Origin of the sequence: Streptomyces sp. NPDC048734, assembly GCF_043198675.1 — a bacterium.
Classification (GTDB): Bacteria; Actinomycetota; Actinomycetes; order Streptomycetales; family Streptomycetaceae; genus Streptomyces.
On sequence record NZ_JBICUZ010000005.1, the window covers coordinates 455,001 to 508,244 of the forward strand.

41 protein-coding genes, 1 tRNA gene, 1 rRNA gene and 1 pseudogene (1 of these 44 cut by a window edge) are annotated in these 53,244 nt (G+C 72.5%); 17 read left to right on the plus strand and 27 right to left on the minus strand.

Features of this window, described 5'->3' with window-relative positions; translation table 11 throughout:
* The 3 genes from miaB to ACGFQC_RS16920 all read right to left on the minus strand — a co-directional run.
* On the minus strand, positions 1–75 hold the start of the coding sequence (gene miaB, locus ACGFQC_RS16910; protein ID WP_363091940.1) for a tRNA (N6-isopentenyl adenosine(37)-C2)-methylthiotransferase MiaB. Its footprint begins 1,455 nt before the window's first position; only the first 75 of its 1,530 coding nucleotides appear in the window; it begins with the start codon at positions 73–75; its stop codon lies beyond the left edge, outside the window.
* A 71-nt stretch (positions 76–146) separates the two neighbouring features.
* A complete protein-coding gene (locus ACGFQC_RS16915) occupies positions 147–959 on the minus strand; it encodes a hypothetical protein (RefSeq protein WP_363091941.1) in 813 nt (270 codons plus the stop codon).
* Between the two features lie 64 nt (positions 960–1,023).
* Positions 1,024–1,407, minus strand: a complete 384-nt coding sequence (locus ACGFQC_RS16920; protein WP_363091942.1) for a hypothetical protein — start codon at positions 1,405–1,407, stop codon at positions 1,024–1,026.
* A gap of 64 nt (positions 1,408–1,471) precedes the next feature.
* Here ACGFQC_RS16920 and ACGFQC_RS16925 point away from each other — a divergent pair, with 64 nt between their 5' ends.
* Positions 1,472–6,031 carry a CHAT domain-containing protein gene (locus ACGFQC_RS16925; protein ID WP_363091943.1) on the plus strand — a complete coding sequence of 1,520 codons (4,560 nt, stop codon included), beginning with the start codon at positions 1,472–1,474 and terminating at the stop codon, positions 6,029–6,031.
* Between the two features lie 51 nt (positions 6,032–6,082).
* Here the strand turns inward: ACGFQC_RS16925 and ACGFQC_RS16930 are convergent, their stop codons facing one another.
* Positions 6,083–6,754, minus strand: a complete 672-nt coding sequence (locus ACGFQC_RS16930) for a response regulator transcription factor (protein WP_363091944.1) — start codon at positions 6,752–6,754, stop codon at positions 6,083–6,085.
* 76 nt (positions 6,755–6,830) lie between these two features.
* Positions 6,831–7,847 (minus strand): sensor histidine kinase, encoded by a 1,017-nt coding sequence (locus ACGFQC_RS16935; RefSeq protein ID WP_363091945.1) that lies wholly within the window; start codon positions 7,845–7,847, stop codon positions 6,831–6,833.
* Positions 7,848–8,227: 380 nt separating this feature from the next.
* On the opposite strand from ACGFQC_RS16935, the gene ACGFQC_RS16940 reads away from it, so the two are divergent.
* Complete coding sequence (locus ACGFQC_RS16940) at positions 8,228–8,713, plus strand: TrkA C-terminal domain-containing protein (protein ID WP_363091946.1); 486 nt, start codon at positions 8,228–8,230, stop codon at positions 8,711–8,713.
* A gap of 4 nt (positions 8,714–8,717) precedes the next feature.
* Positions 8,718–9,944 (plus strand): cation:proton antiporter, encoded by a 1,227-nt coding sequence (locus tag ACGFQC_RS16945; RefSeq protein ID WP_363091947.1) that lies wholly within the window; start codon positions 8,718–8,720, stop codon positions 9,942–9,944.
* 214 nt (positions 9,945–10,158) lie between these two features.
* On the opposite strand, the gene ACGFQC_RS16950 is transcribed toward ACGFQC_RS16945, so the two are convergent.
* Positions 10,159–10,566: a MazG nucleotide pyrophosphohydrolase domain-containing protein gene (locus ACGFQC_RS16950; protein ID WP_363091948.1), complete on the minus strand. Its 408-nt coding sequence runs from the start codon at positions 10,564–10,566 to the stop codon at positions 10,159–10,161.
* A gap of 99 nt (positions 10,567–10,665) precedes the next feature.
* Between ACGFQC_RS16950 and ACGFQC_RS16955 the strand changes: the two genes are divergently transcribed.
* Positions 10,666–11,664: a TAXI family TRAP transporter solute-binding subunit gene (locus tag ACGFQC_RS16955; protein ID WP_363091950.1), complete on the plus strand. Its 999-nt coding sequence runs from the start codon at positions 10,666–10,668 to the stop codon at positions 11,662–11,664.
* Positions 11,665–11,851: 187 nt separating this feature from the next.
* Here the strand turns inward: ACGFQC_RS16955 and ACGFQC_RS16960 are convergent, their stop codons facing one another.
* Both ACGFQC_RS16960 and ACGFQC_RS16965 read right to left on the minus strand, forming a co-directional pair.
* Positions 11,852–13,264 carry a HAMP domain-containing sensor histidine kinase gene (locus tag ACGFQC_RS16960; protein WP_363091951.1) on the minus strand — a complete coding sequence of 471 codons (1,413 nt, stop codon included), beginning with the start codon at positions 13,262–13,264 and terminating at the stop codon, positions 11,852–11,854.
* Between the two features lie 9 nt (positions 13,265–13,273).
* Positions 13,274–13,957, minus strand: coding sequence for a response regulator transcription factor (locus ACGFQC_RS16965; protein ID WP_363091952.1), 684 nt, complete (start codon positions 13,955–13,957; stop codon positions 13,274–13,276).
* Between the two features lie 325 nt (positions 13,958–14,282).
* On the opposite strand from ACGFQC_RS16965, the gene ACGFQC_RS16970 reads away from it, so the two are divergent.
* From ACGFQC_RS16970 to ACGFQC_RS17005, 8 genes are all read left to right on the plus strand, one after another.
* Positions 14,283–15,059 (plus strand): amino acid ABC transporter ATP-binding protein, encoded by a 777-nt coding sequence (locus ACGFQC_RS16970; RefSeq protein ID WP_363091953.1) that lies wholly within the window; start codon positions 14,283–14,285, stop codon positions 15,057–15,059.
* A 92-nt stretch (positions 15,060–15,151) separates the two neighbouring features.
* Entirely contained in the window at positions 15,152–15,997 is an 846-nt protein-coding gene (locus ACGFQC_RS16975) for a glutamate ABC transporter substrate-binding protein (protein WP_363091954.1), read from the plus strand.
* A gap of 132 nt (positions 15,998–16,129) precedes the next feature.
* Positions 16,130–16,798: an amino acid ABC transporter permease gene (locus ACGFQC_RS16980; protein ID WP_363091955.1), complete on the plus strand. Its 669-nt coding sequence runs from the start codon at positions 16,130–16,132 to the stop codon at positions 16,796–16,798.
* A complete protein-coding gene (locus ACGFQC_RS16985; protein WP_363091956.1) occupies positions 16,795–17,694 on the plus strand; it encodes an amino acid ABC transporter permease in 900 nt (299 codons plus the stop codon). The genes ACGFQC_RS16980 and ACGFQC_RS16985 overlap by 4 nt, the downstream gene beginning before the upstream one ends.
* 175 nt (positions 17,695–17,869) lie before the next feature.
* Complete coding sequence (locus ACGFQC_RS16990; RefSeq protein WP_363091957.1) at positions 17,870–19,471, plus strand: FAD-dependent monooxygenase; 1,602 nt, start codon at positions 17,870–17,872, stop codon at positions 19,469–19,471.
* Between the two features lie 214 nt (positions 19,472–19,685).
* The gene (locus ACGFQC_RS16995; RefSeq protein WP_356095021.1) at positions 19,686–19,772 is read left to right on the plus strand and encodes a putative leader peptide; all 87 of its coding nucleotides are present in this window, start codon (positions 19,686–19,688) and stop codon (positions 19,770–19,772) included.
* Positions 19,773–19,855: 83 nt separating this feature from the next.
* Positions 19,856–20,395, plus strand: coding sequence for a cysteine dioxygenase (locus ACGFQC_RS17000; RefSeq protein ID WP_363091958.1), 540 nt, complete (start codon positions 19,856–19,858; stop codon positions 20,393–20,395).
* Between the two features lie 23 nt (positions 20,396–20,418).
* Positions 20,419–20,847, plus strand: coding sequence for a rhodanese-like domain-containing protein (locus ACGFQC_RS17005; RefSeq protein WP_363091977.1), 429 nt, complete (start codon positions 20,419–20,421; stop codon positions 20,845–20,847).
* Between the two features lie 319 nt (positions 20,848–21,166).
* On the opposite strand, the gene recX is transcribed toward ACGFQC_RS17005, so the two are convergent.
* The 4 genes from recX to ACGFQC_RS17025 form a co-directional block, all read right to left on the minus strand.
* Positions 21,167–21,958 carry a recombination regulator RecX gene (recX, locus tag ACGFQC_RS17010; protein ID WP_363091959.1) on the minus strand — a complete coding sequence of 264 codons (792 nt, stop codon included), beginning with the start codon at positions 21,956–21,958 and terminating at the stop codon, positions 21,167–21,169.
* 8 nt (positions 21,959–21,966) lie between these two features.
* Positions 21,967–23,097 carry a recombinase RecA gene (gene recA, locus ACGFQC_RS17015; protein WP_363091960.1) on the minus strand — a complete coding sequence of 377 codons (1,131 nt, stop codon included), beginning with the start codon at positions 23,095–23,097 and terminating at the stop codon, positions 21,967–21,969.
* A gap of 324 nt (positions 23,098–23,421) precedes the next feature.
* Positions 23,422–24,678 (minus strand): AI-2E family transporter, encoded by a 1,257-nt coding sequence (locus tag ACGFQC_RS17020; RefSeq protein WP_363091961.1) that lies wholly within the window; start codon positions 24,676–24,678, stop codon positions 23,422–23,424.
* Positions 24,679–24,738: 60 nt separating this feature from the next.
* On the minus strand, positions 24,739–24,933 hold the full coding sequence (locus ACGFQC_RS17025) for a DUF3046 domain-containing protein (RefSeq protein WP_363091962.1): 195 nt from the start codon (positions 24,931–24,933) through the stop codon (positions 24,739–24,741).
* Positions 24,934–25,012: 79 nt separating this feature from the next.
* Between ACGFQC_RS17025 and ACGFQC_RS17030 the strand changes: the two genes are divergently transcribed.
* The gene (locus ACGFQC_RS17030) at positions 25,013–25,957 is read left to right on the plus strand and encodes a hypothetical protein (protein ID WP_363091963.1); all 945 of its coding nucleotides are present in this window, start codon (positions 25,013–25,015) and stop codon (positions 25,955–25,957) included.
* 55 nt (positions 25,958–26,012) lie between these two features.
* Here ACGFQC_RS17030 and ACGFQC_RS17035 read toward each other — a convergent pair whose 3' ends face one another.
* The 3 genes from ACGFQC_RS17035 to ACGFQC_RS17045 are packed head-to-tail and all read right to left on the minus strand — an operon-like array spanning position 26,013 to position 27,936.
* A complete protein-coding gene (locus tag ACGFQC_RS17035; RefSeq protein WP_363091964.1) occupies positions 26,013–26,321 on the minus strand; it encodes an AzlD domain-containing protein in 309 nt (102 codons plus the stop codon).
* Positions 26,318–27,046: an AzlC family ABC transporter permease gene (locus tag ACGFQC_RS17040; protein ID WP_363091978.1), complete on the minus strand. Its 729-nt coding sequence runs from the start codon at positions 27,044–27,046 to the stop codon at positions 26,318–26,320. The genes ACGFQC_RS17035 and ACGFQC_RS17040 overlap by 4 nt, the downstream gene beginning before the upstream one ends.
* Positions 26,944–27,936: an AraC family transcriptional regulator gene (locus ACGFQC_RS17045; protein ID WP_363091965.1), complete on the minus strand. Its 993-nt coding sequence runs from the start codon at positions 27,934–27,936 to the stop codon at positions 26,944–26,946. Before ACGFQC_RS17045 ends, ACGFQC_RS17040 begins: the two co-directional genes overlap by 103 nt.
* Before the next feature lie 257 nt (positions 27,937–28,193).
* On the opposite strand from ACGFQC_RS17045, the gene ACGFQC_RS17050 reads away from it, so the two are divergent.
* The 3 genes and pseudogenes from ACGFQC_RS17050 to ACGFQC_RS17060 all read left to right on the plus strand — a co-directional run.
* Complete coding sequence (locus ACGFQC_RS17050) at positions 28,194–33,188, plus strand: ATP-dependent helicase (protein ID WP_363091966.1); 4,995 nt, start codon at positions 28,194–28,196, stop codon at positions 33,186–33,188.
* Positions 33,189–33,239: 51 nt separating this feature from the next.
* A complete protein-coding gene (locus tag ACGFQC_RS17055) occupies positions 33,240–34,088 on the plus strand; it encodes a DNA-formamidopyrimidine glycosylase family protein (protein WP_363091967.1) in 849 nt (282 codons plus the stop codon).
* Positions 34,089–34,217: 129 nt separating this feature from the next.
* Positions 34,218–34,554: pseudogene (locus tag ACGFQC_RS17060) on the plus strand (SDR family oxidoreductase); the annotation flags it as partial.
* Positions 34,555–34,667: 113 nt separating this feature from the next.
* Here ACGFQC_RS17060 and ACGFQC_RS17065 read toward each other — a convergent pair.
* From ACGFQC_RS17065 to ACGFQC_RS17105, 9 genes are all read right to left on the minus strand, one after another.
* Positions 34,668–34,940, minus strand: coding sequence for a hypothetical protein (locus ACGFQC_RS17065; protein WP_363091979.1), 273 nt, complete (start codon positions 34,938–34,940; stop codon positions 34,668–34,670).
* Positions 34,941–35,338: 398 nt separating this feature from the next.
* Positions 35,339–35,719 (minus strand): helix-turn-helix domain-containing protein, encoded by a 381-nt coding sequence (locus ACGFQC_RS17070; protein WP_073497352.1) that lies wholly within the window; start codon positions 35,717–35,719, stop codon positions 35,339–35,341.
* A 109-nt stretch (positions 35,720–35,828) separates the two neighbouring features.
* Positions 35,829–36,374 carry a CinA family protein gene (locus ACGFQC_RS17075; RefSeq protein ID WP_363091968.1) on the minus strand — a complete coding sequence of 182 codons (546 nt, stop codon included), beginning with the start codon at positions 36,372–36,374 and terminating at the stop codon, positions 35,829–35,831.
* Entirely contained in the window at positions 36,371–37,153 is a 783-nt protein-coding gene (gene pgsA, locus ACGFQC_RS17080; protein ID WP_363091969.1) for a CDP-diacylglycerol--glycerol-3-phosphate 3-phosphatidyltransferase, read from the minus strand. Before pgsA ends, ACGFQC_RS17075 begins: the two co-directional genes overlap by 4 nt.
* Positions 37,150–38,622, minus strand: a complete 1,473-nt coding sequence (gene rimO, locus ACGFQC_RS17085; RefSeq protein ID WP_363091970.1) for a 30S ribosomal protein S12 methylthiotransferase RimO — start codon at positions 38,620–38,622, stop codon at positions 37,150–37,152. The genes pgsA and rimO overlap by 4 nt, the downstream gene beginning before the upstream one ends.
* Positions 38,623–38,743: 121 nt before the next feature.
* On the minus strand, positions 38,744–39,574 hold the full coding sequence (locus ACGFQC_RS17090; protein ID WP_363091971.1) for a RodZ domain-containing protein: 831 nt from the start codon (positions 39,572–39,574) through the stop codon (positions 38,744–38,746).
* 255 nt (positions 39,575–39,829) lie between these two features.
* Positions 39,830–42,547, minus strand: coding sequence for a DNA translocase FtsK (locus ACGFQC_RS17095; protein ID WP_363091972.1), 2,718 nt, complete (start codon positions 42,545–42,547; stop codon positions 39,830–39,832).
* Between the two features lie 154 nt (positions 42,548–42,701).
* Entirely contained in the window at positions 42,702–43,388 is a 687-nt protein-coding gene (locus tag ACGFQC_RS17100; RefSeq protein WP_363091973.1) for a response regulator, read from the minus strand.
* A 243-nt stretch (positions 43,389–43,631) separates the two neighbouring features.
* On the minus strand, positions 43,632–49,100 hold the full coding sequence (locus ACGFQC_RS17105) for a HAMP domain-containing protein (RefSeq protein WP_363091974.1): 5,469 nt from the start codon (positions 49,098–49,100) through the stop codon (positions 43,632–43,634).
* A gap of 327 nt (positions 49,101–49,427) precedes the next feature.
* On the opposite strand from ACGFQC_RS17105, the gene ACGFQC_RS17110 reads away from it, so the two are divergent.
* Positions 49,428–52,169 carry a SpoIIE family protein phosphatase gene (locus ACGFQC_RS17110; protein WP_363091975.1) on the plus strand — a complete coding sequence of 914 codons (2,742 nt, stop codon included), beginning with the start codon at positions 49,428–49,430 and terminating at the stop codon, positions 52,167–52,169.
* 63 nt (positions 52,170–52,232) lie between these two features.
* Here the strand turns inward: ACGFQC_RS17110 and ACGFQC_RS17115 are convergent.
* The 3 genes from ACGFQC_RS17115 to rrf form a co-directional block, all read right to left on the minus strand.
* A tRNA-Thr gene (locus tag ACGFQC_RS17115) sits at positions 52,233–52,305 on the minus strand.
* Between the two features lie 75 nt (positions 52,306–52,380).
* Entirely contained in the window at positions 52,381–53,043 is a 663-nt protein-coding gene (locus tag ACGFQC_RS17120; RefSeq protein WP_363091980.1) for a DegT/DnrJ/EryC1/StrS family aminotransferase, read from the minus strand.
* Positions 53,044–53,157: 114 nt separating this feature from the next.
* Positions 53,158–53,244, minus strand: a 5S ribosomal RNA gene (gene rrf / locus ACGFQC_RS17125); the annotation flags it as partial.

Consider the following 53,244-nt stretch of genomic DNA (forward strand, 5'->3'; position numbering starts at 1 on the left):
CCCGTAGGTGCGAATCTCGTAGCTCTTGGGTGCGGGAACGTCCACTGCGAGGCTCCGGTCGCTGCTGCTGGTCATGGCTCAAGGGTAGGCGGTCCCGGACAGCCCCCTGCCCGGTGCTCCGGGGCCCGCGAAGGTGACGGCCGCGCTCAGGCGGGCGGCGCCGGAGCGGCCCGCCGCAGTGCGACGACCGCCTCGGCCGTGTGGCACAGCCCGTCCGCGGCCCGCCGCAGCGTGCGCCAGGAGACCAGCCACAGGACGGTCCCGCCGAGGCCGGCGGGCCACCACCAGAGGCCGACGGCGGTGAAGGCGACGCTCCAGACCAGGGCCTCGCAGGCCGCCTGGTAGGCGTCGCGGGCCTCGCCCAGCGCGGCGCGGGAGGCGTCCGGCACTTCGAGGAGGAGCCTGGTCCACTCACCGGGGAGATCGGTTCCCGCCTGTGTCCTGGCGCTCTGTTCGGCGGCGCGGATCCGGTCGCCCGACCAGGTCGGCGAGGTCGGCCTGACCGGTGCGGCGCGGACCCTGCGCGCGTCGAGCCGGGCGGCGCGCAGTTCGTGCCCGGCCGCGCGGGCCCGCACGGCCTCCCTGCCGATCTCCTCGGGAGAGGTCCAGCGGCTCACCCGCCACCGGGTGAGCCGCCGGGCCACGGGAGTCAGCCACCAGGGCCAGGCCCCCGCGGACAGTGCGCCGACCGCGTCGGCGGCCAGGGGCACCGCCAGCCCGACCGCCACCGCGGCCAGCACGACGAGGACGAGCGTGGCGGCGCCGCCGGCGGTGAGCCCGCCGTTCAGCGGCAGGGCGCCGGCGATCCGGTCGCGGGCGAGTGCGATGTCGTCCCAGTGGCGGTGGCCGAGCTGCCCGCCGCCCACGAGGGCCACGACGACGAACAGGAGGGCGGGCAGCAGCCGCCGCAGGAACCATCCGTCGGGGATGCGCCTCTGGAGTTCGAGAAGCAGTGCCACCGTCTCAGCCCGTCCCCTGTGTGTCGCCGTGCGCCCGCAGTGCCGTGCTCCTCTGTGCCCGCCGTCAGTCCACGCGTCTCATCGGGGCGTCCGCCAGCGCGCACACGCCCGTGCCGGGGGCGCTCTCCTCGTGCAGGTCCACGCGCGCGCAACGGCCCGTCGGGCAGACCCAGCCGGTCGACCGCGGGGCGGGGGCGGACGGCCAGTCGCCCACGCCCATCGTGGAGCGCAGGCCGAGTCCGCCGGGGATCCCGGCCGTCTCGGCCGCGTCGTGCAGCAGGCGTACGGCGTCCCGCCAGGACTGCGCGGACGGGTCGCCGTCCCGGACGACGGCGAACGGGGCGTCCCAGTGGGCGGGGCCGATCAGCTCGCGCAGCGGGCCGGCGTTGCGGCACACGTACGCGACGGCATCCTCGTACAGCCTCTGCGCCTTCGCCCCGTGCCCCACCGCTCCCCCTCAACTACCGTGAAAACGCTGCCTCCTGACGTTAACCCACAGCACTATGGGAGGGATGACGGAACTTCGTGAACAAGTCGTGGCCCGTCTGCTGGCGGCGCAGAACAGCCGTGACCCGGCGCCCCTGCGCGAGCCGGCGGCGGTCGCCGACGCGCTCGCGCTGCTGCGTGCGGCGACGCCCTCCCCCGAGGAGGCCGTCGACCTCGACGCGGTCGCCGCGGTCTTCTGGACGTTCTGGTTCCGGCATCTGGGCCCCGACGATCCGGACATCCGGCAGAACATGACGATCGCCGTCAGTACCTTCGGCTTCCTGCGGCCGCGCGTCCCGCGGGACGTCCGCTTCCCGCCGGTCCTGGAGGACGCCCACGACCCCGCCGATCCGGCCCTGGAGGCCCGGTTCGCCCACCTCGCCGGCTCCGCCCACGCCGAGGCGCTCCAGAGACCCGACGGCTCCGACTCCGGCCGGCGGGCCGCGCTGGAGCGGGCGCTGGCCTGGTCGGACACGGCCCGGGACCTGCTGCCCGGGGAGCACGAGGGGGTCGTGGAGCTGGCGGTGCACGCCCTCGACCTCGAACTGATCCGGTTCCGGCTGGACGCGGAGCCAAACGCGCTGGCCGCCGCGGCCCGGCACGCGCGGACGGTGTGCGAACGGCTGCCCGCCCTCCGCCCCGACCTCCTCGGCCCGGCCGCTCCCGACGCGGCCGCCCTCGCCCTGAGGACGGTCGTGGACGCGGCCCGGCTGCTCGGTGAGCCCTCGCTCGCCGATGTCGAACGGCTGGTGGCGGCGGCCCCCGCCGGCACCCTCGACCCGGAGGGCACGGAGGGGCTGCGCTTCCTGCGCGCGCTGCGCGCCGAGCCGTCCGCCTGGCCGGGCCTGCCGGACCTGCGGATCGGGGCAGCGGTCGCCGAGGCGGGAGCCCGGGAGCACGACGCCGCACGCATCGCCTGCGCCGTACGACGGCTGCGCGCGGCTCTCGGCCACGCTCCCGCCGGTCATCCGGCCCACCTGGCCGTCACGGTGGCCCTGAGCGAGGCGCTCGCCGCGCTCGCCGAGGAGCGGGGCGACGCCGCGGCCGCGCGGGAGGCGGTGGACGTCCTCGACGCCGTCGACACGGGTTCTCTGGGCGACGCCGACCGGGAGCGCCTCGAGCTGGTCCGCGTCCTCCGCCGGATGGCGCAGGGGCAGCCGGACGCAGGGGAAGGCGGCGAGGACGGCACGGGGGTGTCGCTCGGCCCGTTGCTCGACCGGCTCCGGGACGGCTCCGCACGGCGGGGCGAGGCCCCGGACATCACGCTGGAGACCCTCGGCGTCATGTCGGCGCTCTCCGAGGGCGGCGTCGACGGACTCTCCGACGAGCGGATCGCCCGGTACCGTGCCGCGCTGGCCGGGGTGCCCGCCGACGCACCGCAGCGGTACGCGTGCGTGGCCGTACTGGCCGCCCTCATCGGGCTACGGGCCCGGCAGGTGCGGGAGTCCGGCTCCGACCGGGCGGCCGGCCGGCTGGACGCGGACGCCCGCGTGCTGGCCGAGGAGGTGGCCGCCACGGCTCCGGACGGGGCGGCGCTGCCCGGCCTGCTCCGCAAGGGCGGTCACGAGGCCGCGCTCGCCGTCGCGGCGTCGACCGTCCTCACCGGCGAGCCCGACGGCGGGTCCGACCCCGAGCTGGCCCGTGCGGTGTCCCGGCTGTCCCGCCTGGCCGACGTCGGCCTGGACGACCCCGACACCCTCGACTCCGACATCGCCGTACTGCGGGAGCTCCTCGAGGGGCTCGCCGAGGACGACTCCGAGCAGCGGGCGCACCTGTCCGCGACGCTCGGCAGCGCGCTGTCCGCACAGGCCGCCCACCTGGGCGATCCCGCTCTCCTGGAAGAGGCCGTTCCGCTGCTGCGGTACGCCCGCGCGCACGCCTCGGACCTGCCCCCGGCCGTCGACGCGGTGCTCGCCCAGGCGCTCACGGTCGTATCGGCCACCCGGATGGACACGGAGGCCGCGCGCGAGGCGGCCGTGCTCCTCGCGGCGACGTCCGCCCCGGCGTCGGCGGGGGCGGAGAGGGGGGCGGAGGCGGCGCAGGCATCGGAGGCGCCTGGAACTGCGGGGGCGCACGCCGCATCACCGCACGCACCCGCGAGCGACACGGCCCAGGCCTTCATGACGGCCCACACCGAACTGCACAACGCCCTGCAGCTCTACCTCTTCGGCCAGGATCCGGACCAGCTCGACCGGGCCCGCGAGACGGCCCGGCGGATGCGCGCGCCCGCCGACGGCGGGGCGGGAACCGGGGCACGGCGGAGCGGGACGCCCCAGGCAGGAGCGCATCGGACCGGAACGCCGCAGACCGGAACGCCGCAGCGCGAAACGGACCGGACCGGACCGTCACGGACCGGCGCCCCGGATCTCGACATGATGAGCGACGTCTACCTGGACCTGCTGGAGACGGTCGGACCGGGCGGCGGTCCGAAGACGGACGTCACCGACGACCTGGTCGACCGGTGCCGCCGCAGGCACGACGCGGCCGCCGACCCCCGGACGCGGGTCCTGACCACGATGACGCTGATGCGCGTGCTGGGCATGCGCGCCCTCGCCCTGCGGGGGAGCGAACCGGAGCGCGCGCGGAGCCTCGTCGCCGAGGCGGCCCACCTGGTGGACGCCGTCGCGCCGGAGGCCCCCGCGGGCTGGGCCGACTCGATGCGCCCCTTCGTGACCATGATCGCCATCGGCGTCACCGGCGGCGGCAGGCTGCCCCCGGTCACCTCGGAGCAGGCTCCCCCCGAGACAGCGGCGGCGACCTCTCTGCCGGGCGTCCTCGAGGCGATGATGGCGCCGCTGCGCCATCGCCTCGCCGGTGTGGCCGACCCCGCCTCGCTGCGCGATCCGAGGATTCCGGCCCTGTTCCGGGCGCACGGCGAGATCGGGGCGGCGGCGGGCGCGCTGGGCAGGCCCCGGCCACGGATCGACCTGGCGCTCTCCCATCTCGAGGCGGCCGTCGACGTGCTGCCGGGCATCACCGACCGGGGCAGCGGCCAGGAGTCCGCGGAGCACGGTCTGAGGCAGTTCGAGGGGGACATCCGGGGCATCGTCGAGCTGATCCTCACGGCGGTCCTGGTCCGTGACGGCTCCGCCCGGCTCGACAGGCGGCTGGAGGAGCTGAAGGAGATCGCCGCCGCGGTCGAGCGGGACGGCCGCCCGCCGGAGTCGCTGCCCGACCTCTCCGCGGCAGAGCGCGTCGTGGCCGGTCCCGATGTCGACCGGGTGGCCGAGCTCCTGGAGCGCGGTCGTGGCCTGCTGCTGTCCCGGCGGATGGAGGCGCGGGCCGACCTCGGTGAGCTGCGGTCCGCCCATCCGGAGCTGGCGGAGGAGTTCGAGCGGCTGACCGGGCTGCTCGCCGCCGAGCGCCCGCCGGTGGCTCCCGGCGACGCCGAGCGGGACCGGCTCGACAAGCTCCGGACCTCGCGTGCCCTCGACGGGCTGGTCGACAGCATCCGCGACCGGCCGGGCTTCGACGGCTTCCTGCGCCCGCTCCGGGCGGAGCGGTTGCGCGCCCTCGCGGCGGACGGCCCGGTGGTGGTGCTCAACCACGCGCGACAGCTGTGCCACGCCGTCGTGGTGACCGAACGCTCGATCACGGCCCTGGCCCTCGAACCGTCGGCGGAGGAGGTGACCGGGGCGGCCCGGCGGCTGCGGGAGGCCGTCGACGTCATCAACGCGCAAGGAACGTCGAGGAGTTCCCCGGCCGAGCTGATCGGCGCCGGCGCGGAGGTCCGCGAGGTGCTGGCGTGGGCCTGGCACGGGATCGTGCGCCCCGTCCTGGAACATGTCGGCGTCGTCGGCCCGGTGCCCGGGGACGGGCCGTGGCCGCGGATCTGGTGGGTGCCCACGGGCGCCTTCCACGCCCTGCCGCTGCACGCGGCCCAGTGCACCCGGTCCGACTGCGACCTGGAGGGCTGTGGCGCCGCCCTGGACACCGTGGTGTCGTCGTACGTACCCGGCTTCCAGACCCTCGCCTACGCGCGCGACCGGGCGGAGCGGCGCGGCCCGGCCGACGGCGGCGGCGCGCTGCTGGTCGCCTCCCCCGAGGAGGAGCTGCCCGGTGTCGCGGCCGCCACCCGCTACGCCGCCGGCCTCCTGGGCGCGGGTGAGCCGCTGATCGGGGCCGCCGCGACCCGGGAGGCCGTCCTGGCCGGGCTGGGCGGCGCGGCCTGGGCGCACTTCGGCTGCCACGCGGCGACCGACCCCGCGGCACCGTCCGGGGCCCTGCTGCACCTGCCCAGCGGCGAGTCGCTACCGGTCCTGGACGTCTGCCGTGCGCGTCCGGGTGCGGCGCGCCTCGCCTTTCTCGCGGCCTGCGGTACGGCCCGCGCCTCCGAGCGGCTCAGCGACGAGGCGATCCACATCACCAGCGCGTTCCTGCTCGCCGGTTTCCCGACCGCCGTCGGCACGCTCTGGGAGATCGACAGCACGCACGCCGACCACGTCACCCGCGACTTCTACCGCCGGGCCACGGGGGAACCGGCACACGACCCGGCCCTCGCCCTGCACCACGGCGTCCGCGCCCTGCGCGAGCGGATGCCGCGACGCCCGCACGTCTGGGCGGCGTACGTGCACGCGGGCGCGTGAACGCATGGAACACGGGACAGCGGCTTGGACGGGGCCGGACCGGCGGCAGGGTCACGGGTCGATCAGACCCGCCCGGATGGCGTAGCGCGTGAGTTCCAGGCGGTCGCGCATGCCGAGCTTCTGGAGGAGGTTGGCGCGGTGCCGTTCGACGGTCTTGGCGCTGATGAACAGGAGCGCGCCGATCTCCTTCGAGGTGTGTCCCTCGGCGACGAGCTTGAGGATCTCCTCCTCGCGCTCGGTGATGGGCCGGTCGGGCAGACCGTCCACGCCGGCGCCGCGGTGCAACCGTTCGAGGTACGACCGCACGAGCGCGCGCTCCGCGCCCGGGTAGATGAACGGCTCGTCGCGCACGGCCGCCCGGCACGCCTCGACGAGGTCCCGGTCGGCGACGGACTTCAGCACGTACCCGCCCGCGCCGGCCTTCAGGGCCTCGAAGAAGTACTGCTCGTTGTCGTACATGGTGAGGATCAGGATCCGCAGGCCGGGCAGCCGCCGGGAGAGTTCGCGGGCCGCCTGGAGACCGGTCATCCTCGGCATGGCCACGTCCAGGACGGCCAGGTCGATGTCCCCCGCGCGGGCCCGTTCGACCGCCTCGGCCCCGTCTCCCGCCTCCGCCACGACCGTCAGGTCGGGTTCGCCGTCCAGGATGAGCCGCACTCCGCGGCGCACGAGGGTGTGGTCGTCGGCGAGGAGCACGCGGGTCGGTGCGGACTCGTCGGTCATCGGCGGCCTCCGGGGACGGTGGGGCGGGCGTGATGGCTGAGCCGCGAGGACCCGCGCCGGGGCGGACGGACCCCCATCACCGGAGGCCGCCTCCCGCGGGCGGCGCGGCGGTGGGCGGAGCAACGGCGGACGGCGCGGTGACGGGCGGCGCGGCCGCGGCGGGCGCGGTCCGCAGGCGTACGGCGGTCCCGCCGCCGAGGCCGGGTCCGAAGGTGAACGCCGCTCCGATCAGCAGCGCCCGTTCCCGCATCCCCAGGACTCCGGCCCCCTCCCCCGCGGTCGGCCCGGGACCGCGGCCGTTGTCCCGTACGAGGAGTTCGACGCCGTCGGCGACGGGACGCAGACGGAGTTCGGCGCGGTCGGCGCCCGCGTGCCGGGCGGTGTTGGTCAGGGCTTCCTGGGCGACCCGGTAAAGCACCAGTTCGGTTTCCTCGGTCAGCGGGGGCAGGCCGGGCCGCAGGTCGGGGCGGACCGTCAGCCCGTGGGTGGTGAACTCGGCGGCGAGCGAGCGCAGGGCGCTGACCAGGCCGAGTTCGTCGAGGACCCCGGGGCGCAGACGGCGGGCGATCCGGCGGATCTCGTCCAGTCCCGCGCGCGTGGCCTCCTGCGCCTGTCCCACCTCGTCACGCAGGTCGTCGGGGGCCCGGTCGGCGACGCGCTTGAGCTGGAGGAGTACGGCGGTGAGGGTCTGGCCGACCTCGTCGTGCAGCTCGCGGGCGATGCGGTGGCGTTCGCGTTCCTGGGCGGACAGCGCGCGGGCGGCGCTGGTCGCCCGCTCCGATTCCAGCCGGTCGAGCATGGCGTTGTACGTCGTGATCAGCTCGGCCGTCTCGACCGGGCCGGAGACGACGGCACGGGCGCCGGGGTGCAGCAGGTCGGCGTCGCCCATGGCCCGGCCCAGCCGCCCGAGCGGGGCCAGCCCGACGCGCAGTACGACCGCGTTGACGGCCAGCAGCGAGGCCAGACCCGCCACGACGACGAACGCCTCGGCCGGCAGGACGGGCGTGGAGACGGTGACCGGGCCCAGGAGCAGCGCGGCGGCCACCACCAGGCCGACGGCGTTGAGGGCGAAGATCCGCCAGAACAACGACATGTGTGCGCCTCCTCCTCTCCCGGCTCTCCCGGCTCCCCCGGCTCCCACGGCTCTCCCGGATCTCCCTGCTCCCCCGGTCCTCGTCGTCGGCCGGTTCCCCGGCGCCGGCCGGGCCGTGCCCGGCCGGCGCGTCCGGGACCATGGCACCGCCCTGACCAGCATCTGCGTCCTGCGCCGGCCTTGTCCATCCGTGACGACACCCATGTCGTCACCGTACGGCGGGATGGCAGCATGGCGTGTCGGCGCACTGATGATCGACGGTCCCGAGGGCCGCTCCGGCACCGGTCACCGCCCTCGCGGGCCGGTACCGGTACCGCGAGGGCATCTGCACCGGCATCAGCACCGACATCGACCGTCCACGACCTCAAGGGGAAGAAACCGTGTCCGCTCCACGCCTCCGGACGACGCCGCTGCCAGGCATCGGCGTCCAGTACGACCTCGTGACGCGGGAGCAGCGCCACCTGTCCGTGGTGGCCCACCGTGACGGAACCCGGACGGTGAGTGTGTACCAGGCCGACGACCCGGACTCCTGTGCCCAGTCGCTGCGCCTCTCCGGCGCCGAGGCGGGCTCGCTGATCGACGCGCTGAAGCCGTCCCACCACAGCGCGAACCTGCTGTACACGACCGGCCTCGGGCTGGTCGCCGAGCGCGTCGAGGTGGCCGCGACGTCCCACTGGAACGGGCGGCTGCTGGGCGACACCCGGATGCGCACGGAGACCGGCGCGTCGATCGTGGCGGTGCTGCGGCGGGCCGAGGCGATCCCCTCGCCGACGCCGGACTTCCGGCTGGCGGGCGGCGACACCCTCATCGTGATCGGCACCCGCGAGGGCGTGGACGCGGCCGCGGCGATCCTCGGTCGGGAGTGAACCGGTGCACTCCTCCGCGGTCCTGCTGATCGAGTTCGGTTCCATCATCCTGGCCCTCGGACTGCTCGGCCGGTTCGCCGCCCGCTTCCGGCTCTCGCCGATCCCCCTCTACCTGCTCGTCGGCCTGGCCTTCGGCGAGGGCGGGCTGCTGCCGCTGGGGGCGAGCGAGGAGTTCGTGGCCACCGGCGCCGAGATCGGCGTCATCCTGCTGCTGCTCATGCTCGGCCTGGAGTACACGGCCAGCGACCTGGTCTCCAACCTCAAGGCGCACTACCCCTCCGGCCTGGTGGACTTCGCCCTCAACGCGCTGCCGGGTGCCGCCGCCGCGCTGCTGCTGGGCTGGGGCCCGGTGGCGGCGGTGGTGCTGGCGGGCGTCACCTGGATCTCCTCGTCCGGGGTGATCGCCAAGGTGCTGGGCGATCTGGGCCGGGTCGGCAACCGGGAGACGCCGGTGATCCTGAGCGTCCTGGTGCTGGAGGACCTGGCCATGGCGGTCTACCTGCCGATCGTCACCGCGCTGGTGGCCGGCGTGGGGCTGGCGGCCGGCAGCGTGACCCTGGCGATCGCGCTGGGCGCGGCGGGGCTCGTCCTGTTCGCGGCGGTGCGCTACGGCCGGGTCATCTCCCGGTTCGTCTCGAGCGACGACCCGGAGAAACTGCTGCTCGTGGTCCTGGGGCTGACGATCCTGGTCGCCGGAGTGGCGCAGCAGCTCCAGGTGTCGGCGGCGGTCGGCGCGTTCCTGGTCGGCATCGCGCTGTCCGGTGAGGTGGCGGAGGGCGCGCACACCCTGCTGAGTCCCCTGCGGGACCTGTTCGCGGCCGTCTTCTTCGTGTTCTTCGGGCTGCACACCGATCCCGCCAGCATTCCTCCGGTCCTGCTGCCCGCCCTGGTGCTGGCCGTCGTGACCGCCGCGACGAAGATCGCGACCGGGCACTGGGCGGCGCGGCGCGCCGGCATCTCGGTCAAGGGTCGCTGGCGCGCGGGCGGCGCCCTGGTGGCCCGCGGGGAGTTCTCCATCGTCATCGCGGGGCTGGCGGTCACCGCCGGCATCGAACCGTCCCTGGGTCCGCTGGCGACGGCGTACGTCCTGATCCTGGTCGTCCTGGGCCCGCTCACCGCCCGCTACACGGAACCCCTGGCGACCCGCTGGACCCGTCTGCGCGAAGCGCGCCGGACCCCGTCGCCGGAGCCGGCGGCCGAGACGCGCGCGGAGACGCCGGTGGGCGACTGAGGAACGGGACGGCGCCCACGGGGCGCGCCGCACCACGGGTGCCGGTCGCCTGGGTGCGGGTCCCCGACAGCGGTCACGTGAGGGCGGGCCCCACCACGGAGACCGGCGCCGGCCGGGGAGCCTCGCCACCGGCCGCGGGACGCGCTTGCCGGCCCACGGCCGGTGGGCGCCGCCTGCCTCCGGCCGACGACGCCCCACGCACGCCCGAGGACCGTCAGGCCGCGCCGCCGGGGACCCACCCCTGGCGGCGCAGCACCGCCGACACGTCCGGTGCCTCGTAGTGCTCGCCCTTGAGGACCTTGCCGTCCGCCCGGCGGGCGACCTGCCCGTCGGGACCGAGCTTGGTCATGTTGGAGCGGTGGATCTCGGCTATCACCGCGTCGAGATCGATCCCGTGCACCAGGGCCGTGCCGTACGCGACGTAGACGACGTCGGCCAGTTCGTGCGCGAGGCGGTCCAGGGGCCCGTCCACCGACACCTCGGCCACCTCGGCGGCCTCCTCGGCGAGCAGTTCCCCGCGGTGCGCGGCGAGGCCGGCCGGCACCTCCGTCGGCGTGCTGCGGGCGTCGAGACCGAAGGCGAGGTGGAACTGACGGACCAGGTCGGCGGGCGAAGAACTCATGCGACCGACTGTATCGACGGCCACCGACAGTCCCTGCGGGCGCCGCCCGGTGTGCCCCGCCCTGGCCAGTTCGCCGCCCCACCTGGCAGGATCGCGCGCATGTCCAAGGTGTTCCCTCCCGCCGGCGGGCGCCGGGCCGTGCAGGGCGCGGTCGCCGCCGTCGTCGTCCTCGGGTTGCTGCTGTGGTGGCTGCTGCCGCTGGGTGAGGACCCGCCGAGCGGCACCATCACCTTCAGCACGGGCACCACGAGCGGCGTCTACCACGAGTACGGCAGCCGGCTGCGCACCGAGCTGGCCGAGGACATGCCCGACCTGGACGTGAACCTGACCACCAGCAACGGTTCGCAGGAGAACGTCGCGCGCGTGGCGACCGGGCAGGCCGACTTCACCATCGCCGCGGCCGACGCGGTGGAGACGTACGAGCGGGAACACCGCGACGCGGTCGCCCGCCTGCGCGGGGTCGCCCGGCTGTACGACGACTACGTGCAGCTGGTCGTGCCGCGCGACTCGGACGTGCGGACCGTGGCCGACCTGAAGGGACGGACGGTCGCGACCGGGCTGCCCCGTTCCGGGGTGCGGCTGATCGCCGAGCGGGTCCTCAGGGCGGCGGGCGTGGATCCGGCGAAGGACATCAGGGCCGTGTCGGAGGGCATAGACACCGGCCCGGAACGGCTGAAGCAGCGGAAGATCGACGCGTTCTTCTGGTCCGGCGGGGTGCCGACGGCCGGGCTGGAGAGGCTGGCCGACGGTTTCACCTTCCGGTTCGTGCCGATCGACGCCGCGCTGGTGGCCAAGATGCACCAGCAGGACGACGCCACGGGCTACTACCGGGCCACCAACATGCCCGAGTCCGCCTACCCGATCATCCAGAACGGCTCCACGGTGCCGACGATCGCGGTGTCCAACCTGCTGGTGACCCGCACGGACGTGGACCCCAGGCTGACCGAGTGGCTGACCCGGACCGTGATCAAGAGCCGCGACGGGATCGGACGGCACGTGCACTCCGCGCAGCTGGTCGATCTGCGCACGGCCATCTACACCGACCCCCTCCCCCTGCACGAGGGCGCCCGGCGCTACTACCGCTCCGTCAAGCCTTAGCGGGGCCGACACCGCAACCGGATCGACGCCGTCACCGACGCCGCCGTCACCGTCGGGCTCCGGCCGGACCGGCACCACCACGGGTCCGCCGGTCCGAGCGGGGCCCGACGCCGCCTCGGGGCCCGCCCGGCCACCGCCGGACCGGCACCACCGCGGTCCGCCGGACCGCCGGACCGCGGGGCCGGTCTCAGGCCACCGGCCTCGACCTGGGCACGGACACCGTCACCTTCAGCCCGGTGGGCTCGTGGTGGTCGTACGAGATCGTGCCGCCGCCGGCCGCGAGCAGGGCGCGGGAGATGGACAGGCCCAGGCCGGAGCCCTTGACGTTCTGGTGCCGGCCGCTGCGCCAGAAGCGGTCGCCGACGCGCTGGAGCTCCTCGTCGGTGAGACCGGGACCGTGGTCGGTGACGACGACGGTCGAGGCCTCGCCGTCGACGGCGACCGTCACCTCGACGCGTTCGCCCTCCGGCGTGAACTTGACCGCGTTGTCGATCACCGCGTCCAGGGCGCTGGAGAGCGTGACAGGGTCGGCCCAGGCCGTGGTGGGCGGGCAGTCACCGGTCAGGCGGACGCCCTTGGCCCCGGCGGTGGGTGCCCAGGCGGCGACGCGCTCGGCGGTCAGCGCGCCGATGTCGGTGATCCGCAGGTCGGCCTGGGTGTGTTCGGCCAGGGCCAGGTCGAGCAGGTCGTCCAGGACCTGGGCGAGGCGTTTGCCCTCGCTCTGGACGGACGCGATCTCCTCGTTTCCCTCCGGCAGTTCGTAGCCGAGCAGTTCGATGCGCAGCAGCAGCGCCGCGAGCGGGTTGCGCAGCTGGTGCGAGGCGTCGGCGACGAAGGCGCGCTGCTGCTCCAGCACGTCCTCGACGTTGTCCGCCATCTCGTTGAACGACCGGGCCAGCCGTCTGAGTTCCGGCGGACCGCTCGCGACCGCGACCCGGGACTTCAGGCGGCCGGTGGCGATGTCGTGGGTGGTGGCGTCCAGGACCCGCACGGGCCTGAGCACCCAGCCGGTCAGCCGCAGTGCCGCCCCGATGGCGAGCAGCATCGCCGCGATCTCGCCGGCGCCGATGACCAGCCAGCCGTGCAGGATGCGCGAACGCATCGCCCCGGTGGGCGAGTCGGTGACGACGACCGCGACGACGTCACCGTCCCGGATCACCGGGGACGCCACCACGAGCCGGTTGCGCTGCCAGGGCCACACCTGCTGGGGGTCGTGGCTGCGCCGGCTCAGCAGGGCCTCCTCGAACGCGTCCCGCACCTCGCCCTTTTCGGGGAGGTACCAGTCCCTCGGCGCGTGGGCCATGGGGGTGTCGCTGCCGTAGAAGACACCGGCACGAATGCCGTAGACGTCGTAGTAGTTGACCAGTTCGCGCATCAGCGTCCCGCGCCGCTCGTCGTTGGTCGCGGAGACCGGGTCGGAGACGCCGGTCGGGGCGGTGACGAACTGGGCGAGGGCGGCGAACCGTGCCGTGTCGTCGATGCGGTCGACGACCACGTCCTGTTGCTCGGCGCCGGCCACGCTGACCGCCAGCGGCACGCCCAGCGCGAGCAGCACGGCCGCCATCAGGACGATGAGCAGCGGCAGGAGACGTGTGCGCAACGGTCCCCGCTAGGCCGGAGCCACGAGCCGGTAGCCGACGCCGCGCACGGTCTCGATCAGGGCCGGCATGCGCAGTTTGGCGCGCAGGGAGGCGACGTGCACCTCCAGGGTCCGTCCGGTCCCCTCCCAGCTGGTGCGCCACACCTCGCTGATGATCTGCTCCCGCCGGAAGACCACGCCGGGGCGCTGGGCGAGCAGCGCCAGCAGGTCGAACTCCTTGCGGGTCAGCTGGACGACGGCACCCTCCACGGTGACGCGCCGGGTGGGCAGTTCGATGTGCACGGGCCCGAGCAGCAGCTCGCCGTCCCCCGCGGCCGCCGCGTCCTCGGGGACGGTGCGCCGGCTGACGGCGTGGATGCGGGCGAGCAGCTCACCGGTGTCGTACGGCTTCACCACGTAGTCGTCGGCGCCCAGGTTGAGGCCGTGGATGCGGGAGCGCACGTCGGAGCGGGCCGTCACCATGATCACGGGGGTGGCGGTGCGCTTGCGGATCTTGCCACAGACCTCGTAGCCGTCCTGGTCGGGCAGGCCGAGGTCGAGCAGGACGACCCCGAAGCCGGGGCCCTCCGGGACGAGCGCCTGGAGGGCCTCCTCGCCGCTCCGCGCGTGGGTGACGTCGAAACCGTGCCGCTTCAGGACCGCGGACAGCGCGGCGGCGACGTGGTTGTCGTCCTCGACGAGCAGCAGTCTCATCCCGGCCTCCTCCGGTTCATCGGGCGTACCATCTGGTTCTGTACAAAGTCGTACGACCCAGGCGTACGGTTTCGGTGGGCGAAAAGCATGGTGCACGCGCGCGTGCACCATGGCAGTCACGCTGATGGACGAGGACGCCGTCAAGTGGGTTCCGGTCGCGCGAGGCTTCCGTTATCCGCCCGATACGGACCCGGGTCCCCGGCGCTACGACACGTGTCCGATTGCTATCGGATCGTGATGCTCAGATTCCCCTCAGATGTAATGACGTTGATCGTGACTGGTCACTACTGTCCTCCGAAACCGAGGAGGACGGAGCCCGAAAGCGATGACCGAAGTATCGGTGGCCAAGGAAGACGCGGCCGCACCCGGCGAACTGGTCGTCCTGAAGAGCGTCAACAAGCATTTCGGCGCGTTGCACGTTCTCCAGGACATCGATCTGACCATCGAGCGCGGTGAGGTCGTCGTGGTCATCGGACCCTCCGGGTCCGGCAAGTCCACGCTGTGCCGCACCATCAACCGCCTGGAGACGATCGACGAGGGTTCGATCACGATCGACGGGAAGCCGCTGCCCCAGGAGGGCAGGGAGCTGGCCCGGCTGCGCGCCGACGTCGGCATGGTCTTCCAGTCGTTCAACCTGTTCGCGCACAAGACCGTGCTGCAGAACGTGATGCTGGGCCAGATCAAGGTCCGCAAGGCGGACAAGAAGAAGGCCGAGGAGAACGCGCGCGCTCTGCTCGACCGCGTCGGCGTGGCCAGCCAGGCCGACAAGTACCCCGCACAGCTCTCCGGGGGCCAGCAGCAGCGCGTCGCCATCGCGCGCGCCCTGGCCATGAACCCCAAGGTGATGCTCTTCGACGAGCCGACCTCCGCCCTGGACCCGGAGATGATCAACGAGGTGCTGGAGGTCATGCAGCAGCTCGCCCGGGACGGCATGACCATGATCGTCGTCACCCACGAGATGGGATTCGCACGATCGGCCGCAAACCGCGTGGTGTTCATGGCCGACGGCCGCATCGTCGAAGAGGCTGCGCCGGACCAGTTCTTCAGCAATCCGCGCAGCGACCGCGCCAAGGACTTCCTGTCCAAGATCCTGCACCACTGACGGCGCCCCGCGCGCCCCGCGACCAGCGTCACCCGCCTCTCGACGGCCCGCACCTCTCCTTCATCGAAGGCATCACCCAAAGGAAGTTGATCATGAAGCTTCGCAAGGTCTCCGCCGCCTCGGCCGCCGTCCTCGCCCTCGCCCTCACCGCCACCGCCTGCGGCTCCGACGACAAGAACGACACGGGCGGCGGCTCCAGCGGCGGCGGCGACAAGATCAAGATCGGCATCAAGTACGACCAGCCGGGTCTCGGCCTGAAGGAGCCCGACGGTTCCTTCTCCGGCTTCGACGTGGACGTGGCGACGTACGTGGCCAAGGAGCTCGGCTACAAGCCCGACCAGATCCAGTTCGTCGAGACCAAGAGCGCCGACCGCGAGAACGCGCTCGCCCGCGGCGACGTCAAGTTCATCGCGGCCACCTACTCGATCAACGACGAGCGCGCCAAGAAGGTCGACTTCGCCGGCCCGTACCTGCTGGCCCACCAGGACCTGCTGGTGAAGAAGGACTCCAAGATCGCCAAGGGTGCGGACCTCAACGGCAAGAACCTGTGTTCGGTGGCGGGCTCGACGTCGGCGCAGAACGTCCGGGACAAGATCGCCCCGAAGGCCAACCTGCGTCAGAACTCCGGTTACTCGGAGTGCATCGCCGCCCTCCAGAGCGGCTCCGTCGACGCGCTGACCACCGACGACTCGATCCTCGCGGGCTTCGCCGCGCAGGACAAGTACAAGGGCCAGTTCAAGCTCGTGGGCGAGAAGCTCTCGAACGAGAACTACGGCGTCGGCGTCAAGAAGGGCGACAAGGCCACCGTCGACAAGATCAACGCCGCGCTGGAGAAGATGGTCAGCGACGGCTCGTGGAAGAAGGCCGTCCAGGAGAACTTCGGCCCGGCCGAGTACAAGAACGAAGAGGCCCCGAAGATCGGCGTCATCGTCAAGTAACCCGGCACCCGCCGCCTCAGGAATCCCGCGCCCGGCGTGGGGTTCCGCGGGCGCGCCGTCCGTCGTCGCGATCACGGCGGACGGCGCGCCACGCCCTCCACGTACGCCACACACCCGGAAGCGCGGGAGATCGTGTTCGACTTTCTTGAAGGCTACGACGTCCTCGCGGCGTTCTGGATGACGGTCAAACTGACCGTCTTCTCCGCCCTCGGCTCCCTGGTCTGGGGCACCCTGCTGGCCGCGATGCGCGTCAGCCCGGTCCCGCTGATGCGCGGGTTCGGCACCGCCTACGTCAACATCGTCCGGAACATCCCTCTGACGGTCATCATCGTCTTCACCTCGCTCGGCCTCGCCGACATCTTCGGCATGACGATGGGCGCGTCCGACGACTTCGCCCTGCAGGGCTTCCGCCTCGCGGTGCTCGGCCTGGCCGCCTACACGGCGGCCTTCGTCTGCGAGTCGATCCGGTCCGGCATCAACACCGTGCCCCTCGGCCAGGCCGAGGCGGCACGCGCGATCGGGCTGAGCTTCAGCCAGACGCTGCGGCTCGTCATCCTGCCGCAGGCGTTCCGCTCGGTCATCGGCCCGCTGACCAACGTCCTGATCGCCCTGACCAAGAACACCACCGTGGCGGCCGCCATCAGCGTGGCCGAAGCCGCCTTCCTGATGAAGGAAATGATCGAGAACGAGGCCCAGACACTGGCCATCGGCGCGGTCTTCGCCTTCGGGTTCGTGGTCCTGACCCTCCCCACCGGCCTGCTGCTCGGCTGGCTCGGCAAGCGACTGGCGGTGAAGCGATGAGCTCGGTCCTCTACGACGCCCCCGGGCCCCGCGCCAAACGGCGCAACGTCCTTCTGTCCGTCGTCTTCTTCGCACTGCTCGCCCTGGCCCTGTGGTGGGTGTGGCAGAAGATGGACGACAAGAAGCAGCTCGAATGGGCCCTGTGGGAGCCGTTCACCACGTCCCAGGCCTGGACGACCTATCTGCTGCCGGGCCTCGCGAACACCATGAAGGCCGCGGCGCTCGCCATGGTCATCGCCCTTCCCCTGGGCGCGCTCCTCGGCATCCTGCGGATGTCCGACCACCGCTGGGTGCGCGTCCCGGCCGGCGCGGTGGTCGAGTTCTTCCGGGCCATCCCGGTGCTGCTGCTGATGCTGTTCGCCAACGAGCTGTACGTCCGCTCCTCGGACATCAGCAGCGAGGACCGCCCCCTGTACGCGGTCGTCACCGGCCTCGTGCTCTACAACGCCTCGGTCCTCGCCGAGGTCGTCCGGGCCGGCATCCTCTCCCTGCCCAGGGGCCAGACGGAGGCAGCGTTCGCGATCGGCCTGCGCAAGGGCCAGACGATGACCAGCATCCTGCTGCCGCAGGCCGTCACGGCGATGCTGCCGGCCATCGTCAGCCAGCTCGTGGTCATCGTGAAGGACACCGCGCTCGGCGGCGTGCTGCTCGGGTTCACCGAGCTGCTCAACGCCCGCAGCACGCTCGCGGCGAACTACGCCAACGTCGTCCCCAGCTTCATCGTCGTGGCGCTCATCTACATCGTCGTCAACTTCGCCCTCACCTCCTTCGCCTCCTGGCTGGAGGCCCGGCTGCGCCGCAGCAAGCGCGGCACGGGCGCGGTGCTCGACCCGGACGAGGTCGAGGACAACCCCGCCGCGATCGCCGGCACCTACGGAACGGGCAAGACGCCCTGACCCTCACTCACCTGGTGTGACCTGTACGGAGGCAGTGGCGTGCGCGCCGCTGCCTCCGTCACTTGACGCGAGCTGTGGCAATGGGTTGCATACGTTCTGTGATCGTGCACCCTGCTCCTACCCCTTGTTCACCTACGTCCCTCGGGACACCGTCACGGGCAGGGGGCGCCACGCCGTGGACCCGGTGATCATCGTCGGAGCGGGGCCCGTCGGGCTCACGCTCGCCCTGGCGCTGGCGCGTCAGGAGGTGCCCTCGGTCGTCCTCGACGAGGGGCCGGGCAAGGACGAGCCGCGGCTCGCGCGCACGGTCGTGCTCCGTGAGGACACCGCCGCCCTGATCGAGCGGCTCACCGGCGCCCCGCTCGCCGGGGCGGGCGTCCGCTGGGCCGGTTGGCGGTCGATGCGGCGCAAGCAGGTGACGCAGGAGATCACGTTCGACGACGCCGACCCGGCCCCGCTGCACATCCCCCAGCACCTGCTGACCGACGCCCTGCGCGCGGCCCTGGCCGGCGAGCGGCTCGTCCGCATCGCGGTGGAGAGCCGCCTGGACGGCGTCGAGCAGGAACCCTCCGGTGTCACGGCCCACACCCGCGGCCCCAAGGGCACCTGGTGGCGCGGCAGTCACCTGGTGGGCTGCGACGGCCCCCGCTCCACGGTCCGCAAGCTCCTCGACATCCGCTTCCCCGGCCGTACGGCGGTGGAGCGGCACGCCGTCGCCGCGCTGCGCACCGAACTCCCCTGGGCCGACCGGGCGTTGCTCCACCGGACACCGCCGTGGCGGACCTCCGGCCCCTCCGCCGGGGAGATCGCCGGACGTCCGCTGCCGGAAGGCGTCTGGCGCCTGGACTGGCTGCTGCCGCCCGGCAAGGACCTCGTCACCCCCGAACTGCTGGTCGCCCGCGTCCGCGAGACCCTCGCGGGCTGGAACGGCGGCACCACCCCGGCGTACGAGCTGCTCGACACCGGTGTCCACACCGTCCACCACCGGCTGGCCCGGCGCTGGCGCGCCGGGCGGGTCTTCCTCGCCGGGGACGCCGCCCACCTCCTCGGCGCCTTCGGCACCCAGGGGCTGGACGAGGGCCTGCGGGATGCCGACAACCTCGCCTGGAAGCTGGCTCTGGCCTGGCACCACGGCCCGCACGAGGCACTGCTCGACAGCTACCAGGAGGAGCGGCGCGCGGTCGTCGCCGCCCGGCTGCGCGCCGCCGACCAGATCCTGCCGACACTGCGCGGTGGCCCCGGCATAAGGGCGTACGTCCCCGGCGCCACCCGCGCCCACGACGCCCTGCTCACCGACGGTCACCTGGGGCGCGGCCAGCTGGGCGCGCCGGGCTCGTACGCCGGCTCCCCGCTCGCGCCCCGGAGCCTGGAGGCGGAGGTGCCGGTGGACACGCCCCCCGGCGCACCCGTCACGGACGTCCGCGTCACCGCCGAGGACGGCTCCTTCGTGCGGCTGCGGGACCGGCTCGGCCGGGGAGCCCTGATCGTCCTGCTGATCGCGCCGGGCACCGGCGTCTGGGAGCGCCGGCACTGGGTGGGCGCCGGGATCATGCCCCGGCTCGCCGCCGCGGTGACGGCGCTGCCGAGCCCGGCCGAGCTGCTGGTCACCGAGAGCTATCCGGGCGCGGCCGCCCACACCGTCCTGCTGATCCGGCCCGACGGACACCTGGTCACCGCGCTGAGCGGCGTGCGGCCGGCCGACCTGTACGCGGCGGCCGAGGCGGCGGTGGGGGGAGCCGCGGAGGCGGAGGCCGAGGCGGGAGCGGGGGCCCGGTGAGAAGCCGCGGCGGAGGAGACCAGGTGAGAGGGGGCGGAACCGGGAGCCGGGGCCCGGTGACGTGACCGGGAGGTGGCTGGGGGCGGCGCCGTCGACGGGGTGCCGCACGCCCCTGCCGGGTGTGATGATCGGCTGATCCACCTCACCGCCACACCGCGGTCCACATGGTGACGGTCGGTTGACCGGCTCATCCCGGCATGGTCTACTCCCCATCGTGACCGACACCTGTGCGCGCCTGTGGCGGAGGGTCCATATGGACCTCGTCCGCTATGCGGGCTGCGTGTGTCGTCCGTCCTGCTGAATTCGCACCCCCTCTTCCCCCGGCGCGCGCCGCCGCGCTCTCGTGCGGCCGCACGCTCCCGCGAACGACCCAGGACGGTACCCGTGTCTGTCTTCCCCTCCGCGTCCCCCGCTCTGTCCGCATCCGTCGCCACGCCCACGCAGGCGGACCTCCTCGACTTCGTACGGCGTACGGCCGCCGACACCGCGCTGATCGCCTCGCTCCCCCTGGACCCGGAAGGGCGCACCTGGGTGCGCCTCGAGGGCCCCGGCGGCAGCGAGGCCTGGCTGATCGGCTGGCCGCCCGGCACCGGCACCGGCTGGCACGACCACGCCGACTCGGTGGGCGCCTTCCTCACCGCCCGCGGCGAGCTGAAGGAGAACTCGCTCGCCGCGCGGCTGCCCACGGACGGCTGGAAGACCCTGGAACTGTCGGAGGGCGTGGACCGGGAACGCCGGCTGTCGGCCGGCGAGGGCCGCGCCTTCGGACGCCACCACGTCCACGAGGTCCTCAACGATTCCCTCGACGAGCACGCGGTCTCCGTGCACGCCTACCATCCACCCCTGCCGAGGATCCGGCGGTACAGCCGCACGGGCCAGGTGCTGCGCCTGGAGCAGGTCGAGCGCCCCGAGGACTGGCAGTGAGCGGCGGCGCGGCAGGCGGTGACGTGGTGGGCGGTGACGTGGCGAAGGGTGCCGCGGGGAAGGACGAGCGGCCCGTGGGCATCGACGAGTTGCTGGAGCGGGTACGGGCCGGGTACGCGCGCGTGGAGCCGCGGGAGGCCTACGAGGCCGCCCGCGCGGGCGAGGCGCTCCTCGTGGACATCCGGTACGCGGCCCTGCGCGAGCGGGACGGGCTGATCCCCGGCGCCCTGGTCGTCGAGCGCAACGAACTGGAGTGGCGGCTCGACCCCCAGGGCAGCCACCGCGCCCCCGAGGCCACCGGTCACGACCTGCGGATCGTCGTGATCTGCAACGAGGGCTACGCGTCGAGCCTGGCGGCCGCGTCCCTGCACCGGCTGGGGCTCGGCCGGGCCACCGACCTTGTGGGCGGATTCCAGGCGTGGCGGTCGACGGGGCTGCCGGTGACGTACTAGTGCCGCGACGGACGGCGTTCGCCCCGTCGCGACGCCCGGCACGCTCCCCCGGAAGGGGGACCCCCACTCGCCGCACCGGCGAAGACCCGAGCACGTCCAGTACGAGGGCCTCCGGCCGGGGATACCCCTGGAGCACGCACCGGACGCCGCTCCTTCACGGGCGAACGTCGCCCGCCACGGCACCGGAACGGGCGTCTCGGGAAGGACCGCCGTGGCAGCGATCCTCCAGGACTCATCGGAGCGAGGAGTCCACGCCTCCGTCTCCGCCGCACCGACCCGCTCGGCCCGCCCTCGGCCCAGAGGAATTCCGTTCCGGAGGTCAGAGATCCCCGTCCTCCAGGAATTCCGTGTCCTCGCCCTCCTCCTCGAGCGCCTGCCGGACCACTCGCAGGGCCATGCCCTGGGGGTAGCCCTTGCGCGCGAGCATCCCGGCGAGACGGCGCAGCCGCTTGTCACGGTCGAGTCCGCGGGTCGAGCGCAGCTTGCGGGCGACCAGTTCGCGGGCGGTGGCCTCCTCCCGCTCGGAGTCGAGCCGGGCGACCGCCTCGCCGATCAGGGCCGGGTCGACGCCCTTGGTGCGCAGCTCCTGTGCCAGGGCGCGCCGGGCCAGACCACGGCCGTGGTGCCGGGACTCCACCCAGGCGTCCGCGAAGGCGCTGTCGTTGATCAGTCCGACCTCCTCGAACCGCGAGAGCACCTCCTCCGCCACGTCGTCCGGGATCTCCCGCTTGCTCAGGGCGTCGGCGAGCTGCTTCCGGGTGCGCGGGGTCCCGGTGAGCAGGCGCAGGCAGATCGCCCGTGCCCGCTCAGCCGGGTCCCCTGAAGACTCCCCCTTCTCGGCCCTCGACGAGGCAGAGGTGTCTTCGTCCTCGGCGGACGGTTCTCCGAAGCCGCGCCGACGGCGCCCGCCGCGCGAACCGCCCTCGCCGCCGCGTCCCCCGCGGCGGCCACGGGACCGGCCTGCGCCGGCCGACCCGTCGTCCCCCCCGTGGGATCCGCTGTCCGGCCGGTCCTCACCGCCCCGGGCCAGGCCGTCGCCGTCCCCGCTCCCCGGCGGGGGGAGGATTCCGGGGTGGGCGTCGTACTCGGCCCAGTCCGTTCGTCGTGTCACGGGTCGGCTCAGCTCTTGGCAGCCGCGGCCTTGGTCTTGGTGGCCTTGGCTGCGGAAGCGGGAACCGTCTTGGCCGCGTCAGCCGCCGGTGCGCCAGGGGCGGCCGGGGCATCCGCGTCCGTGGTTTCGGCGGGCTGCTCGGGGCGTACGCCCACCCCCAGCTTCTCCTTGATCTTCCTCTCGATCTCGTTGGCGAGGTCGGGGTTGTCCTTGAGGAAGTTGCGGGCGTTCTCCTTGCCCTGGCCGAGCTGGTCGCCCTCGTACGTGTACCAGGCGCCGGCCTTGCGGACGAAGCCGTGCTCCACGCCCATGTCGATCAGGCCGCCCTCACGGCTGATGCCCTGCCCGTAGAGGATGTCGAACTCGGCCTGCTTGAAGGGCGGCGCGACCTTGTTCTTGACGACCTTGACGCGGGTGCGGTTGCCGACCGCGTCGGTGCCGTCCTTCAGCGTCTCGATGCGCCGGATGTCGAGCCGCACGGAGGCGTAGAACTTCAGCGCCCGGCCACCGGTCGTGGTCTCCGGGGAGCCGAACATCACACCGATCTTCTCGCGGAGCTGGTTGATGAAGATCGCGGTGGTCTTGGACTGGTTGAGGGCGCTGGTGATCTTCCGCAGGGCCTGGCTCATCAGACGGGCCTGCAGGCCCACGTGGCTGTCGCCCATCTCGCCCTCGATCTCCGCACGCGGGACGAGCGCGGCGACGGAGTCGATGACGATCAGGTCGAGGGCCCCGGAGCGGACGAGCATGTCCACGATCTCCAGGGCCTGCTCGCCGTTGTCCGGCTGGGACAGGATCAGGTTGTCGATGTCCACGCCGAGCTTCTGCGCGTACTCGGGGTCGAGGGCGTGCTCGGCGTCCACGAACGCCACCTGGCCGCCGGCCCTCTGGGCGTTCGCCACCGCGTGCAGGGTCAGGGTCGTCTTGCCGGAGGACTCGGGCCCGTAGACCTCGATGACACGGCCGCGCGGCAGACCGCCGACGCCCAGGGCCACGTCGAGCGCGGTCGACCCGGTCGGGATGACCTCGATGGGCTCCTTCGACCGGTCACCCATGCGCATGACCGCGCCCTTGCCGAATTGCCGTTCAATCTGTGCGAGTGCGGCGTCCAGGGCCTTCTCGCGGTCGGTGCCTGCCATGGGTTCCACCCGATTTGCTTGAGTCGATCGCTTCACGTCAAAGACGCTAACGCCTGCCACTGACAATGCGCCTCGACGCCGGCCCGGCCTGTGGATAACTCGGACATTTACCCGATGAAATCGGGACGAAGCGCCCGTCGAGAGCCCTGCCGGAGCTTCTATCAGAATGGATGTTCGATTTTTGTGTCAAGCGCACCACACGGCACCTCCGCGCCCGCGTTCGCGCATCCGTGACGTCCCGGACCCCGCATCGGGCTCGTCGCGGCGGACCCGTGTGAGACCTCTTGTCCGTCAGCGGAACCACGTGGGGGTCTGCGCCGGGTGTCAGCGGGGCCCTTCTCCCGGCCCGGCCGTCCGCTCCCGCCCCCTCGTCCACAGCTGCCGCGCGCGCGTGAGCGGATTCGGCCCCTCACCCCGTCTCCGGTGCCCGTGCACACGGGGATCGTCCGTGACGTCGTAGCGCTTCACATAGGCGCCGAGGAACGCCTGGAGCGTGGCGACCGCGGGGATGGAGATCAGTGCGCCGACCGCGCCGAGCAGCGCGGTCCCGGCGACGACCGAGCCGAAGGCCACGGCAGGGTGGATGTCGACGGTCTTCGAGGTGAGCTTCGGCTGCAGCACGTAGTTCTCGAACTGCTGGTAGACCACAACGAAGATCAGTACCCACAGCGCGTACCAGGGATCGACCGTGAAGGCGATCAGCATGGGCAGCGCCCCTGCGAGATAGGTGCCGATGGTCGGGATGAACTGCGAGACCACGCCGACCCACACGGCGAGCACGGGCGCGTACGGGATACCGAGGATCTGGAGCAGTATGTAGTGCGCCACACCGGAGATCAGGGCCATCAGACCGCGTGAGTACAGGTAGCCGCCGGTCTTGTCGACGGCGATCTCCCACGCGCGCAGCACCTCGGCCTGCCGGGCGGGCGGCAGGACGGAGCACAGAGCGCGCCGCAGCCGGGGCCCGTCGGCGGCGAAGTAGAACGAGAACAGTCCGATCGTCAGCAGCTGGAAGAGACCGCCGAGGACCTGCGTGGAGACGTCCAGGACGCCGGCCGCGCTGTTCTGCGCGTACTTCCTCAGCCAGTCGGAGTGGAGCAGGCCCTCCTGGATGTCGACCCGCCTGAGTTCGGTGCGGAACGTGGTGTTGACCCAGTTGATCACCGAGTCGAGGTACTGCGGGAAGCCCTCGATCATCTTGATGATCTGCCCGGCGAGCATCGAACCGAGCAGTGTGAAGAAGCCGACGAACACGATCAGCAGACCGAAGAAGACGATGAAGGTGGCGAGCCCCCTGCGTATGCCGCGCGCCGCCATCCGGCTCACCGCCGGTTCGACGGCGAGAGCGAGGAAGAAAGCGATGAGGACATTGGTCAGCAGGCCGATGACCTGGTGGAAGGCCCAGGTGCCCAGCTGGAACACGCCGACCAGGGCGAGTGCGAGCACCATCGCGCGCGGGAGCCAGCGCGGCATCCGCGCGCTCGGCGCGGTATCGGTGCCGGACAGCGGCCGAATGGGCGACGTCGGGCCCGACGGGGGTGCCTGCGGGCCGACGTGCCCGTTCTCGTCAGTGGGTGCCACGGACCAAGTCTCGCCCACGCCACCGACGATCGGTGACCCCCCTGCGATCTTCTCGTCGGATCAGTGCCTCTCCCCCGGAACGTTCATCACCACGCACACCACACGCCAGACGTCCTTGGCGTCCCAGCCGGCCGCCAGCGCCTCGTGCACGGTGCGCCCGCCGAGTTCCGTCATCACGTGATCGCGCGCGAAGGTCTCGGCGTACCCCGCGCCGAAGTGCTCCGCCATCCGCTGCCAGAAGACCGTCAACCGCATGACACCAGTATCCCGCGCCCGGGGGTGGCCACGGCCGGGACCGCCTGCGAAGACCGCTTTGCGGCCTACGGTCTGACTCATGGTCGAATCCGGAGCATCCCCACTCCCCCCGCCGCCGTCGGCGCGGTCCCCGCTCTTCCGCGCCGAGCACTTCGTCTGGCTCACCGCGCGCGTGCTGGAACAGCGCCTCTTCGCGCACCACTTCCTCCATGGCGCCGCCGACCCGGTGGAAACGGCGCTCGACGCGTACCGCAACGAGGACGGCGGATACGGCCACGCGCTCGAACCCGACCTCCGCGGCCCCGTCAGCCAGCCCCTGCACACCGCCCGTGCCCTGCGCGTCCTGGACTCGCTCGGCCGCTGCGGCGGGCAACGCGCGGAACGGGTGTGCCGCTACCTCACCTCCGTCTCCACCTCCGCCGGGGCGCTCCCGGCGGTCCTTCCCAGCCAGCGCGGCTACCCCGCCGCCCCGTTCGTCCCGATCGTGGACGACCCGCCCGGCGAACTGCTGGCGACCGGTCCGGTGGTCGGTCTGCTGCACCGCAACGATGTCTGGCACGCCTGGCTGTTCAGGGCGACGGACTTCTGCTGGCAGGCGGTCGACGCCCTGGAGACGTCCCACCCGTACGAGATCCAGGCCGCCGTGGCCTTCCTGGACTCCGCCTCGGACCGCCCGCGCGCGGAGGCCGCCGCCGACCGCCTGGGCCGCCTGGTGCGCGAGCAGCGGCTCGCCGTGCTCGACCCGGACCGCCGGTACGCGTACCCCGTCGCCCCCGGCTACGCGCCCGGCGAGCACCACTTCCCGTACGACTACGCGAAGACACCGGGTTCACTCGCGCGCGCGTGGTTCACCGACGCCGAGATGGCAGGCGCCCTGGACTTCCTCGCCGGCGAACAGCGGGAGGACGGCGGCTGGCCGATCCGGTGGCGCCGGTGGGCGCCGGGCACGGAGCTGGAGTCCCGCCCGGCGGTGACGATCGAAGCGCTGAGCACCCTCCGGTCGTACGGCCGTGCCATCGGCTGAACCGACGCGCCGGCACGGGGCGGGACGGGACACCACGATGAACCCGCCCCCGTCCTCACCAGCCCAGGGCACGTACCCCCGCCGTGACCGCCACGGCCGCCGCGACGACGAGCAGGAACGGCGCTCGCAGGACGAGCGCCACGGCGGCCGCGGCGAGCCCGGCGGCCTTGGCGTCGAGCACGAGGGACTGACCGTCGGCGAAGGTCTGCTGGGCCGTGAGGGCGGCCAGCAGGGCGACGGGGAGCAGGGCCGCGAGCCGCCGGACGAGAGGCCGTTCGAGCACCCCGGCGGGCACGAGCAGGCCGGTGAGCTTGACGGCGTAGCAGCCGAGGGCGGTCGCGCCGATCGCGATCCAGACGTTCACCGGCGCTCCTCCGCCGCCTCCGCCTCGCCCCGCGTGCGGCCCTGGCAGCGGCCCTCGGCCCACAGGGCGAGCGGTGCGGCGAGAGCGGCCACCAGGACGGGCACGCCGCCGGGCAGGACGGGCAGCAGACCGAGTCCGAGCAGGACCGCGAGCGCCGCGGCGACCCGCTCGGCGGTGGACTTCAGCATGGGCGCGAGCAACGCGAGGAAGACGGCCGGGCCGGCCGCGTCGAGCCCCCACGCGTCGGTGTCCCCGATGGCTTCCGCACCGAGGGCGCCCAGCAGGGTGGTCAGGTTCCACAGCACGTACAGGCTGAGTCCGGTCACGGCGAACCCGATCCGCGCGCCTCGTCGATCGCGTTGCGCCAGCGAGACGGCCGTGGTCTCGTCGATCACCCACTGCGCGGCGAACGGGCGCACCGCGCGCGGGAGGGCCAGCAACTGCGACAGGCGCAGACCGTAGAAGGCGTTGCGTACGCCGAGGAAGAAGGCGCCGGCGGCGGCCGTGAGCGGGTTGCCGCCCGCCGCGAGCGCCCCGACGAGCGCGAACTGGGACGCGCCGGTGAACACCAGGAGGCTGAGCGCGCAGGTCTGCCACACCGTGAGTCCGCTGCCCGCCGAGGTCACTCCGAAGGCGAACCCGGAGAGTCCGACGGCGATCCCGACCCCGAGGGCGTCCCGGACGACGGCGGCGTCCGGCCTTCCTCCCCGGTCGTCGTCCCGTATGTCTGCGAGAGCTGTCTGTTCTGCCACCTGTCGGACGGTAGGGGCGGCCCGCCCCGCGCGTCTTGTACGTTCTTGCGCTCCCGCTGGTACGCCCCCGGCGGCACGCCCACGATCCTGGCGAAGTGACGGTTGAGGTGCGGCTGGTCGGTGAAGCCCACCGCGAGCGCCGCCTCCGCCGGGGCGGTCCCGGCGTCCAGCAGGCGCCGTGCCCGTCTGACCCGGGTGTCGGTGAGCCAGGTGTGCGGCGGCATCCCGTAGGCGTCCCGGAACGCCCGCAGCAGGGCGAAGGGGCTCGTCCCGAGGTCGCCCGCGAGCCGCTCCAGGGTCGGCGGATCGACAAGCCGCTCCTCCAGCACGGCACGCGCGCGTGCCGCAGTCCGGGCCCCGGCCGTGCGCACCTGCCGGTCGGGCAGCGCCCCGCCGTTCAGCCGCAGCAGCCGTGTCACGGCGACCCGCAGCAGGGTGTCGGCGGCGAGCGCGTTGCCCTCGTCGGCGGCCCGGAGGACCTGGTGCACGAGCGCGACGGCGTACGGATCGTCGAGCACGGGGCTGACGAACCCCGGAGTACCTCGCAGGGTCGTCGTCTCGGCGGCGATCCCGGCCACGAGTCCCGGCGACGGGTACACCGCGCCGTACCGCCAGCCCTCGGGCACACCGGCCCGCCCGGTGTGCGGGGTGTCGGGATTGACCAGGGCGAGCGTTCCCGCACCCGCGTACTGGTCACCGCCCCGGTGCTGGAAGACCTCCAGCCCCTCCGCGATCCCGGCGATCACGAAGTGCTCGTGCGTGTGCCGCACGAAGCTCTTCCGCACGTACCGGGCCCGCAGCAGGTCCACACCGGGCAGTTCCGCGTACTGCCAGTGCCGCGCCTCCTCACGAGTTCCCGCCACACCTCCATTCTCCGTGACGCGAGCCCGGGACCTCCGGCCGGCGCCGGGCCGGCGCCCTTGCCACCCCTCCGCCCCGTGCCGGACCGGCGCCCCGCCTCCGCCCCGCGCAGGCCGGCTCCCCCACTTCGCCCCCGCGGTACCAGCGATCCGCCGCCGTTCCGGGCCCCACCCCACGCCGACATCCGGGCCCAGGACCGGATCGCGACGCGAAGCCGCAGGTCAGGAGCATTGTCAGTACGTGGGTGCAGGATGGACGCATGGTCGGCAAAGCACACCGGTCCCTGGACGGCTTCTCCCCCGCGACCCGCGCCTGGTTCACGGGGGCGTTCTCCGCGCCCACCGCGGCCCAGGCGGGCGCGTGGCAGGCCATCGGCGAGGGCTCGGACGTGCTGGTGGTGGCCCCGACCGGTTCCGGCAAGACCCTGGCCGCGTTCCTGGCGGCCCTGGACCAGCTGGCCTCGACGCCCCCGCCTGCCGACCCGAAGAAGCGCTGCCGCGTGCTGTACGTGTCACCGCTCAAGGCCCTCGCCGTCGACGTCGAGCGCAACCTGCGCAGCCCTCTCACCGGCATCCGCCAGGAGTCCGTGCGCCTGGGCCTGCCCGAGCCCGAGGTCAAGGTCGGCATCCGCTCCGGTGACACGCCGCCCGCCGAGCGCCGCGCCCTCTCCACGCGCCCTCCGGACATCCTGATCACCACCCCGGAGTCCCTGTTCCTGATGCTGACGTCGGCCACCCGCGACGCGCTGACCAACATCGAGACGGTGATCCTCGACGAGGTCCACGCCGTGGCGAGCACCAAGCGCGGCGCCCACCTCGCCCTCTCCCTGGAGCGCCTGGACGAACTCCTGCCGAGGCCGGCCCGTCGTATCGGCCTCTCGGCCACGGTCCGTCCGGTCGACGAGGTCGCCCGCTATCTCTCGCCACGCCGCAAGGTCGAGATCGTGCAGCCCGAGTCGGGCAAGGAGTTCGACCTCTCGGTGGTCGTCCCGGTGGAGGACCTGGGCGAGCTGGGCGGCTCCCCCGTCGCCGACGGCTCCGAGGGCGCGGAGCGCCCGTCGATCTGGCCGCATGTCGAGGAGCGCATCACCGACCTGGTCCAGGCCCACCGCTCCACGATCGTGTTCGCGAACTCCCGACGCCTGGCGGAGCGCCTGTGCAACCGGCTCAACGAGATCGCCTACGAGCGGGCCACCGGAGAGCCCCTCGGCGAGCACCACGCCCCGGCCGACCTGATGGGCGGCTCGGGCGCGGCCCAGGGTGCCCCGGCGGTCATCGCGCGCGCCCACCACGGCTCGGTCTCCAAGGAGCAGCGCGCCCTGGTGGAGGAGGACCTCAAGGCCGGCCGCCTGCCCGCGGTGGTCGCCACCTCCAGCCTGGAGCTGGGCATCGACATGGGCGCGGTCGACCTGGTCGTCCAGGTCGAGTCGCCGCCCTCGGTGGCCTCCGGCCTCCAGCGCGTGGGCCGCGCGGGCCACCAGGTCGGAGCGGTCTCCACCGGTGTGGTCTTCCCGAAGTACCGGGGCGACCTGGTCCAGGCCGCGGTGGTCACCGAGCGCATGCGCACGGGCTCCATCGAGTCCCTGAGGGTCCCGGCGAACCCGCTGGACGTGCTGGCCCAGCAACTCGTCGCGATGACCGCGATGGACACCTGGCAGCTGGACGACCTGCTCGCCCTCGTCCGCCGCGCCGCCCCCTTCGCCTCCCTCCCCGAATCGGCCTTCACGGCGGTCCTGGACATGCTCGCCGGCCGGTACCCGTCCGACGCCTTCGCCGAGCTGCGCCCGCGCGTGGTGTGGGACCGCGTGGCCGGCACGATCACCGGCCGCCCCGGCGCCCAGCGGCTCGCCGTGACCTCCGGCGGCACCATCCCGGACCGCGGCCTGTTCGGCGTGTTCCTCGCGGGTACCGACCCCAAGAAGGGCGGTGGCCGGGTCGGCGAGCTGGACGAGGAGATGGTCTACGAGTCCCGCGTCGGCGACGTCTTCACCCTGGGCACCAGTTCCTGGCGCATCGAGGACATCACCCGCGACCGCGTCCTGGTCTCGCCCGCTCCGGGCGTGCCGGGCCGCCTGCCGTTCTGGAAGGGCGACCAGCTGGGCCGCCCGCTGGAACTGGGCCGTGCGGTCGGCGCCTTCCTGCGCGAGGTCGGCTCGCTGCCCAAGGACGACGCCAGGCTGCGCCTGCTCACCGCAGGCCTGGACGCCTGGGCGGCCGACAACGTCCTCTCCTACCTGGACGAACAACGCCAGGCCTGCGGCCACGTCCCCGACGACCGCACCATCGTCGTGGAGCGTTTCCGCGACGAGCTGGGCGACTGGCGGGTCGTCGTGCACTCCCCCTTCGGCGCCCAGGTGCACGCCCCCTGGGCGCTCGCCCTCGGCGCCAAGCTGTCCGAGCGATACGGCATGGACGCCCAGGTGATGCACGCCGACGACGGCATCGTCCTGCGGCTGCCCGACGCCGACCTCATGGGCCTGGACCTGATCGACCAGCCGCCCCCGAAGGCCGGCACGGAGTACGACGCCGAGCGGGCCCCGATCGGCGCGGCGGACGTCGTCTTCGACAAGGGCGAGGTCGACCAGGTCGTCACCGACCAGGTGGGCGGCTCGGCCCTGTTCGCGGCCCGCTTCCGCGAGTGCGCCGCCCGCGCGCTGCTGCTGCCGCGCCGTAGCCCCGGCAAGCGCACCCCGTTGTGGCAGCAGCGCCAGCGGGCCTCCCAACTGCTCCAGGTGGCAAGCGAGTTCGGCTCGTTCCCGATCGTCCTGGAAGCGGTCCGCGAGTGCCTCCAGGATGTCTTCGACGTCCCCGGACTCGTCGAGCTGATGGGTGACCTCGAGTCCCGCAGGGTGCGCCTGGTCGAGGTCACCACCCCGGAGCCGTCCCCCTTCGCCCGCTCCCTCCTGTTCGGCTACGTCGCCCAGTTCCTCTACGAGGGCGACTCCCCGCTCGCCGAACGCCGCGCCGCCGCCCTGTCGCTGGACTCACGGCTGCTGGCCGAGCTGCTCGGCCAGGCGGAGCTGCGCGAACTGCTCGACGCCGAGGTGCTCACCGAACTGGAGCGGGAACTCCAGTGGCTGACCGAGGACCGTCGGGTGAGGGACGTCGAGGGCGTCGCGGACGCCCTGCGCGTGCTCGGCCCGCTCACCGACGCGGAACTGGCCGAACGGGGCGCCGAGCCGCACTGGGCCCACGAGCTGGCCGCGGCCCGCCGCGCCATCGCGGTCCGTGTCGCCGGCACCGACCACTGGGCGGCCGTCGAGGACGCGGGCCGCCTGCGCGACGCCCTGGGCACGGCACTTCCCGTCGGTGTGCCGGAGGCCTTCACCGAACCGGTCAAGGACCCGCTCGGCGACCTCCTCGCCCGCCACGCCCGCACCCACGGCCCGTTCACCTCCGCCGACGCCGCCGCCCGCTTCGGCCTGGGAGTCGCGGTCACCGAGGGCGCCCTCCAGCGGCTCGCGGCGGGCGGCCGCGTCGTCCAGGGCGAGTTCCACCCGGCCGGCATCGGCCAGGAGTGGTGCGACGCGACCGTCCTGCGCAGGCTGCGTCGCCGCTCCCTGGCCGCCCTGCGGCAGGAGCTCGAACCGGTCCCGCCCGCCGCGCTCGCCCAGTTCCTCCCCCAGTGGCAGCACATCGGCGCGGGTCACTCCCTGCGCGGCGTCGACGGCCTGGTACGCGCGATCGAGCAACTCCAGGGCGCGTCCGTGCCCGCCTCCGCCCTGGAGAAGCTCGTCATCCCGTCCCGCGTCAGGGGCTACTCGCCGGCGATGCTCGACGAACTGACCGCAGCGGGAGAGGTCCTCTGGGCCGGCGCGGGCGCGCTGCCCGGCAAGGACGGCTGGGTGTCCCTGTACCTGGCGGACGCGGCACCGCTGCTCCTGGCCCCGCCGCACCCCCTGGAGCTGACGGCACTGCACCAGTCCGTCCTGGACACCCTCGCCGGAGGCTACGGGCTGTTCTTCCGCCAGATCGCCGACCAGGTCCGCGCCACCACCCACCCCGAGGCCACCGACCCCCAACTGGCCGACGCGGTCTGGGATCTGGCGTGGTCCAGCCGCCTCACCAACGACACACTGGCGCCGATGCGCGCCCTGCTGGGCTCGGGCCGTACGGCCGGCTCCACCGCCCACCGCGCCAAGCGCGCGGTCCCCCGAGGGCGGTACGGCTCCCTCACCGGCGCCGCCCGCCCCGCGTCCCGCGGCGGTCCCCCGACCGTCGCCGGCCGCTGGTCCCTCCTGCCGGCCCACGAGCCCGACCCCACCGTCCGCGCCCACGCCCTCGCCCGCACGCTCCTGGACCGGCACGGCGTGGTGACCCGGGGCGCGGTCGCGGCCGAGGGCGTGGAGGGCGGCTTCTCGGCGACGTACCGCATCCTGTCCGCCTTCGAGGACAGCGGCCAGGCCCGGCGCGGCTATGTCGTGGAGGGACTCGGCGCCGCGCAGTTCGCGATGGACGGCGCCGTGGACCGCGTCCGCGCGGTGGCCAACGCCCGTGACCGCGGCGAGCCGCCGCCGGGCCCGACCGGCGCCCGGGGCGTGTGGGGCACCGGCACCGCCTTGCCCACCCTGACCGGTCCGGACCGGCCCGACGGAACCGATGTCGGTGACGGGCCGGACGGCGCACCCGCCGGGTCCGGCGCCGACTACCCCTTCGCCGCCCCCGGCGGATTCCCCCCGGCCGACATCGACTGGGACTTCCCCGGCCCCGGCGGCACCGCCGGCCCGCCGCCGGCTCCGGGCGAGTGGGTCTCACCGCGCGACTTCGCGAACCCCGGTCCCGGTGGCCCCCGGGGCGGCAGCGGGTCCCCGTACGCGTCCGGCTTCGCCGACCGGCGCCCGCGCACCCCGTCGCCCGCCTCCCGCGCCGTCGTCCTCGCCGCGGCCGACCCGGCGAACGCGTACGGCGCCGCCCTGCCCTGGCCCGAGCCGCCGACCGGCGCCGGACACAAGCCGGGCCGCAAGGCAGGCTCCCTCGTGGTGCTCGTGGACGGCGAACTGACGCTCTACATGGAGCGCGGCGGCAAGACCCTGCTGGCCTGGCCAGCCGCTCCGGACCACGCCGACTCGCCCGCCGACGACCCCCGGCTGCCCGCGGCGGCGGAGTCCCTCGCCGCGGCCGCCCGTGCGGGATCGCTCGGCACGGTCACGGTGGAGCGCGTCAACGGCGCCTCGGCCCTGACCTCCCCCTTCGGCGCCCTTCTGGAGGGGGCGGGCTTCATCGCGACCCCGCGCGGTCTGAGGTTGCGAGCATGACAGGCCGCTGGACGACCGCAGGCCCCGCTCCCCTCGTGCCACCCTTGACACATGCCTGAAGGTGACACGGTCCGGCAGGCCGCGAGCCGGCTGCACGGCGCCCTCGCGGGCAAGGTACTGACCCGCTCCGACCTGCGCGTGCCCAAGTACGCCACCGCCGACCTCACCGGCCGCGCCGTCCTGGACGTCACCCCGCGCGGCAAGCACCTCCTCACCCGGATCGAGGGCGGTCTCACCCTCCACTCGCACCTGCGGATGGAAGGGGCCTGGAAAGTGTTCGCGAACGGTCAGCGCTGGAGCGGTGGGCCGGCCCACCAGATCCGCGCCGTCCTCGGCACCCACGACCGCACGGCGGTCGGCTACCGCCTTCCCGTGCTCGAACTTCTGCGCACTTTCGACGAGGAGCGCGTGGTCGGGCACCTCGGGCCCGACCTGCTCGGCCCCGACTGGGATCCCGACCAGGCCCTCGCCAACCTCCTCGCCGACCCGGCCCGAGCCCTCGGCGAGGCCCTCCTCGACCAGCGCAACCTCGCCGGCATCGGCAATGTCTACAAGAGCGAGATCTGCTTCCTCCTGGGGGTCACCCCCTGGCTCCCCGTGGGTGCCCTCCCCGCGGACCGCACCGCCGCGCTGCCGGTCTTCGCGAAGAAGCTCCTCGAGGCCAACCGCGACCGCCCGGTCCGCACCACCACCGGCCGCAGCGGCCAGGCCCTGTTCGCCTACGGTCGCGCGGGCCGCCCCTGCCTGCGCTGCGGAACCCCGATCCGGGTGGCCGACCAGGGGGACGGCTCCCGTGAGCGCCCCACGTACTGGTGCCCCACCTGTCAGTCGGGCCCGGTCCCGGCACCGGGTTCCCCACCCACGCGCCGCGTCCGCACCCGCCCCCGCCCCACGGGTTGACGGACCGGCAGAAACCCTCGTGCCGTCCCCTCACGGGCGTGAAGACGTACGACCCCAGCGGGCGGGCGGACCGCGTTCGTCACCGGCGCCGCCGACGGCATCGGACGCACCCGCGCGGCCCTGCCGGCCGGGGCCGGAGCCACCGTGCACGGCGCCCCCAAGGCGGCCGTGGTCCAGCCGGCGAAGCCCTAGGCGACCGAGGCCGGCCCCTTCGCCATCCGCGTCAGCGCCATCGCCCCCGGCTGGATCCGCACCCCGTGACCGACCGCCACGACGCCGACGTCGGCGCACAGGCGCACAGGCGCACAGGCGCACACTGAGGCCCGCATGTCCCGCCTGACCCCGCTGGGCCGGGCCGGCGAACCGGAGGACGTCGCCCGCACGACGCTCCACCCGGCGTCGGATGCCTCAGCCCTTCACCACGGGCCAGAACCACCGGCCCCATGGCGGCGTCGCGATGCCCTGGCAGCCCCGTCAGCCGCCCCGACGCCCACAAGCCGCACAGCCACCCGTCACCCGCCACCGGACTCACCACACCCGCCACCGGTCACCAGGCCACCCACCCCGCGCGAGCCCGGCTCACGGGGCTTCAGCACCGCCCTCGAGCTCGCCCCGCCCCTCTCCGCCCCCTCCTCGCACCCACTCCCCCCGCCAAGCGCCCCGCCACCGCCCCGCCGCGAGGGCCCCCGCGGCCCGCGACCTGGCCACGCAGTGCACGGGCAGCAGACTCAGCCCCCAGCCACCGGCCGCGACGGACCCCTCGAGGACCCCGGCGTCGGGCGCGAGGGCGAGACGTACCGCGGCCCACCACCACACCGCCCCGAGCCCGAGCACGACCCCCCGGCGCACTATCGGTCCCGCCCCGGCCGTCACCTACGGCCCACCACCGAAACCCCCGTCGGCCCGCCGTCCGCGACAGCACCGGACACGCGCACGACACCGGAGAACCGCGGCACGCCGGAGGGCGGGCGCGGCAGGCACGGCGGGTCCGCGTCGGACGGACGGCTCTTCACGACGTACATCCGCACCTCCGGGTCGATCGGCTTCCGCCCTGACCCTCCACGATGACGGCAGCCCGGAACCCCGGCAAACGGACTCGGGACGCCCGACACAAAAACCCCGACCGCACCCCTCCGGATCTCCCGGAGAGGCCCCGGCCGGGGCCTCACGGCTGCCGTACGCCTACGCGTACTCGCAACCGTCCTGACACACGTACTCGTCGTCGGTCGACACACCCAGCCAGGGGCACGTCACGCGGCGACCACGTCCACCGCCTCGGCGGGTGCCTTGATGGTCACCCGCTCCGGTGGCACACCGGTCACCGACACGGAACCCAGCATCGGGCGAACCGACGCCGGTACGGGACCGCTGGGGGTGGCCGCAGCCGACTGGGCCAGCTCGGCGAGGGCGAGTTCGTCGCTCACTTCCCGCATGAGCTCGGACATCCGTACGTCCAGCGCGTCGCAGATGGCGGCGAGCAGCTCGGAGGAAGCCTCCTTCTGCCCCCGCTCCACCTCGGAGAGATAGCCGAGTGAGACTCGGGCGGACGAGGAGACTTCGCGCAGAGTACGGCCCTGGCGCTGGCGCTGCCGACGCAGCACGTCACCCAGCAGGCGACGGAGCAGAATCATCGGTGGCTCCCTCCTCGGACCGCGTAGCCGCATCCTTCTCGCCCCACCGTACCGCCTTGCGCCGCGGCCGTGCGGGGAGCGATGTCGTGTTCACTCAGGGCTGCAAACATCAAAACCCCCCGTTCTGTTCCGTATCCTGTGCCCGCTCATTCCCGGTCTGTTCGCCCGCCAGCTCTCCCAGGAGCACTGCGAGTACGCTCCGTACACTCTCTCTACGAATTTCCGCCCGGCTGCCGTTCAACCGCAGGGCCTCCACTTTTCCGCCAGAGGCGGAACCGGAATCGGGCCCCGAGGGACCCTCCACCGCGACGAAGACGGTCCCCACGGGCTGCCCGTCCTGGGCGTCCGGGCCGGCGACCCCGGTGGTCGCGATGCCCCAGTCGGCGCCCAGCGCCCTGCGCGCACCGGCCGCCATCTGCGCCGCCACCTGCGCGTCCACCGCTCCACGCGCGGCCAGCAGGCCCGCGTCCACACCGAGCAGCTCGTGCTTGAGCGGGGTGGCGTACGCCGTCACGGATCCCCGGAAGACCTTGGACGCCCCGGGTACGGAGGTGATCTCCGCCGCGACCAGGCCACCCGTCAGCGACTCGGCGACGGCGAGCGTCTCGCCCCTCACTGTCAGTAGTCGCACCACGTCGGTGGCCGCAGAACTCACGCTCGCGTCTCCTCCGAAGCCGCCCGGCGCTCGGCGGTGCCCTGCCGGCGCAGCACAATGGCTTGTCTCACATAGTCGAGCCCGGTCACCACGGTCAGGACGACCGCGGCGGCCATCACCCACCACCGCAGGGTGGCCAGCCAGCCCGTCAGCGCCAGGATGTACATCCCGACGGCCACGCCCTGGGTGAGCGTCTTCAGCTTGCCGCCCCGGCTCGCCGGGATGACGCCGTACCGGATGACGAGAAAACGCAGCAGGGTGATCCCGAGTTCCCTGCCGAGGATGACGCCCGTCACCCACCACGGCAGGTCACCGAGGGCGGAGAGGCAGATCAGGGCCGCTCCCATGATCGCCTTGTCGGCGATCGGGTCGGCGATCTTCCCGAAGTCGGTGACGAGGTTGTAGGTCCGCGCCAGATGTCCGTCGAACAGGTCGGTGATCATGGCGATGGCGAAGGCCGCCCAGGCGAACGCGCGCCAGGCCGGGTCGTACCCGCCGTCGGCCAGCATGAGGGCGACGAAGCCGGGCACCAGCAGGAGCCGGAGCATCGTCAGCAGGTTGGCCACGTTCCAGACGCTGGCCTGGTTGACGGCCGCGGCCGCGATCTTCCCGCCCCGCGCGGGCCTGAGGGTGCCCTGCTCGTCCGGGGTGGCACCGGTGACGTCGGTGCCCGTCTCCGCGGACACGTCGGCGGAGGCGGAAGCACCGGGAGCGGGGCTCGTGGCGGCCCCCTTGGCCCGCGCCGAGCCTCCCGCGGCCGATGCCGGGACACCCGTCATCTGTCCGCCTCCTCACTACACCCGATCGAGCCCTGGAGGGGCTCGGCCACCAGGTCGACACCTTCGGTACCGACCACCTTCGCCTCGACCATACGACCGACGCTCAGGCCTTCGCCGCTCGTGAGCAGCACCTGGCCGTCCGTCTCGGGCGCCTGGTGGGCCGCACGGCCGTACACGCCGTCGGCGGGGTCCACCGACTCCACGAGCACGTTCAGGGTCTCGCCCAGCCGCTCCTCGGCGCGCTGCGAGACGAGTTCCTCGGCGAGCCGGGAGATCCGCGCGAGCCGCTCGGCGACGACGTCCTCGTGGAGCTTGTTCTCGTACGTCGCGGCCTCGGTGCCCTCCTCGTCGGAGTACCCGAAGACACCGATGGCGTCCAGGCGCGCGTGGTTCAGGAACCGCTCCAGCTCGGCCAGGTCGGCCTCGGACTCGCCGGGGAAGCCGACGATGAAGTTGGAGCGCACGCCGGCCTCGGGCGCCTTGCCCCGGATGGTGTCGAGCAGTTCGAGGAAGCGGTCGGTGTCGCCGAAGCGGCGCATCGCGCGCAGCACGTCGGGCGCGGAGTGCTGGAAGGACAGGTCGAAGTAGGGGGCGACCTTCGGCGTGGAGGTCAGCACGTCGATCAGGCCGGGCCGCATCTCGGCCGGCTGGAGGTAGCTGACCCGCACCCGCTCGAGGCCCTCGACCTCCGCCAGCTCGGGCAGCAGCGACTCCAGGAGCCGGATGTCGCCGAGGTCCTTGCCGTAGGAGGTGTTGTTCTCGGAGACCAGCATGATCTCCTTGACGCCCTGCTCGGCCAGCCACCGCGTCTCGTTCAGCACGTCGCTGGGGCGGCGGGAGATGAAGGAGCCGCGGAAGGACGGGATGGCGCAGAAGGAACAGCGCCGGTCGCAGCCGGAGGCGAGCTTGACCGAGGCGACCGGGTTGCCGTCGAGCCTGCGGCGCAGGGGCGCCCGGGGGCCGGAGGCCGGCGCGAGCCCGTCGGGAAGGTCCGCCGGAGCGTGCCCGGGCAGGGCCACCGAGCCGGCCGACTCCTGCCGCTGCGCGGGGCTGATCGGCAGCAGCTTGCGCCGGTCACGCGGGGTGTGGGAGGCGTGGATGCCGCCGTTGAGGATGGTCTGGAGGCGGTCGGAGATGTCGGCGTAGTCGTCGAACCCGAGGACGCCGTCGGCCTCCGGGAGCGCCTCGGCGAGGTCCTTGCCGTAGCGCTCGGCCATGCATCCCACCGCCACGACGGCCTGGGTTCTGCCGTGACCCTTGAGGTCGTTGGCCTCCAGGAGGGCGTCGACGGAGTCCTTCTTGGCGGCGTCGACGAAACCACAGGTGTTGACGACGGCGACGTCCGCGTCCTCGGCGTCCTCCACGAGCTGCCAGCCGTCCGCCTCCAAACGGCCTGCGAGCTCCTCCGAGTCCACCTCGTTACGGGCGCAGCCAAGGGTGACGAGTGCGACGGTACGGCGTTCAGGCATGGGCTCAAGACTACTTTGTCTGGCTGACACCCCATGTCGACGGGGTTGGCGATCTTCGGGCGGCACGTCGAAGGGGCCGGCGATCACCGCCGACCCCTGTGCGAACCGGACACCGTCCGCCTCACCCGGCCTGCGGGTCGCCCTTGGTGTACGTCAGGCGCTCCACGGCTCCGGGCTGGAAGTCGTCGTCGATCTTCTTGCCGTTGACGTACAGCTGGATCGCGCCGGCGTCGCCGAGGACGAGGTTGACCTTCTCGCTGTCCTGGAAGGTCTGGGACTCGCCCTGCTTGAGCAGGCCGTCGAAGAGCAGCCGGCCGTTGTGGTCCTTCGCGGAGATCCAGCTCTTGCCGTCGGCCGCCGTGACCTGGACGGTCACCTTGTCCTGCGGAGCCGCGGCGATGGCGCTGTCGGAGGGCTCCGGCTTCTCGTCGACGGGCTTGTCGGTCTTCGGCGTGGGGGTGGCGGGCGCGCTGCTCGACGGGGCGGTGCCGTCGGCGACGTCGGTGGTGCCGTCGTCGCCCTTGAACGCGGTGAACCCGACGAACCCGACCACGGCGACGATCGCGGCGACCATGGCCGCGGTCCAGTTCGGGCCGCGCCGTTCGGGACGGATGCGCTCCGCCTCGAACATGGGTGCCGCCGGGGTCGGCTCCGGGCGGCCGCCGTGCGTGGCGTCGTACTGCTCGATCAGCGGGTCGGGGTCGAGTCGGACGGCCCTGGCCAGGGTCCGGATGTGACCGCGCGCGTAGACGTCGCCGCCGCAGGGCGCGAAGTCGTCCGCTTCGATGGCGTGCACGATGGCGATGCGGACCCGGGTGGCGGTACTGACGTCGTCGACGGTGAGCCCGGCCGCGATGCGGGCCTGCTGGAGGGCTCGGCCGATGGAGGGGTGGGCTGGCTCGGAAACGTCTTCGAACGGACGCTCGTCTTCAGGGAAGTTGCCGATGGACACGGGGGCGCCTTTCGAGCGTGTAGCCACCTGTGCTGGAGGTTCAGTCTAGGGGGGGTACGAAAGGGAGGGGCAACCGGGCGGTAGGACTTTGTACGCCATCGGTATGGCCGGACACGCCGATGACGAGCAGGTACGACCCCCTTCCGGGAACCGTACCTGTGTTCTCGCTCAACTTGACGTACGACGAGGGGAAACGGTTGCCCACCGCTCTCTAACGGGTGAGTCACGAACACTCGCCCTCCCCACGTGGGAGCCCTACCCTTCGGACTCCCCGCGGATCACGGCGAGCACTCCGTCCAACTCGTCGGGTTTCACCAGAACGTCACGTGCCTTCGACCCCTCGCTCGGGCCGACGATGTTCCGCGACTCCATCAGGTCCATCAGCCGTCCGGCCTTGGCGAAGCCGACGCGCAGCTTGCGCTGGAGCATCGAGGTCGACCCGAACTGGGTGGACACGACCAACTCGGCCGCCTGGCACAGCAGGTCCAGGTCGTCACCGATGTCCTCGTCGATCTCCTTCTTCTGCTTGGTGCCGACGGTGACGTCGTCCCGGAAGACGGGCGCCATCTGGTCCTTGCAGTGCTGCACGATCTGGGCGACCTCGGCCTCGGTGACGAACGCGCCCTGCATACGCGTCGGCTTGTTCGCGCCCATCGGCAGGAACAGTCCGTCACCCTTGCCGATCAGCTTCTCGGCCCCCGGCTGGTCGAGGATGACCCGCGAGTCGGCGAGCGAGGAGGTGGCGAAGGCGAGCCGGGAGGGCACGTTCGCCTTGATCAGGCCGGTCACGACGTCCACCGACGGCCGCTGGGTGGCCAGCACCAGGTGGATGCCGGCCGCACGCGCGAGCTGGGTGATCCGCACGATCGAGTCCTCGACGTCCCGCGGCGCGACCATCATCAGGTCGGCCAGCTCGTCGACGATCACCAGCAGGTAGGGGTACGGCTGGAGCTCGCGCTCACTGCCCTCGGGCGGCTTGACGGTCCCCTCCCGCACGGCGCGGTTGAAGTCGTCGATGTGCCGGTAGCCGTACGCGGCCAGGTCGTCGTACCGCAGGTCCATCTCGCGCACGACCCACTGGAGCGCCTCGGCGGCCCGCTTCGGGTTGGTGATGATGGGCGTGATCAGGTGCGGGATGCCCTCGTAGGCGGTCAGCTCGACGCGCTTGGGGTCGACCAGGATCATCCGGACGTCCTCGGGGGTCGCCCGGATCATGACCGAGGTGATCAGGCAGTTGATGCACGACGACTTGCCGGAACCGGTGGCGCCGGCGACGAGTATGTGCGGCATCTTCGCCAGCGAGTGCATGACGTAGCCGCCCTCGACGTCCTTGCCGAAGGCGACCAGCATCGGATCGTCGTCCTCGGCGGACTCGGCCAGCCGGAGCACGTCACCCAGGTTGACCATCTCGCGGTCGGTGTTGGGGATCTCGATGCCGACCGCCGACTTGCCCGGGATCGGCGAGATGATCCGCACGTCCGGGCTGGCGACGGCGTAGGCGATGTTCTTCGTCAGGGCGGTGATCCGCTCGACCTTCACGGCGGGGCCGAGTTCGACCTCGTAGCGCGTGACCGTCGGGCCGCGGGTGAAGCCGGTGACGGCGGCGTCGACCTTGAACTCCGAGAAGACGTTGGTGAGCGAGGCGACCACCGCGTCGTTGGCCGCGCTGCGCACCTTGCCGGGGCCGCCGCGCGTGAGGAGGTCGAGCGAGGGCAGCGCGTAGGTGATGTCGCCGGCCAGCTGGAGCTGCTCGGCACGCGGCGGCAGCTCACGCGGGACCTCGGGAGCGGCCTTGGTCAGGTCGGGGACGACACCGGCCTCGGGCTTCTCCTTCCGGGGACGGGCCGCCGGGGCCGGAACGGGCGTCGGCGTGGTGGGCTCGCGGTCGCCGGCGCTCACGCCCTGCGTGAGGTCGGCGACGACCCGGGAGGGCGGCATGCCGTGCAGCACGGCCCCGTCGAGATCGGCCGCCGCGGCCGCCGCGATGTCGACGGCGTCCCTCCCCCGGTCCATCGTGGGCTGCGGCACGGCCGAGCGCCGGGGCCGCCCGCGGCGCCGGCCGAGAGCCTCCTGCTCCGCGCCCTCGGGGTCGTACGCCCCCGGTGCGCCGGAGCGGCGCCGGGGGCGCGCGGGCAGCGCCTCGCGCCACTGCTCGTCGTACCGCTCGTCGTCGCCGAACTCGTCGTACTCCTCGGCCGCCGCCTCGTGCACCACACCGAGGCGCACCCCGAGCTGCCGCAGCCGCTGCGGGATGGCGTTGACGGGGGTGGCGGTGACCACCAGCAGCCCGAAGACGGTGAGCAGCACGAGCAGCGGTACGGCGAGGACCTCGCCCATGGCGTACGTCAGCGGGGTCGCGGCGGACCAGCCGATCAGACCGCCGGCGTCCCTTATCGCCTGCATGCCGGCGCTGCGGGCGGGCGAGCCGCAGGCGATGTGGACCTGTCCGAGCACGCCGATGAGCAGCGCCGACAGACCGATCACGATACGGCCGTTGGCCTCGGGTTTCTCCGGGTGCCGGATGAACCGTACGGCGATGACGGCGAGCAGGATCGGCACGAGCAGGTCGAGCCGGCCGAAGGAGCCGGTCACCAGGATCTCGACGAGGTCGCCGACCGGGCCGCGCAGATCGGCCCAGGTGCCCGCGGCGACGATCAGCGCGACACCGAGCAGCAGCAGCGCGACGCCGTCCTTGCGGTGGGCGGGGTCGAGGTTCCTGGCTCCGCTCCCTATGCCGCGGAAGACCGCGCCGACGGCGTGCGCCAGGCCGAGCCAGACGGCGCGGACGATCCGGTAGACGCCCCCGGTGGGACTGGGGGCCGGTTTGGGCGCGGGCTTCCTGGCCGCGGCTTTCCGGACGGGCGCCTTCTTCGCCGGGACCTTCTTGGCGGCGGCCTTCTTCGCCGGAGCCTTCGCGGGAGCGACCGCCTTCCTGGCGGGCTGCTTCTTGGCTGCGGAGGGACGTGAGGCCATGGTGTGAGGTTACCGGGGGAGACGGCAGGGGACACGTGTGACCGCTGCTTCACCCGTTCGTGTCGCTCCCAAAGGGGCGCGGAACTGACGCACGCCCTCGCCCGGCTGACACCCGCTCACGCACAACTGCGGCACGGCCCGTGCCCGTTGCGGTTCAGTTCTGCGACGTCACGGAGGGCGGACCGCTTCCGGTGCCGGGCTCCAGCGCGTCCAGCGCCCGACGCAGACCGGTGAGTTTGCGCTCCAGGTGCGCCGCCGTGGCCACCGCCGCCGCGTCCGCCGACTCGTCGTCGAGCTGCTTGGACAGGGCCTCGGCCTGCTCCTCGACGGCCGCGAGTCGCGCGGACAGCTCGGCCAGCAGCCCGGCCGACTCCTTGACGCCGCCGTCCACCGCCCTGCCTGCGCCGCCCTCCAACTGGAGCCGCAACAGGGCCGCCTGCTCCCGCAGTTGGCAGTTCTTCATGTACAGCTCGACGAACACGGAGACCTTCGCGCGCAGCACCCACGGGTCGAACGGCTTGGAGATGTAGTCCACCGCCCCCGCCGCGTATCCGCGGAAGGTGTGGTGCGGGCCGTGGTTGATCGCCGTGAGGAAGATGATCGGGATGTCCCGGGTCCGCTCCCGCCGCTTGATGTGCGCGGCCGTCTCGAAGCCGTCCATTCCCGGCATCTGGACGTCCAGCAGAATGACCGCGAAGTCGTCCGTCAGCAGTGCCTTGAGCGCCTCTTCCCCGGACGATGCCCGCACCAGTGTCTGATCGAGCGCCGAGAGGATCGCCTCCAGCGCCAGCAGATTCTCCGGCCGGTCATCGACCAGGAGGATCTTGGCCTTCTGCACCATGGCCCGCCCTCCTCGCCCCGGCAGTGCACCGGGCGCCGCCCCTGGGGACGACTCCTTGCGCCGCCCTTCCTTGTGCCGGTCATGGTAGCCGCACCCCGACCGTCGCCACACCCTGTCACCGTGATGTCACTGTGCACGTAGCGGGAACGCGGCGGAAGACCAGAAGGTTCCCCGGATCCCGCCCCTCTACACACTTCCGGACACCGCGAGTCAACAACTCCTCGCGTTCCCGCACGGTCACCGTCACTCGGCGCGCATCCACTGCTCCATCACCGACAGCAGATGGTCGGGGTCCACCGGCTTGGTGACGTAGTCGGACGCACCCGACTCGATCGCCTTCTCCCGGTCGCCCTTCATCGCCTTCGCGGTGAGCGCGATGATCGGCAGACCGGAGAACTGCGGCATCCGGCGGATCGCCGTGGTCGTCGCGTACCCGTCCATCTCCGGCATCATGATGTCCATCAGGACGACCGCCACGTCCTCGTGCTGCTCCAGGACCTCGATGCCCTCGCGGCCGTTCTCCGCGTACAGCACCGACAGCCCGTGCTGCTCCAGGACGCTCGTCAGCGCGAACACGTTACGGATGTCGTCGTCGACGATCAGCACCTTCTCGCCGCCGAACCGGATGCCCCGGGACCCCTGCGGCACCGCCTCCTGCCGCACGGGCGCCCACTGTTCGGGCCGCCCGACCTGCGGCTCGCCCCCGGCCGCCGAGCGGCGCCGGCGCCGGAACAGCGCCGCCGGACCGTTCTGCGCGTCCTGGTACGACCGCACCTCGGCCGGCGTCTGGATCTGCTGCCCGGACAGCTCCGACCGCTCCCGCATCCCGCTCTCGGACGCCGCCACCAGGTCGCCGGCCTCCAGCTGGGGCACGAGCTGCTGGTAGCCCTGCGGCGGCAGCTCGCTCGGGTGCAGCGGCAGGTAGAGCGTGAACGTCGAGCCGCGCCCCGGCTCGCTCTGGGCGTAGATCTCACCGCCGAGCAGCTGCGCGATCTCCCGCGAGATCGACAGGCCCAGGCCCGTGCCGCCGTACTTGCGGCTCGTGGTGCCGTCGGCCTGTTTGAACGCCTCGAAGATCACCCGCATCTTGCTGGCCGCGATCCCGATGCCGGTGTCGGTCACCGAGAACGCGATCAGCGGCGCGTCCGCGTCGGCCAGCGAACCGGCCTCCAGCAACTGCTCCCGGATCGCCACCGGCACGTCCGTACCGGCCGGCCGGATGACCAGCTCCACCGAGCCGGAGTCGGTGAACTTCACCGCGTTGGACAACAGGTTGCGCAGCACCTGCAGGAGCCGCTGCTCGTCCGTGTGCAGCGTGGCCGGCAGCTCCGGCGACACCCGCACCGACAGGTCCAGGCCCTTCTCCGCGGTGAGCGGCCGGAAGGTGGCCTCCACGTAGTCCACGAGCTGCACGAGCGCGATGCGCGTCGGGGATACGTCCATCTTGCCCGCCTCGACCTTCGACAGGTCGAGGATGTCGTTGATCAACTGAAGCAGGTCGGAACCGGCCCCGTGGATCGTCTCGGCGAACTCGACCTGCTTCGGCGAGAGGTTCCCCTCGGCGTTGTCGGCGAGCAGCTTGGCCAGGATCAACAGCGAGTTGAGCGGCGTACGCAGCTCGTGCGACATGTTGGCGAGGAACTCGCTCTTGTAACGCATCGACACCGCGAGCTGCTCGGCCCGCTCCTCCAGGACCTGCCGCGCCTCCTCGATCTCGGTGTTCTTCACCTCGATGTCCCGGTTCTGCCGGGCCAACAGCTCTGCCTTCTCCTCCAGTTCGGCGTTGGACGCCTGGAGGGCCTTCTGCCGCTGCTCCAACTCCGCCGACCGCTCGCGCAGTTGCTCGGTCAGCTCCTGCGACTGCTTCAGCAGCTGCTCCGTCTTGGTGTTGACGGAGATGGTGTTGACGCTGGTCGCGATCATCTCGGCGAGCTGGTTGAGGAAGTCCTTCTGGATCTGCGTGAACGGCGTGAAGGAGGCCAGCTCGATCACCCCGAGCACCTTGCCCTCGAACAGCACCGGCAGCACGATCACCTGCGCCGGAGGCGCCTCCCCGAGCCCCGAGGAGATCTTCAGGTAGCCGCTCGGCGCGTTGGAGACGAGGATCGTCCGCTTCTCCTCGGCCGCCGTGCCCACCAGCGCCTCACCCGGCCGGAACGAGGTCGGCATCGACCCCATCGAGTAGCCGTACGAACCCAGCATCCGCAGCTCGTAGTGCTCGTCGGCGCCGTCGGCCGTCGGCATCGCCAGGAAGAAAGCGCCGTGCTGCGCGGCCACCAGCGGCGGCAGCTCGCTCATGATCAGCGAGGCCACGTCCTCCAGGTCGCGCCGGCCCTGCATCAACGCGGACACGCGCGCGAGGTTGCCCTTGAGCCAGTCCTGCTCCTTGTTGGCGATCGTGGTGTCGCGCAGGTTGGCGATCATCTTGTTGATGTAGTCCTGGAGCTCCTGGATCTCACCGGACGCGTCCACGTCGATCTTCAGGTTCAGGTCGCCGCGCGTCACCGCGGTCGCCACCCGCGCGATGGCCCGCACCTGCCGGGTCAGGTTCCCGGCCATCTCGTTCACCGACTCGGTGAGGTCGCGCCAGGTGCCGTCCACGTCACGCACGCGTGCCTGACCGCCGAGCTGCCCCTCGGTGCCCACCTCGCGGGCCACCCGGGTGACCTCCTCGGCGAACGAGGACAGCTGGTCGACCATCGTGTTGATGGTCGTCTTCAGCTCCAGGATCTCCCCGCGTGCGTCGATGTCGATCTTCTTCGTCAGATCACCCTTGGCGATGGCCGTCGTGACCATGGCGATGTTGCGCACCTGACCCGTCAGGTTGGACGCCATGCCGTTCACCGAGTCGGTGAGGTCCTTCCACGTGCCCGCCACACCCGGCACGTGCGCCTGACCGCCCAGGATGCCGTCGGTACCCACCTCACGGGCCACCTTGGTGACCTGCTCGGCGAACGAACTCAGCGTCCTCACCATGGTGTTGAAGGTGTCGGCGAGCTGCTGCACCTCACCGCGCGCCTCGATGGTCACCTGCCGCGTCAGGTCGCCGTTGGCGACGGCCGCCGCGACCTGGGAGATGTTGCGCACCTGCATGGTCAGGTTCTTGGCCATCAGGTTGACGTTGCCGCTGAGGTCCTTCCAGATGCCCGTGACGCCCGGCACGTGCGCCTGACCGCCCAGGATGCCCTCGGTACCCACCTCCCGGGCCACCCGGGTCACCTGCTCGGCGAACGACGACAGCTGGTCCACCATCGTGTTGACGGTGGTGACGAGTTCGAGGATCTCGCCCTTGGCGTCGACGGTGATCTTCTTCGACAGGTCGCCCTTGGCGACCGCGGTCGTGACCTCGGCGATCTGGCGCACCTGGATGGTCAGGTTGTTCGCCATGAAGTTCACGGACTGGGTGAGGTCCTTCCAGGTGCCGGAGACACCCTGCACCTCGGCCTGCCCGCCGAGCTGCCCCTCCGTACCCACCTCCCGGGCCACCCGGGTGACCTCCTGGGCGAACGACGACAGCTGGTCGACCATCGTGTTCAGGGTGTTCTTCAGCTCCAGGATCTCCCCGCGCGCGTCCACGGTGATCTTCTGCGACAGGTCACCGCGGGCCACGGCGGTGGCGACCTGCGCGATGTTGCGCACCTGAGCGGTGAGGTTGCCGGCCATGCCGTTCACCGAGTCCGTCAGGTCCCGCCACACACCGGCGACGCCCGGCACCTGCGCCTGTCCGCCGAGCTGCCCGGCGGTGCCCACCTCGCGCGCCACCCGGGTCACCTGGTCGGCGAACGCGGAGAGCTGGTCGACCATCGTGTTGATGGTGTTCTTCAGCTCCAGGATCTCCCCGCGCGCGTCGACGTCGATCTTCTGCGACAGGTCGCCCCGGGCCACCGCCGTCGTCACCTGCGCGATGTTGCGCACCTGCGACGTCAGGTTCCCCGCCATCGAGTTGACGGAGTCGGTGAGCTCCTTCCACGTGCCGGACACGCCGTCCACGCGGGCCTGCCCGCCGAGCCGGCCCTCCGTACCCACGTCCCGCGCCATCCGCGTCACCTGGTCGGCGAACGACGACAGCTGGTCCACCATCGTGTTCACGGTGTTCTTCAGCTGGGCCATCTCACCGGACACGTCCACGGTGACCTTCTGCGACAGGTCCCCGTTGGCCACCGCCGTCGTCACCTGGGCGATGTTCCTCACCTGTCCGGTGAGATTCCGGAACGCCGTGTTGACGGAGTCCGTCAGGTCCTTCCACGTCCCGGCCGCGCCCGACACCTGTGCCTGACCCCCCAGCTCACCCTCGACACCGATCTCGCGCGCCACGCGCGTGACCTCGGCACCGAAGGCCGACAGCTGGTCGACCATCCCGTTGACGGTGTTCTTCAGCTCCAGCATCTCGCCGGCCACGTCCACGGTGACCTTCTGCGACAGGTCCCCGTTGGCCACCGCCGTCGTGACCGCGGCGATGTCCCGCACCTGCGTCGTGAGGTTGCGGAACACGGTGTTGACCGAGTCGGTGAGGTCCTTCCACGTCCCGGCCGCCCCCGGCACGTTCGCCTGGCCGCCCAGCTGTCCCGCCGCACCGACCTCGTTGGCGACGCGCGTGACCTCGTCCGCGAAGATCCGCAGCGTCTCCGTCATCTGGTTGATCGTCTCGGCGAGCTGCGCGACCTCACCGCGCGCCGGCACCGTCACCTTCCGCGACAGGTCACCGTTGGCGACCGCCGTCGTGACCTCCGCGATCCCGCGCACCTGGGCCGTGAGGTTGCCGGCCATGGTGTTCACGGAATCGGTGAGTTCCTTCCACACACCGTCGACGCCGGACACCCGCGCCTGACCGCCCAGGATGCCCTCGGTGCCCACCTCCCGGGCCACCCGGGTCACCTCGGACGAGAACGCCGAGAGCTGGTCCACCATCGTGTTGACGGTGTTCTTCAGCTCCAGCATCTCGCCCTCGACGTGCACGGTGACCTTCCGCGACAGGTCGCCCTTGGCCACCGCCGTCGTCACCAGCGCGATGTCGCGCACCTGAGCCGTCAGCCGCTCGGCCATCGTGTTGACGGACTCCGTCAGGTCCTTCCAGGAACCCGACATGCCGCGCACCTGGGCCTGCCCGCCCAGCTTGCCCTCGGTGCCCACCTCACTGGCCACGCGCGTGACCTCGTCGGTGAACGTCGACAACTGGTCGACCAGGTTGTTGACCGTCCGCCCGACCTTCAGGAACTCCCCGCGCAGCGGATGCCCCGCCCCCTCGGGGGTGTGCGTCCGCAGCTCCATCCGCGGCGACAGGTCACCCTCGGCGACCGCCGACAGCACCCGCCCGACCTCGGAGACCGGCCGCACGAGGTCGTCGACCAGCGCGTTCGAGTTGTCGATGGCGGCCGCCCAGGAGCCCTCGCAGGCCCCCGTCTCCAGCCGCTCGGTGAGCTTTCCCTCACGCCCGACCATGCGTCGTACGCGCGACAGTTCACCCGTGAGGTGCAGATTGCGGTCGGCCACCTCGTTGAAGACGGCCGCGATCTCCGACATCACACCGTCGCCGGACACCGTGAGCCGCTTGCGGAAGTTCCCCTCCCGCATCGAGACCAGGGCGGCCAGCAGCCGGTTCAGGGCCACGGTGTCCACCGTCGTGGTTCCGCCTCGGGGTGATCGCTGTCCGCTCAGGGTCTGTCCGCCTTTCGCGCGCGCCTTCGTGCCCCGCGTCGCTGCGCCAGACTCCACGTTGTCCCTCCCGGAGGGGTCGACCGTCGTACTGCCGATGTAATCAGGCAGGCTCAAGAGGCTGCTGCCCTGCGAACACACAAGACACCCAGTCTGCCGGACCTTCACAAGAAGCCTGCCCAGTGTTTCACCCCCGCCGAACCCGGCCATAACACTTCGGCAGCTTTCGCACACCGTCCGCACACCCTGAGGTGGAAACACAACTGACCGGCATCCGCGGGGGCGGGGAAGGTAAGTAACCTTGCATGCGGCTGTCCAGCCACGCCGGTTCGTCCGGTCTGGGCGGTGGCACGAGCACGAGCGGGCATCGGAGGGGCGGCCGCACACATGACCACCGGACTGATCCCGGGGGGACAGCCCCCGGACCCCCGGCCGACGAGCGCGCTTCCGCCCCAGCAGCGACGCGAGCAGGACGGCCGGGAACACGCCAAGCACGTCGACGACCGGCCGAGGAGTTCTGTGATCACCGCGCGCGCGGCTGCCAGTTTCGAGCCCGTCGGGCGATCCGTCGCGACCGCCCGCGGGTTCGTCCGCGACACCCTCCAGGGCTGGGGCTTCGCCGACATCATCGACGACGCCGTCGTCCTGACGAGCGAACTGGTGACGAACGCGGTCGTCCACGCGGGCACCCACGCGGACCTGCTGTGCCTGCGCCACGAGGACGCCGTCCGCATCGAGGTCGCCGACCGCTACCCCGAGCGCGAGATCCCGCTCCAGGGCTCCCTGGCCACCATGGGCAGCCCCGACCGCGAGGGCGGTCGCGGCCTCCAGCTGTGCGCGGCCATCGCCGCCCGCTGGGGCGTCGAGTACACGCCCACCCACAAGACCGTCTGGTTCCGGCTCGACCTGCCCGACCGCCCGGTGGGGACCCGCTCGGCGGGCCCGGCCCTGCCCGCGGACCTGCTGCCGCTCGCCGACAGCCGGGTCCGCGTCGCGGTCGTCCAGATCGACCGCACCGGCGCCCTCTCGGCCTGGAACGAGGACGCCGAGGAACTCTTCGGCTACCCCGCCGACCAGGTCGTCGGCAAACCCCTCACCGACCTCGCGGCCTGGCCGCACACCCCCGGAACCAGCACCGGCATCGTCGAGGCCCTCCGGCTGTCCCGCTGGGAGGGCAGCTACGGCATCCGCGGCGCCGACGGCCGCGTGCTCCCGGTCTACGCCTCCCACCTGCGCGTCCGCGACACCGACGGCGAGCCCTCCACGGTCTGCCTCCTCGTCCGCGATCACGAACGTGCCGTCCTGCAGTCACCGACGCGCGTTCCCGCCACCGACACCGGCCCCGCGGACGGCCAGGGCGCGGACCCGTTCGAGGTCTTCATCGGCTCCCCCGCCCCCGACGACCTCGACGGCCTCCTCCAACGCACGGTGGAACGCGCCCGCGACATGCTCGACGGCGACTCCGCCTTCCTCCTCCTCGCCACCGACGACGAGACGGAGCTGGAGGTCCGCGCCTCCACGGGCCTGCCCTCCGCCCGCCAGCGCTTCGCCCGCGTCCCCGTCGAGGCCGGCCCCGGCCGGTACGGCTCCGCCCGCATGCCGGCCGTCCACGAGGACCTCCTCGCCGTCCCCGGCGCGGTCCCCCTCCTCAACGGCACCGGCATGCGCTCGGTCGTCACGGTCCCCCTGAAGGTCGAGGGCCGCCTCACCGGCTCCCTGGGCGTCGCGGCCGAGGGCCCGGGCCGCTACTCCAACGAGGAGGCCCTGCGCCTCCAGTTCGCCGCGGACCGCATCGCGCTGGCCGTCGAGTCGGCCCGCCTGGGCGAGCTGGAGCGGCTGCGCCGCGGCTCCCTCAGCTTCCTCGTGGAGGCCTCCGACCTGCTGGCCGGCACCCTCGACCGCGACCAGACCCTGGCCCTGATGGCGCAGATGACGGTCCCGACGCTGGCCACCTGGTGCGCGGTCTACACGATCGCCGACCAGGCCTCCGAGCCGTATCTGTCGTATGTCCTGCACGAGGACGAGGAACTCATCGACGGCATCAAGTCGCTGCTCTCGAAGATCGCCCCGCCGGATCCGGTGCCCACCCCGGGCGCGCGCGTCTGGTCGGCCCCCGGCGAGGCGGCTCACGACGCGGCCCTGCGCAGTTCGATGCGCAGCCTCGGTCTGACCGGCGGCACGGCCCACCAGGTGTCCTCGGGCATCGGCCCCACCCTGGCCACCGCCTCCGCGGTGGGCGGCGAGACCGTCGTCCTCCCCCTGGTCGCCCGCAACCGCGTCATCGGCATGCTGACCCTGGGCAAGCCCACCGACGAGCACTTCCGCCAGGAGATCCTGGAGCTGGCCGAGGACCTCAGCCGCAGAGCGGCCCTCGCCCTCGACAACGCCCGCCTCTACTCCGAGCGCACGGCGATCAGTCAGTCCCTCCAGCGCAGCCTCCTGCCACCGGAACTCCCCGACATCGACGGCGTCGAGGTGGAGGTCATCTACCGCGCGGCCGGCGAGGGCAACGAGGTCGGCGGCGACTTCTACGACCTCTTCCCGATCAGCGACGGAGCCTACGGCTTCGCCATCGGCGACGTCTGCGGCACCGGCCCGCACGCGGCCGCGGTGACCGGCCTCGCCCGCCACGCCCTCCGCCTGCTGGCGAGGGAGGGTCTCAGCGGCCCGGCGGTCCTGGAGCGCCTCAACTCCGCGATCCTCGACGAGGGCGCCCGCAGCCGCTTCCTGACCCTCCTCTACGGCGAGATGCGTCCGCAGGCCGACGGCAGCGCGGAGCTGAAGGTGGTCTGCGCCGGCCATCCCCTCCCCCTCCGCCTGCGCCAGGACGGCACGGTCGAGCCGGCGGCCGAACCCCAGCCGCTCCTCGGTGTCATGGAGGACCTGGAGCTGTACGAGGAGACGATCACCCTTGATCCCGGAGACGTCCTGCTCTGTGTCACCGACGGCGTCACCGAGCGCCGTGAGGGCACCCGCATGCTGGGTGACGACGGCCTCGCCGACGTGCTCACCACCTGCACGGGCCTGACGGCGGGCGCGGTCGCGGCCCGCATCATGCGCGCGGTCGAGCGGTTCGCTTCGGACGCCCCGTCCGACGACATGGCCATCCTCGCGATGCGCGTGGCGTGAGGAAGACCCGGAAACGAGAGAAATCCCCCCGCCCGGAAGGGCGGGGGGATTTCTCTTTTGCGGAGCCCCCTAACGGAATCGAACCGTTGACCTTCTCCTTACCATGGAGACGCTCTGCCGACTGAGCTAAGGGGGCCAGTCACTTGTCGGGGTTTCCCCCGCGGCAACGGAATAGATCATACCCCGAACGGAGCTGTGTTCCCAAACCCGCTCAAGAGGCGGGTTGAAGCAGTCCCCCGAGTGCGTTGCACGCGGACACGATCCGCTGCATGTCCCGCTTCGTCAGCGAGGCGTCGACCGGCAGCGCCAGCGTCTCGTCGGCAGCCAGCTCGGTCTGCGGCAACGACACGTGCCGTCGGAGGCCGGACAGCCGGTGCAGCGGCGTCCTCACCGGCACCCGGCAGTCAACTCCCTTGGCCCGCAGGGCCCGTGCGAACGCGTCTCGATCGGGCCTCCCGTTCCCCGGCACCCGCACCACGTACTGCTGATAGGTGTGCCCGTCCCCGCCGTCGGGTGTCCGTACCCCGCGCAACCGCGCGTCGAGATACGCGGCCCGCTCCCGTCGCTGCGCCACCTCGTCGTACGGCGCGTCGGGCTCCGCCTGTTCGAGCACCAGCAGTCCGTACCGCTGCCCCACCTCGCGCAGCCGCCCGACGTCGGCCGGCCGGCCGAACCGGTGTACGGCAACGACGGCCGCTGTCCGCGGAGTTATGGCCGCTTCGACGGCGAGGGTGTCCAGGCAGTAGGTGACCGGGTCCACGTCGGCGAAGGCGGGAAGCGCGCCGGACCGGACGACCGCTTCGGCCACTTCGACGTTCCCGAACGCCGGCACGACGACTTCGTCACCGACTCCGACACCTGCGGCCCTGAGCATCGCGGCAGTACCCATGCCGTGGATGCTGGGCGCGGGACATGAACGTCAAGTGACGGAGAACAAAAAAGGGTTGGGCTCCGAACCGAAGTTCAGGGCCCAACCCTTTGAATGATTGTTCGGCGGCGTCCTACTCTCCCACAGGGTCCCCCCTGCAGTACCATCGGCGCTGTGAGGCTTAGCTTCCGGGTTCGGAATGTGACC

What these genes read in the sequence shown, in the direction of transcription:
- ACGFQC_RS16935 (WP_363091945.1), bottom strand. Translation starts at nt 7,847, where the DNA reads ATGTCGTTGTTCTGGCGGATCTTCGCCCTCAACGCCGTCGGCCTGGTG.
- ACGFQC_RS16955 (WP_363091950.1), top strand. Translation starts at nt 10,666, where the DNA reads ATGTCCAAGGTGTTCCCTCCCGCCGGCGGGCGCCGGGCCGTGCAGGGC.
- ACGFQC_RS17120 (WP_363091980.1), bottom strand. Translation starts at nt 53,043, where the DNA reads ATGCTCAGGGCCGCAGGTGTCGGAGTCGGTGACGAAGTCGTCGTGCCG.
- ACGFQC_RS17100 (WP_363091973.1), bottom strand. Translation starts at nt 43,388, where the DNA reads ATGGTGCAGAAGGCCAAGATCCTCCTGGTCGATGACCGGCCGGAGAAT.
- ACGFQC_RS17095 (WP_363091972.1), bottom strand. Translation starts at nt 42,547, where the DNA reads ATGGCCTCACGTCCCTCCGCAGCCAAGAAGCAGCCCGCCAGGAAGGCG.
- pgsA (WP_363091969.1), bottom strand. Translation starts at nt 37,153, where the DNA reads ATGACGGGTGTCCCGGCATCGGCCGCGGGAGGCTCGGCGCGGGCCAAG.
- ACGFQC_RS16965 (WP_363091952.1), bottom strand. Translation starts at nt 13,957, where the DNA reads ATGAGACTGCTGCTCGTCGAGGACGACAACCACGTCGCCGCCGCGCTG.
- ACGFQC_RS16970 (WP_363091953.1), top strand. Translation starts at nt 14,283, where the DNA reads ATGACCGAAGTATCGGTGGCCAAGGAAGACGCGGCCGCACCCGGCGAA.
- ACGFQC_RS17025 (WP_363091962.1), bottom strand. Translation starts at nt 24,933, where the DNA reads ATGCGGTTGACGGTCTTCTGGCAGCGGATGGCGGAGCACTTCGGCGCG.
- ACGFQC_RS16930 (WP_363091944.1), bottom strand. Translation starts at nt 6,754, where the DNA reads ATGACCGACGAGTCCGCACCGACCCGCGTGCTCCTCGCCGACGACCAC.
- recA (WP_363091960.1), bottom strand. Translation starts at nt 23,097, where the DNA reads ATGGCAGGCACCGACCGCGAGAAGGCCCTGGACGCCGCACTCGCACAG.
- ACGFQC_RS16925 (WP_363091943.1), top strand. Translation starts at nt 1,472, where the DNA reads ATGACGGAACTTCGTGAACAAGTCGTGGCCCGTCTGCTGGCGGCGCAG.
- rimO (WP_363091970.1), bottom strand. Translation starts at nt 38,622, where the DNA reads ATGCCTGAACGCCGTACCGTCGCACTCGTCACCCTTGGCTGCGCCCGT.
- ACGFQC_RS17070 (WP_073497352.1), bottom strand. Translation starts at nt 35,719, where the DNA reads ATGATTCTGCTCCGTCGCCTGCTGGGTGACGTGCTGCGTCGGCAGCGC.
- ACGFQC_RS17110 (WP_363091975.1), top strand. Translation starts at nt 49,428, where the DNA reads ATGACCACCGGACTGATCCCGGGGGGACAGCCCCCGGACCCCCGGCCG.
- ACGFQC_RS17055 (WP_363091967.1), top strand. Translation starts at nt 33,240, where the DNA reads ATGCCTGAAGGTGACACGGTCCGGCAGGCCGCGAGCCGGCTGCACGGC.
- ACGFQC_RS17050 (WP_363091966.1), top strand. Translation starts at nt 28,194, where the DNA reads ATGGTCGGCAAAGCACACCGGTCCCTGGACGGCTTCTCCCCCGCGACC.
- ACGFQC_RS17030 (WP_363091963.1), top strand. Translation starts at nt 25,013, where the DNA reads ATGGTCGAATCCGGAGCATCCCCACTCCCCCCGCCGCCGTCGGCGCGG.
- ACGFQC_RS16985 (WP_363091956.1), top strand. Translation starts at nt 16,795, where the DNA reads ATGAGCTCGGTCCTCTACGACGCCCCCGGGCCCCGCGCCAAACGGCGC.
- ACGFQC_RS16975 (WP_363091954.1), top strand. Translation starts at nt 15,152, where the DNA reads ATGAAGCTTCGCAAGGTCTCCGCCGCCTCGGCCGCCGTCCTCGCCCTC.
- ACGFQC_RS16950 (WP_363091948.1), bottom strand. Translation starts at nt 10,566, where the DNA reads ATGAGTTCTTCGCCCGCCGACCTGGTCCGTCAGTTCCACCTCGCCTTC.